The 55726-nt window shown below is 60.1% G+C and carries 56 protein-coding genes (1 of these 56 cut by a window edge); 35 read left to right on the top strand and 21 right to left on the bottom strand.

Annotated features, from left to right (window positions below; genetic code table 11):
- Together AC097N_RS12165 and AC097N_RS12160 are read right to left on the bottom strand one after the other, a co-directional pair.
- A protein-coding gene (locus AC097N_RS12165; protein WP_479581287.1) for a CNP1-like family protein crosses the window boundary here: on the bottom strand, window positions 1–382 show its 5' portion. The gene continues 104 nt to the left of window position 1, outside the view; only the first 382 of its 486 coding nucleotides appear in the window; its start codon is at window positions 380–382; its stop codon lies beyond the left edge, outside the window.
- Window positions 372–1019 (bottom strand): RNA pyrophosphohydrolase, encoded by a 648-nt coding sequence (locus AC097N_RS12160; protein ID WP_479581412.1) that lies wholly within the window; start codon window positions 1017–1019, stop codon window positions 372–374. Before AC097N_RS12160 ends, AC097N_RS12165 begins: the two co-directional genes overlap by 11 nt.
- Before the next feature lie 92 nt (window positions 1020–1111).
- On the opposite strand from AC097N_RS12160, the gene AC097N_RS12155 reads away from it, so the two are divergent.
- Window positions 1112–2854, top strand: coding sequence for a proline--tRNA ligase (locus tag AC097N_RS12155; protein WP_479581286.1), 1743 nt, complete (start codon window positions 1112–1114; stop codon window positions 2852–2854).
- A 44-nt stretch (window positions 2855–2898) separates the two neighbouring features.
- Window positions 2899–3492 carry a lytic transglycosylase domain-containing protein gene (locus AC097N_RS12150; RefSeq protein ID WP_479581285.1) on the top strand — a complete coding sequence of 198 codons (594 nt, stop codon included), beginning with the start codon at window positions 2899–2901 and terminating at the stop codon, window positions 3490–3492.
- Here the strand turns inward: AC097N_RS12150 and AC097N_RS12145 are convergent.
- Complete coding sequence (locus tag AC097N_RS12145) at window positions 3482–4477, bottom strand: AAA family ATPase (RefSeq protein ID WP_479581284.1); 996 nt, start codon at window positions 4475–4477, stop codon at window positions 3482–3484. The genes AC097N_RS12150 and AC097N_RS12145 overlap by 11 nt on opposite strands.
- Before the next feature lie 170 nt (window positions 4478–4647).
- On the bottom strand, window positions 4648–4974 hold the full coding sequence (grxD, locus tag AC097N_RS12140) for a Grx4 family monothiol glutaredoxin (RefSeq protein ID WP_479581283.1): 327 nt from the start codon (window positions 4972–4974) through the stop codon (window positions 4648–4650).
- 255 nt (window positions 4975–5229) lie between these two features.
- Here grxD and AC097N_RS12135 point away from each other — a divergent pair, with 255 nt between their 5' ends.
- The gene (locus AC097N_RS12135; RefSeq protein ID WP_479581282.1) at window positions 5230–5706 is read left to right on the top strand and encodes an FKBP-type peptidyl-prolyl cis-trans isomerase; all 477 of its coding nucleotides are present in this window, start codon (window positions 5230–5232) and stop codon (window positions 5704–5706) included.
- Between the two features lie 6 nt (window positions 5707–5712).
- Here the strand turns inward: AC097N_RS12135 and AC097N_RS12130 are convergent, their stop codons facing one another.
- Window positions 5713–6057, bottom strand: coding sequence for a zinc ribbon domain-containing protein YjdM (locus AC097N_RS12130; protein ID WP_479581281.1), 345 nt, complete (start codon window positions 6055–6057; stop codon window positions 5713–5715).
- A gap of 84 nt (window positions 6058–6141) precedes the next feature.
- Here AC097N_RS12130 and AC097N_RS12125 point away from each other — a divergent pair, with 84 nt between their 5' ends.
- Together AC097N_RS12125 and AC097N_RS12120 are read left to right on the top strand one after the other, a co-directional pair.
- The gene (locus tag AC097N_RS12125; protein WP_479581280.1) at window positions 6142–7263 is read left to right on the top strand and encodes a TIGR03790 family protein; all 1122 of its coding nucleotides are present in this window, start codon (window positions 6142–6144) and stop codon (window positions 7261–7263) included.
- 48 nt (window positions 7264–7311) lie between these two features.
- A complete protein-coding gene (locus AC097N_RS12120) occupies window positions 7312–8499 on the top strand; it encodes a rhomboid family intramembrane serine protease (protein WP_479581279.1) in 1188 nt (395 codons plus the stop codon).
- Between the two features lie 59 nt (window positions 8500–8558).
- On the opposite strand, the gene prmC is transcribed toward AC097N_RS12120, so the two are convergent.
- Window positions 8559–9407, bottom strand: a complete 849-nt coding sequence (gene prmC, locus AC097N_RS12115; RefSeq protein WP_479581278.1) for a peptide chain release factor N(5)-glutamine methyltransferase — start codon at window positions 9405–9407, stop codon at window positions 8559–8561.
- A gap of 81 nt (window positions 9408–9488) precedes the next feature.
- Between prmC and AC097N_RS12110 the strand changes: the two genes are divergently transcribed.
- Complete coding sequence (locus AC097N_RS12110) at window positions 9489–9731, top strand: hypothetical protein (protein ID WP_479581277.1); 243 nt, start codon at window positions 9489–9491, stop codon at window positions 9729–9731.
- A gap of 14 nt (window positions 9732–9745) precedes the next feature.
- On the opposite strand, the gene prfA is transcribed toward AC097N_RS12110, so the two are convergent.
- Together prfA and hemA are read right to left on the bottom strand one after the other, a co-directional pair.
- Entirely contained in the window at window positions 9746–10843 is a 1098-nt protein-coding gene (gene prfA / locus AC097N_RS12105) for a peptide chain release factor 1 (RefSeq protein ID WP_479581276.1), read from the bottom strand.
- Window positions 10844–10990: 147 nt separating this feature from the next.
- Window positions 10991–12250, bottom strand: coding sequence for a glutamyl-tRNA reductase (hemA, locus tag AC097N_RS12100; RefSeq protein ID WP_479581275.1), 1260 nt, complete (start codon window positions 12248–12250; stop codon window positions 10991–10993).
- 73 nt (window positions 12251–12323) lie between these two features.
- On the opposite strand from hemA, the gene AC097N_RS12095 reads away from it, so the two are divergent.
- Window positions 12324–12605 (top strand): hypothetical protein, encoded by a 282-nt coding sequence (locus AC097N_RS12095; RefSeq protein WP_479581274.1) that lies wholly within the window; start codon window positions 12324–12326, stop codon window positions 12603–12605.
- A 20-nt stretch (window positions 12606–12625) separates the two neighbouring features.
- Complete coding sequence (locus tag AC097N_RS12090) at window positions 12626–13246, top strand: flavin reductase family protein (RefSeq protein WP_479581273.1); 621 nt, start codon at window positions 12626–12628, stop codon at window positions 13244–13246.
- 25 nt (window positions 13247–13271) lie between these two features.
- Here the strand turns inward: AC097N_RS12090 and ugpQ are convergent, their stop codons facing one another.
- From ugpQ to ugpB, 5 genes are read right to left on the bottom strand one after another with little or no spacing between them, the layout of a single operon-like run.
- The gene (gene ugpQ, locus AC097N_RS12085) at window positions 13272–14048 is read right to left on the bottom strand and encodes a glycerophosphodiester phosphodiesterase (protein WP_479581272.1); all 777 of its coding nucleotides are present in this window, start codon (window positions 14046–14048) and stop codon (window positions 13272–13274) included.
- Complete coding sequence (locus AC097N_RS12080; RefSeq protein WP_479581271.1) at window positions 14045–15073, bottom strand: sn-glycerol-3-phosphate import ATP-binding protein UgpC; 1029 nt, start codon at window positions 15071–15073, stop codon at window positions 14045–14047. The genes ugpQ and AC097N_RS12080 overlap by 4 nt, the downstream gene beginning before the upstream one ends.
- A complete protein-coding gene (gene ugpE, locus AC097N_RS12075; protein WP_479581270.1) occupies window positions 15073–15924 on the bottom strand; it encodes a sn-glycerol-3-phosphate ABC transporter permease UgpE in 852 nt (283 codons plus the stop codon). The genes AC097N_RS12080 and ugpE overlap by 1 nt, the downstream gene beginning before the upstream one ends.
- A gap of 29 nt (window positions 15925–15953) precedes the next feature.
- On the bottom strand, window positions 15954–16835 hold the full coding sequence (gene ugpA, locus AC097N_RS12070; RefSeq protein ID WP_479581269.1) for a sn-glycerol-3-phosphate ABC transporter permease UgpA: 882 nt from the start codon (window positions 16833–16835) through the stop codon (window positions 15954–15956).
- A gap of 15 nt (window positions 16836–16850) precedes the next feature.
- Window positions 16851–18158 carry a sn-glycerol-3-phosphate ABC transporter substrate-binding protein UgpB gene (gene ugpB, locus AC097N_RS12065; RefSeq protein ID WP_479581268.1) on the bottom strand — a complete coding sequence of 436 codons (1308 nt, stop codon included), beginning with the start codon at window positions 18156–18158 and terminating at the stop codon, window positions 16851–16853.
- A 228-nt stretch (window positions 18159–18386) separates the two neighbouring features.
- Between ugpB and AC097N_RS12060 the strand changes: the two genes are divergently transcribed.
- The 16 genes from AC097N_RS12060 to AC097N_RS11985 all read left to right on the top strand — a co-directional run bounded on the left by AC097N_RS12060 (window position 18387) and on the right by AC097N_RS11985 (window position 34742).
- Window positions 18387–22277, top strand: coding sequence for a DUF3683 domain-containing protein (locus tag AC097N_RS12060; protein ID WP_479581267.1), 3891 nt, complete (start codon window positions 18387–18389; stop codon window positions 22275–22277).
- Window positions 22278–22279: 2 nt separating this feature from the next.
- The gene (locus AC097N_RS12055; RefSeq protein WP_479581266.1) at window positions 22280–22723 is read left to right on the top strand and encodes an HIT family protein; all 444 of its coding nucleotides are present in this window, start codon (window positions 22280–22282) and stop codon (window positions 22721–22723) included.
- A 31-nt stretch (window positions 22724–22754) separates the two neighbouring features.
- Window positions 22755–23168 carry a gamma-butyrobetaine hydroxylase family protein gene (locus AC097N_RS12050; protein WP_479581265.1) on the top strand — a complete coding sequence of 138 codons (414 nt, stop codon included), beginning with the start codon at window positions 22755–22757 and terminating at the stop codon, window positions 23166–23168.
- Window positions 23169–23177: 9 nt separating this feature from the next.
- Window positions 23178–23909 (top strand): bifunctional demethylmenaquinone methyltransferase/2-methoxy-6-polyprenyl-1,4-benzoquinol methylase UbiE, encoded by a 732-nt coding sequence (gene ubiE / locus AC097N_RS12045; protein WP_479581264.1) that lies wholly within the window; start codon window positions 23178–23180, stop codon window positions 23907–23909.
- Between the two features lie 52 nt (window positions 23910–23961).
- Window positions 23962–24942 (top strand): Tim44 domain-containing protein, encoded by a 981-nt coding sequence (locus AC097N_RS12040; RefSeq protein ID WP_479581263.1) that lies wholly within the window; start codon window positions 23962–23964, stop codon window positions 24940–24942.
- A gap of 77 nt (window positions 24943–25019) precedes the next feature.
- Window positions 25020–25571 carry a hypothetical protein gene (locus AC097N_RS12035; protein WP_479581262.1) on the top strand — a complete coding sequence of 184 codons (552 nt, stop codon included), beginning with the start codon at window positions 25020–25022 and terminating at the stop codon, window positions 25569–25571.
- Window positions 25568–27133 carry a ubiquinone biosynthesis regulatory protein kinase UbiB gene (ubiB, locus tag AC097N_RS12030; protein ID WP_479581261.1) on the top strand — a complete coding sequence of 522 codons (1566 nt, stop codon included), beginning with the start codon at window positions 25568–25570 and terminating at the stop codon, window positions 27131–27133. Before AC097N_RS12035 ends, ubiB begins: the two co-directional genes overlap by 4 nt.
- Before the next feature lie 83 nt (window positions 27134–27216).
- A complete protein-coding gene (locus AC097N_RS12025; RefSeq protein ID WP_479581260.1) occupies window positions 27217–27564 on the top strand; it encodes an FmdB family zinc ribbon protein in 348 nt (115 codons plus the stop codon).
- Between the two features lie 36 nt (window positions 27565–27600).
- Window positions 27601–28236 carry a DUF502 domain-containing protein gene (locus AC097N_RS12020; protein ID WP_479581411.1) on the top strand — a complete coding sequence of 212 codons (636 nt, stop codon included), beginning with the start codon at window positions 27601–27603 and terminating at the stop codon, window positions 28234–28236.
- A gap of 61 nt (window positions 28237–28297) precedes the next feature.
- Window positions 28298–30112: an aspartate--tRNA ligase gene (gene aspS / locus AC097N_RS12015; protein ID WP_479581259.1), complete on the top strand. Its 1815-nt coding sequence runs from the start codon at window positions 28298–28300 to the stop codon at window positions 30110–30112.
- A 58-nt stretch (window positions 30113–30170) separates the two neighbouring features.
- Window positions 30171–30650, top strand: a complete 480-nt coding sequence (gene nudB, locus AC097N_RS12010) for a dihydroneopterin triphosphate diphosphatase (RefSeq protein WP_479581258.1) — start codon at window positions 30171–30173, stop codon at window positions 30648–30650.
- On the top strand, window positions 30647–31381 hold the full coding sequence (locus tag AC097N_RS12005; protein ID WP_479581257.1) for an endonuclease/exonuclease/phosphatase family protein: 735 nt from the start codon (window positions 30647–30649) through the stop codon (window positions 31379–31381). Before nudB ends, AC097N_RS12005 begins: the two co-directional genes overlap by 4 nt.
- Window positions 31382–31392: 11 nt before the next feature.
- Window positions 31393–32607, top strand: a complete 1215-nt coding sequence (gene clsB / locus AC097N_RS12000) for a cardiolipin synthase ClsB (protein ID WP_479581256.1) — start codon at window positions 31393–31395, stop codon at window positions 32605–32607.
- Window positions 32608–32685: 78 nt separating this feature from the next.
- Complete coding sequence (gene folE / locus AC097N_RS11995) at window positions 32686–33411, top strand: GTP cyclohydrolase I (RefSeq protein WP_479581255.1); 726 nt, start codon at window positions 32686–32688, stop codon at window positions 33409–33411.
- 2 nt (window positions 33412–33413) lie between these two features.
- Entirely contained in the window at window positions 33414–33836 is a 423-nt protein-coding gene (locus AC097N_RS11990) for a BLUF domain-containing protein (RefSeq protein WP_479581254.1), read from the top strand.
- Between the two features lie 63 nt (window positions 33837–33899).
- Window positions 33900–34742: a DUF429 domain-containing protein gene (locus AC097N_RS11985; RefSeq protein WP_479581253.1), complete on the top strand. Its 843-nt coding sequence runs from the start codon at window positions 33900–33902 to the stop codon at window positions 34740–34742.
- An 11-nt stretch (window positions 34743–34753) separates the two neighbouring features.
- Here AC097N_RS11985 and AC097N_RS11980 read toward each other — a convergent pair whose 3' ends face one another.
- The 3 genes from AC097N_RS11980 to AC097N_RS11970 all read right to left on the bottom strand — a co-directional run bounded on the left by AC097N_RS11980 (window position 34754) and on the right by AC097N_RS11970 (window position 38132).
- Complete coding sequence (locus AC097N_RS11980) at window positions 34754–35590, bottom strand: MinD/ParA family protein (RefSeq protein WP_479581252.1); 837 nt, start codon at window positions 35588–35590, stop codon at window positions 34754–34756.
- A 2-nt stretch (window positions 35591–35592) separates the two neighbouring features.
- Entirely contained in the window at window positions 35593–36363 is a 771-nt protein-coding gene (locus AC097N_RS11975) for a GGDEF domain-containing protein (RefSeq protein ID WP_479581251.1), read from the bottom strand.
- 104 nt (window positions 36364–36467) lie between these two features.
- Window positions 36468–38132 carry a SulP family inorganic anion transporter gene (locus AC097N_RS11970; protein WP_479581250.1) on the bottom strand — a complete coding sequence of 555 codons (1665 nt, stop codon included), beginning with the start codon at window positions 38130–38132 and terminating at the stop codon, window positions 36468–36470.
- 70 nt (window positions 38133–38202) lie between these two features.
- On the opposite strand from AC097N_RS11970, the gene AC097N_RS11965 reads away from it, so the two are divergent.
- Window positions 38203–38694, top strand: coding sequence for a thermonuclease family protein (locus AC097N_RS11965; RefSeq protein WP_479581249.1), 492 nt, complete (start codon window positions 38203–38205; stop codon window positions 38692–38694).
- A gap of 13 nt (window positions 38695–38707) precedes the next feature.
- Here the strand turns inward: AC097N_RS11965 and AC097N_RS11960 are convergent, their stop codons facing one another.
- The 3 genes from AC097N_RS11960 to gpmA all read right to left on the bottom strand — a co-directional run bounded on the left by AC097N_RS11960 (window position 38708) and on the right by gpmA (window position 41755).
- Window positions 38708–39460 (bottom strand): HesA/MoeB/ThiF family protein, encoded by a 753-nt coding sequence (locus AC097N_RS11960; RefSeq protein WP_479581248.1) that lies wholly within the window; start codon window positions 39458–39460, stop codon window positions 38708–38710.
- Between the two features lie 11 nt (window positions 39461–39471).
- Complete coding sequence (locus tag AC097N_RS11955; protein WP_479581247.1) at window positions 39472–40944, bottom strand: S41 family peptidase; 1473 nt, start codon at window positions 40942–40944, stop codon at window positions 39472–39474.
- Between the two features lie 67 nt (window positions 40945–41011).
- Window positions 41012–41755 (bottom strand): 2,3-diphosphoglycerate-dependent phosphoglycerate mutase, encoded by a 744-nt coding sequence (gene gpmA, locus AC097N_RS11950; RefSeq protein ID WP_479581246.1) that lies wholly within the window; start codon window positions 41753–41755, stop codon window positions 41012–41014.
- Window positions 41756–41891: 136 nt separating this feature from the next.
- Between gpmA and AC097N_RS11945 the strand changes: the two genes are divergently transcribed.
- From AC097N_RS11945 to AC097N_RS11930, 4 genes are all read left to right on the top strand, one after another.
- Complete coding sequence (locus AC097N_RS11945; protein WP_479581245.1) at window positions 41892–42299, top strand: rhodanese-like domain-containing protein; 408 nt, start codon at window positions 41892–41894, stop codon at window positions 42297–42299.
- Window positions 42300–42316: 17 nt separating this feature from the next.
- Window positions 42317–42580, top strand: a complete 264-nt coding sequence (gene grxC, locus AC097N_RS11940) for a glutaredoxin 3 (RefSeq protein WP_479581244.1) — start codon at window positions 42317–42319, stop codon at window positions 42578–42580.
- 78 nt (window positions 42581–42658) lie between these two features.
- Complete coding sequence (secB, locus tag AC097N_RS11935) at window positions 42659–43120, top strand: protein-export chaperone SecB (RefSeq protein ID WP_479581243.1); 462 nt, start codon at window positions 42659–42661, stop codon at window positions 43118–43120.
- A gap of 51 nt (window positions 43121–43171) precedes the next feature.
- Window positions 43172–44191 (top strand): NAD(P)H-dependent glycerol-3-phosphate dehydrogenase, encoded by a 1020-nt coding sequence (locus AC097N_RS11930; RefSeq protein ID WP_479581242.1) that lies wholly within the window; start codon window positions 43172–43174, stop codon window positions 44189–44191.
- Window positions 44192–44231: 40 nt separating this feature from the next.
- Here AC097N_RS11930 and cphA read toward each other — a convergent pair whose 3' ends face one another.
- Window positions 44232–46808, bottom strand: coding sequence for a cyanophycin synthetase (cphA, locus tag AC097N_RS11925; RefSeq protein WP_479581241.1), 2577 nt, complete (start codon window positions 46806–46808; stop codon window positions 44232–44234).
- Window positions 46809–46811: 3 nt separating this feature from the next.
- Complete coding sequence (locus AC097N_RS11920; protein ID WP_479581240.1) at window positions 46812–48980, bottom strand: cyanophycin synthetase; 2169 nt, start codon at window positions 48978–48980, stop codon at window positions 46812–46814.
- A 216-nt stretch (window positions 48981–49196) separates the two neighbouring features.
- On the opposite strand from AC097N_RS11920, the gene AC097N_RS11915 reads away from it, so the two are divergent.
- The 6 genes from AC097N_RS11915 to AC097N_RS11890 all read left to right on the top strand — a co-directional run bounded on the left by AC097N_RS11915 (window position 49197) and on the right by AC097N_RS11890 (window position 55165).
- Entirely contained in the window at window positions 49197–51494 is a 2298-nt protein-coding gene (locus AC097N_RS11915) for a cyanophycin metabolism-associated ABC transporter (RefSeq protein WP_479581239.1), read from the top strand.
- A complete protein-coding gene (locus AC097N_RS11910; RefSeq protein WP_479581238.1) occupies window positions 51491–51979 on the top strand; it encodes a cyanophycin metabolism-associated DUF1854 family protein in 489 nt (162 codons plus the stop codon). The genes AC097N_RS11915 and AC097N_RS11910 overlap by 4 nt, the downstream gene beginning before the upstream one ends.
- A 130-nt stretch (window positions 51980–52109) precedes the next feature.
- The gene (gene nadC / locus AC097N_RS11905; protein WP_479581237.1) at window positions 52110–52982 is read left to right on the top strand and encodes a carboxylating nicotinate-nucleotide diphosphorylase; all 873 of its coding nucleotides are present in this window, start codon (window positions 52110–52112) and stop codon (window positions 52980–52982) included.
- On the top strand, window positions 52982–54118 hold the full coding sequence (gene nadA / locus AC097N_RS11900; protein ID WP_479581236.1) for a quinolinate synthase NadA: 1137 nt from the start codon (window positions 52982–52984) through the stop codon (window positions 54116–54118). Before nadC ends, nadA begins: the two co-directional genes overlap by 1 nt.
- A gap of 112 nt (window positions 54119–54230) precedes the next feature.
- Entirely contained in the window at window positions 54231–54692 is a 462-nt protein-coding gene (gene parS / locus AC097N_RS11895) for a type II RES/Xre toxin-antitoxin system antitoxin (RefSeq protein ID WP_479581235.1), read from the top strand.
- The gene (locus AC097N_RS11890; protein ID WP_479581234.1) at window positions 54692–55165 is read left to right on the top strand and encodes an RES family NAD+ phosphorylase; all 474 of its coding nucleotides are present in this window, start codon (window positions 54692–54694) and stop codon (window positions 55163–55165) included. Before parS ends, AC097N_RS11890 begins: the two co-directional genes overlap by 1 nt.
- Window positions 55166–55726: the final 561 nt, after the last annotated feature.

Raw genomic sequence — 55726 nt, 5'->3', positions numbered from 1 at the left:
TGGAGACCGTGCTGTTAAGCGCCTGCCATTGCGGGTCCTTGATGACGTTCCAGTTACCAACCGCAGACGACCGGGCGTAAACCTTCACCTCGCCCGTCGCGCACCGAATACCTTCGTACATGGCGCTGAATGAGCCGGTGGCATTCGTCGCCACCATGACATAGCGAACCACGCCGTCCGGCGTGATGGTCAGGGTTGAGGGGTCCACACCAAAACGCATCGACACATAGGGTGGCATTTCCAGTGCCACCAGCTTGTCTTTGTTGAAGGACGGTGGGGGTGGCGCCTTTGTTTCCTGCCAGTCCGAATCCAAGGCATCCTGGGCCGCCGCACTGAAGGCCAGCGCGACGAGCCCGATCAAGGTCACTTTTTTAATTGTCATGCGTTCCAAAGGGGGCATTCAGGCCGTAGCTGGATTGGGGATCGGGCTCAAACGAGCCACCCGGTGGCAACTCGAAATTCGCGCCTGGCATGGGCTCTTGTTCGTGTTCCTGGTCCTGATCATGCGGACGCATGCCTTGTCGCAAAAAGCGGTTTCGGTGTTCGTTGCGTGGCAAATAGCGTGCAAGCTCAGTCAAGGCCATCTCATACACGCCGCGCTTGAATTCCACGACGGCATCCAGCGGAACCCAATAGTCATTCCAGCGCCAGGCATCAAACTCGGGATGGTCTGTGGCACGCAGGTTCAAATCCCAGTCGTGACCTACCAGTTGAAGCAAGAACCAGATCTGTTTCTGGCCTTTGTAATGGCCGCGGGCATCGCGGCGAATGAATCTGTCTGGCACCTCGTAGCGCAACCAGTCTCGGGTGCGGGCCACTATGCGAACGTGCTCCCGATGGAGCCCCACTTCCTCATGGAGTTCACGGACCATGGCCTGCTCAGGGGTTTCGCCCCGGTCAATGCCACCCTGCGGAAACTGCCAAGAGTGTGTACGAATTCGCTTGCCCCAGAACACCTGATTTTTCTGGTTGAGCAGGACGATGCCGACGTTCGGCCTAAAGCCGTCCCGGTCAAGCATAATCAAACCCCAATTTTTAAACTTCGTCCATTATGCACAGCAAGCGTTGTGCATCAAGGGGCGCAGCCCTCTGTTATTCCACGAGTCCCGCCATGAAAGCCTCCCAATTCTTCATTTCAACCCTCAAAGAAGCACCGGCCGATGCGGAAGTGGTAAGTCACAAGCTGATGATGCGCGCGGGCATGATCAAAAAGCTCGGCGCCGGCATCTACAGCCTGATGCCCATGGGCTTGCGCGTGGTGCGCAAAGCGGAGGCGATTGTTCGTGAAGAGATGAACCGCGCCGGTGCCGTTGAGTTGAGCATGCCGGTGGTGCAGCCCGCCGAGCTCTGGCAGGAAACCGGCCGCTTTGAGAAGATGGGCCCGGAGATGATGCGCATCAAGGACCGGCACGGCCGTGACTTTGTAATACAGCCGACCAGCGAAGAGGTGGTGACCGACATCGCGCGCCAGGAAATCAAAAGCTACAAACAGCTGCCCAAAAACTTTTACCAGATTCAGACCAAGTTCCGCGACGAGCGCCGTCCACGTTTTGGCCTGATGCGTGGCCGCGAATTCATCATGAAAGACGCCTACAGCTTTGACCGCGACCAGGCCTCCGCCAAAGCCAGTTACCAGGTGATGGCACAGGCCTACCGCAAGATTTTTGACCGCTTTGGCCTGACCTACCGTGCGGTGGCCGCTGACAGCGGCGCGATTGGCGGCGACCTGAGCGAAGAGTTTCAGGTGATTGCCGCGACCGGCGAGGACGCCATCGTGTACTGCCCGACCAGCGACTACGCCGCCAATATGGAGAAGGCCGAGGCGCTGGCGCCCGCAGGCCCGCGATCGGCGCCAGTGCAGGCCATGACCAAAACTGCGACACCCGGGAAAAGCACGTGCGCTGACGTAGCCGACTCGTTGAACCTGCCGCTGCAACACACCGTCAAGTCCTTGGTGCTGGCCACCGATATCCTGAATAAGGAAGGCGAAATCGCCAAAACCCAGGTCTGGCTGCTGCTGCTGCGTGGTGACCATGACATGAATGAAGTAAAGGTGGGCAAGCTGCCGGGTCTGGCTGAATTCCGCTTTGCCACTTTGGCTGAAATTGAAGACCACTTTGGCTGCAAACCTGGCTATCTGGGCCCCATCGGCTTGAAAAAACCGCTGCAAATCGTTGTGGACCGCGATGTGGCGGCGATGAGCGACTGGATTTGCGGTGCCAACGAGCCGGACTTTCACATCACCGGCGTCAACTGGGGCCGTGACTTGCCTGAGCCCACCTTGGTGGCGGACCTGCGCAACGTGGTGGCCGGTGATGCGTCACCCGACGGGCTGGGCGTGCTGGCCATTGAGCGCGGCATTGAGGTGGGTCATGTGTTCTACCTCGGTACCAAATACAGCCAGGCCATGAATGCGACCTTCCTGGATGTGAATGGCAAACCCAGCTTCATGGAGATGGGCTGTTATGGCATTGGCATCACCCGCCTGCCCGCTGCGGCCATTGAGCAAAACCACGACGACAAGGGTATCATCTGGCCCGACGCGCTGGCGCCGTTTACGGTGGTGTTGTGCCCCATCAGCCCGGACCGTTTTCCCGATGTCAAAGCCGCCGCCGACCAGCTGTACGGCGACTTGCTAGCCGCTGGTGTGGACGTGATTCTGGACGATCGCGGTGAGCGACCCGGTGCGATGTTTGCCGACTGGGAGTTGATTGGCGTGCCGCACCGCGTGACCCTGGGTGACCGCGGGTTGAAGGATGGCCAGGTCGAATACCAGCATCGCCGCGACGCGGCTGCGACCAACGTGCCCGTCGCAGAGATTTGCAGCCTGATTCAATCCCGACTCACGGCGTGACCTTGCCTGTGGAGGGGGATGTGGTTTCAAGAAGAAACAGCCTCTTGGCTTTGGTATCCGGGCTTGGGTTGCTATCAATCCATGAGCAGGCACTGGCCGGAAGCCAGATGGAAGAACCGCTGGTTGACTCGGTGCGCACGGCGTTGAGTTCGGCCATTGCGAACAACGCCCCCCCTGAGCCCCAGTTTGCCGATACCGAATCGCGTCTCCAGTACCTGCGGTGGCTCGGCAGCATGAGCGACCGGTTGCGCAAGAAGAAGCCCGAGTGGCATGTGCGCCAGGAGTTTCTGCAAACCATCTGGTACGAAAGCCGCCGCGCTGGCCTGGACCCGGCCCTGATGCTGGGGCTGGTGCAGGTGGAGAGCAACTTCCGCAAATTTGCCGTCAGCAGTGTCGGCGCGCGCGGCTACATGCAAGTCATGCCGTTCTGGACGCGTGTGCTGGGCGACGGCGATGCGGGCAAGCTGTTCCACATGCAGACCAACCTGCGTTTTGGCTGCGTGATCATGCGCCACTACCTGGACCGCGAAAGAGGTGACCTGTACCTCGCCCTGGGCCGCTATAACGGCTCTCGGGGCAAGGCGCCTTATCCCAATGCCGTGCTGGGTGCCAAGCGGCTGTGGGAGTTCACTGCATAAAGCCGATTTGACTTTTTTTGACGCCCGCCTTGGGCAGGTCGACCGTCCAGATGTCATCGCGCCGGGCCAGTTGTGCGTTGCCAAAACCGGTCATCAGCGCCCGGCGCATTTCCCGGGGCGCCATGTCGCACAGTTGGTCCAACACGTCATCCAGAGGCTCGGGCGAGAAATGGTCACCCCAGCCGTGTTCACCGCGGATGGACTGGTACAGGTTGCGCGCGATCTGGCGTGCCGCCTCCGGTGAAGGAGGCTCCACCACAAACACATTCATGCGGTTCAGGATGGGCTCGGGGATCGCACGTTCGTCGTTGGCCGTGGTGACCCAGATCACTTGGCTGGCATCAATGGCGACCTCGGCGAACTCGTCGGTAAAGTTTTGCGCCGTGTCGTGCTCCAGCAGGCTGTAGAGCGCGCCCAGCGGGTCGTACTGGGCGTCGGCGCTGGCTTTGTCGATTTCATCCACCACGATCACCGGGTTGGCATATTCGCCATCCACGAGCGCTTCAAACACCTTGCCCGGTTTGGCGCCTTTCCATTGCGAGGAGGAGCCTGACAGCAACCAGCCGGCGGTCATGGAACTCATGGGCACCAGACTCATGCCGGTGCCCAGCAAGTCGGCCAGCTTTTTGGCAAAGTGGGTTTTGCCAATGCCCGGGGGGCCGAGCAGCAAGATGGGGGTGACCTCCAGCCCGTCGCGGCTGTCCTGGGCCAGGGCCACATGGCGTTTGACGTCGTCCAGCACCTCGGTGAAGTTGGGCAGTGCGTGGTAGAGGCTGCTCATGTCGGGCACGCCCGAGGGTTTGACGGAGAAGCGTTGCGGGCCACGCTCCAGCATGCGCTGGTAGGTCAGACGCAGGGCGTCGTGGTCGCGGTCATGCAATTTGGCCAGTTTGCGCTCGACGTCATCGGTCTGGAAGACGCGACGCATTTGCGCCACCGGCAAGTGAAAGGGTGAAGACTGGGGAACAAGACTGCGAGATTCCATGATGGACTCCTGAGTTATTACTTCCTGCCAACAAGCACACCTTCATTCAAGCACAAGTTGTGCCTGTTCTTAACGCAGTAAAGGCCCGATTTAGTGACACTGATTGCTGCAATGCCAAAAAAAACCACCCGAAGGTGGTTTTTTGGTGTGGACGGGGTCCGGGAGTGGCTTCAGGCCGCCTTGGCAGCCAGGGCCTGTTGCAGTTCACCGTTCTCGTACATCTCCATCATGATGTCTGAACCGCCAATGAATTCGCCCTTGACGTAGAGCTGGGGAATGGTGGGCCAGTTGCTGTAATCCTTGATGCCAGCACGAATTTCAGCGTCTTCCAGCACGTTCACGGTCTTCAGGGCTTTGGCGTCCACGCCGCAGGCCTTCAAGATCTGGATGGCACGGCCTGAAAAGCCGCACTGGGGAAAGCTGGCGTTGCCCTTCATGAAGAGCACCACCTCGTTGGTTTTTACCAGTTCGTCGATGCGTTGTTGTGTGTCGCTCATGTCAAAAGTCCTTGCAAATAGATGGCGCGATTATTTCACCTTCGCGCCCGGCACGCCGCTGGTAACCCTGACGGGCTTAGGGGTTGATGTGTTTTGCTATTTAATTAATAGCTTCTTGCTCAGGTATATCAAGGGATACAGGCCATTTTGATGCATAAATCTGCTGTAGCAGATTCCACTGTGTCTGGCGGGGTGTCTGCGCCAATGGGCGAAAATGGCGCCCGTGACAAATCCTTCGTCAACTCAAAGCCCATTATGAAAATCGAAAAAAACACCGCCGTGACCCTGCTCTACAAAGTGGCTGATGCCCAGGGCAAAACGCTGGAGGAAAGCAAAGACCCCATGGTGTACCTGCACGGCGGGTATGACAACACCTTTCCCAAACTCGAAGAAGCGCTGGAGGGCAAAGAGCCTGGCTTCAAGACCACGGTCGAGTTGCAGCCCGAAGACGCTTTCGGTCTGCGCGACGAAAGCCTGGTGCAGAGCATCCCCAAGACCCAGTTCCCGCCCGGCATCAAGGTCGGTGGTCAGTTGCAGGGGCAGGGCGAAGACGGGCACGTGCAGGTGTTCACCGTCATGAAGATCAAGGGCGACACCGTCATGCTCGATGGCAACCACCCGATGGCGGGCAAGGCCCTGCGTTTCACCGTGGCTGTGGCCGAGGTTCGCGCCGCCAGTGAAGAAGAAATTGCCCACCGCCATGTGCACGGCGCCCACGGGCACCACCACTGAAGCGGTTCAGACTTTTTTCAGAAAGCAGGCTTTCAGCATGAAGCTGCCTGCGTCCATCTTGCAGTCCACTTCGTGGTCGCCACCCACGAGGCGGATGCTCTTGACCTTGGTGCCCATCTTCAGCACGGTGGATGAACCCTTGACCTTCAGGTCCTTGATCAGCACCACAGCATCGCCATCGCTCAAGACCTGGCCATTGGCGTCCTTGATGACGGCGTCGGCGTCGTCATCTGCGGCGGGCGCCTGGGCCAGGGGCCACTCAAAGCCGCAATCGGCGCAGACCCAGTTGTCTCCGTCGGGGTAGGTATTTTCCAAAGTGCATTGAGGGCAGGCGGGCGTGGAGCTTGACATGGTGTGGTTTGGGTTCGGGTAGCGCGGAAGAACATCCGGCGGGCCTGTATTGTCTGGCAAAAAAATTGAGGTCCAATCAACGCCATGCGTTTGTCTGCCCTGTCTTTGCTGCGTCTTGTTTTCACCCTGGTTGTCACCGTCTGCGGGAGCGGCATTGGGGCGCAACCGGCCACCGGGGACGCCGCTTCAGAGGTCGCCGCCACGGCGACCGCGCCCCGGCGGCAATGGATGGCCGTGCCCCGCGTGGCGGGGCGCCTGAGCGCCCGTGACCTGGGCCTGGTCATCAATACCGCCGACCCGTATTCGGTGGCGGTGGGCGACTACTACGCGCAGCAGCGCGGCATTCCCCCTGAACACATCCTGCGCCTGGACTTGCCGGTGCGCGCTACGCTGAATGCGGCTGAATTCGAGGTGCTGGCGTCCCGGGTGCGTGAGCACATGGGTCCGCAGGTACAGGCCCTGGCGCTGGCTTGGACCCAGCCCTACGCCGTGGAATGCAATGCTATCACGGCGGCGCTCACCCTGGGGTTTGCGCCCGAGGTGTGCCAGCAAACCTGCGCGCCCAGCAAGCCCTCACGCTACTTCAACTCGGCCAGCAGCCGCCCGTTCACCGATCTGGGTTTGCGGCCGTCGATGATGATCGCCTCGCGCAGCGTGGAAAGCGCCAAGGCCCTGATTGACCGCGGTATCGCGTCCGACCGCCAGCTGGGCAGGCTCGGCGGCCCGCCGAGCAATGCCGTGTTCGTCAGCACCCTGGACAAGGCCCGCAACGTGCGCGCCGTGCTGTTCCCGCCCGCAGGCCCGGTTGCTGTGCGCCACCTGCAGGTGGACCTGCGCGAGGCGGGGGACCCCCGGCCCCTGCAGCGTGTGGTGCTGTACCAGACCGGCCTGGTGCGCGTGGACCCGATCGACCCGTTGCAGTGGGTGCCGGGCGCGCTGGCCGACCATTTGACGTCGTTTGGCGGCCAATTGCTGGCCAGCCAGGGGCAGATGAGTGCGCTGGACTGGCTCGAGTCCGGCGCCACCGCAAGTTATGGCACCGTCAGCGAGCCCTGCAACCACCTGCAGAAGTTCCCGCATCCGCAGGCGCTGCTCCTGCACTACCTGCAGGGTGCGACGGCGCTGGAGGCGTACTGGCGCAGCGTGGCGTGGCCCGGGCAGGGTGTGTTTGTCGGCGAGCCGCTGGCGGCACCCTTTGCGCGTTGACGCCCTTGGACGGAAAGGGCAGGCGCTTGGGCTTTAATACAGGCATTCATGATTGAAACGACCCCCCCGATATTTGACCGGCGCATCGCCCCACGGGCCACCCTGACTGAGTTGATGCACAGCCGCCCGCGGCAGGCGCCTGTGACGACCACCCTGCTGGTGATCAACCTGGTGGTGTTCGCCCTCATGCTGATGTTTGGCGCGGGCCTGTGGCACACCTCCAATGGCGTGCAACTGGCCTGGGGCGCCAACTTTGGCCCGGCCACCCAGGACGGCCAGTGGTGGCGGCTCTTCACGGCCCTGTTCATTCACTTCGGCATCGTGCACATGGCCCTGAACATGTGGGCGCTGTGGGATATCGGCCGCCTGGTGGAGCGCCTGTACGGGCGCGGGCGGTTCACGCTGCTGTACCTGGCCAGCGGTGTCTTGGGCAACCTGTTGTCGCTGGTGGTGCAGGGCAACAAGGCGGTGTCGGGCGGGGCCTCGGGCGCCATTTTCAGCCTGTACGGTGCGCTGCTGGTGTTCCTGTGGCGTGAGCGGCGGCAGGTGGAGCGCGGGGAGTTCCGGTGGCTGTTTGGGGCTGCCTCCGTGTTCACGCTGGTCACACTGGGCATGGGGCTGGTGGTGCCGGGCATTGATAACGCGGCGCACATGGGTGGTTTGCTGTCGGGGGCGCTTTTGAGCATCTTGCTGGCACAGCCATGGACGCCCAACAGCCCCCGCCTGCGGTTCGGGCGTTGGGGCGCTGCCAGCCTACTGGCCGCTGGACTGGTGGTGATGGTGCTGCGCATCCCGCCACCCAGCTATCGTCTGGGTGAGGAGTTGCGGGCGCGTGAGGCGATTCGCCAGTTTCTGACCGAGGACCAGCGCATCAGCCAGCAGTGGGATGCAATTCTGACCCAGGCGCAGCGCAGGGGCTTGTCCTTTGAGCAGGTGGCGGGCCGCATTGATACCCAGGTCACGGCGGTTTACGAACACAGTTTTGAGCAACTGATGGCCGCCAGCCCGGGTGAGAATGCGCCTTCCGCCAAAACGCTGGAAACTTTGCAGACCTACGCGAACTTACGGGCCGATGCGTCGCGCGAACTCTCGCAAGGGCTTCGCAGCCAAGACCCGGCCAGGATCCGCAAGGCGCTGGAGCAGGCCAAAAAAGCCCGGATACAGGCCAATGCGCCCCAGGTACCCGCGTCGGCCGCTTCGGCGCCCTCCGGGAATAGTCGTATGCTACAAAAATAGTAGCTACTAGCGCACGCCCTGTCTGGGCTAGAGGCAAAAATCATATAAATTTTGAGGTGTCAGGCCGGGTTGATGCGCCCACCGCTGCAGCGCGCAATGCCGCTCAGGTCCTGGCGCGATTGCACATGGGCAAACCCCGCAGCGACCAGCAGCGCACGCACCGCCAGCGCCTGGTCATAGCCATGCTCCAGCAGCAGCCAGCCCCCGGGCAGCAAATGCGCGCGCGCCTGGCCGATGATCTGGCGGATGTCATCGAGCCCATCGCGGCCACTGACCAGGGCCTGCAGCGGCTCGTGGGTGAGGGCGGCCAGGTGGTCGTCCTGCGCTGCAATGTAGGGCGGGTTGGAGACAATGGCGTTGAAGTGCCTCTGCACGCCCGCCAGCCACGAGCCTTGCTGCATGCTCACGTCAAGGCCTAACCGCAGGGCATTCAGGCGCGCCACCGCCAAGGCGTCGTCGCTGTAGTCCAGCGCGCTCACCTGCAGGTCGGGGCGCGTGGCTTTGAGCGCCAGGGCGACGGCGCCGCTGCCGGTGCCTAGGTCCATGACCGAGGCCGCGGGCGCCTCGCTCAACACCTCCAGCGCCCATTCCACCAGCGTTTCCGTGTCGGCCCGGGGGTCCAGCACGCGGGCGTCCACCGCCAGGTCCAGACCAAAAAAGGCTTTGTGGCCGGTGAGGTAGGCCAGCGGTTCGCCGGTCTGGCGACGCTGGACGAGGGTTTCCAGGCGCTGCAAGGCCTCGGCGTCCATGGGGTCGGTGTCGTGGGCCAGCAGCCAGGCGCGGTCATGGTTTTTTTTCCCCAGCACATGCAGGACCAGCAACTGCGCATCCAGCCGGTCAAGGCCGCAGCCCATGGCGGCCGTGATGGCCTGGGAGACGCCCAGGCCGGTGGAGAAGCGCAGGCTCATGCCGATGTCTCCCCGGCTTGCAGGCGGGGGGGCTTTGGACGTAAGCTGCAAGCTTCAATCCATAAAGAGGCGGGGTTCAACATGCACAGCTCACCAGTCAAGTTTCTGATCGTGATCGACGCGGGTGGTTCGATGGTGGCGCGGTTGTTTGATGCTGACCGCGTCCAAGTGGTGGACATGGATGCCTCGACCGAAGAGGTCGGCGCGACGACCGGGGGCCTGGTCCCGGCGCGCAGCGCTCACGAGCCGGCCTGGGACCAGGCACTGGCGGGCCACACCGCCGCCGAGCGCGCGCAGGCACAGGTCTACACGCTGGCGGTCTGAGGCGGGGAGGGCGTTCACGTGGCGCCCACTTCGAGCGCCGCCAGTTGTTCGGCGGCTTCATAGGCCTGCAGGGCTTCCACCACGTCGTCCAGATCGCCTTCCATGATGTAGAGCAGTTTGTACAGCGTGAGGTTGATGCGGTGGTCGGTCAGGCGCCCTTGCGGGAAGTTGTAGGTGCGGATGCGGTCGCTGCGGTCGCCGCTGCCAATCAGGCTCTTGCGCTCGGCGGCGTCTTTGGCGGCACGCTCCGAGCGGTCTTTTTCGTGGATGCGGGCGGTCAACACCTTCAGGGCCTGGGCCTTGTTGCTGTGCTGGCTGCGTCCGTCCTGGCATTCGGCCACTATGCCGGTGGGCAGGTGGGTGATGCGCACCGCGGAGTCGGTCTTGTTGATGTGCTGGCCACCGGCGCCGCTGGCGCGGTAGGTGTCGATGCGCAAATCGGACGGATTGATTTTGATGGCTTCCTGCTCATCGGGCTCGGCCAGCACCGCCACCGTGCAGGCGCTGGTGTGGATGCGGCCCTGCGTCTCGGTGGTGGGCACGCGCTGCACGCGGTGGCCGCCGGACTCGAACTTGAGCGCGCCATACACGTTGTCGCCCTCAATGCGGATCACCACCTCCTTGTAGCCGCCCAGCTCGCTGCTGGACTCGCTCATGATCTCGGCCTTCCAGCCGCGGCGCTCACAAAAACGGGTGTACATGCGCAGCAGGTCGCCGGCAAACAGGGCCGACTCGTCGCCCCCGGTGCCGGCGCGGATTTCCATGAAGGCGTTGCGTGCGTCGTCGGGGTCTTTGGGCAGCAGCATGCGCTGCAACTCGCCTTCGAGCTGGGTCAGTTCGGTAGTGGCTCCGTCCACTTCTTCCTGTGCCATCTCGGCCATGTCGGCATCGTCGGCCGAGCTTTTGAGCATCTCCTGCGCTGCGGCCAGGTCCGCCTCGCGCTGGGTGTAGCGGGCCCAGCGACTGGCCACGGCGGTGACTTCGGTGTGTTCGCGCGACAGCACCAGGAACTGTTTCATGTCCTTCATGATGTCTTCGCGCGAGAGTAAAAATTCAAGCTCCCCCAGGCGGTCGGCGTAGCGGGCGAGTTGTTGGCGGAGAAACGGTTTCATGGGCAGTCAGGGTGGAGAAGCAGGGGGCCAGCTGAAAAGCAGCATGCTGGCGAAAAAGGGAGCCATCGCGTGTGGCAATCACACGCTGAAAGAGGGGCAGCGCCTGACCCGGATGGCATACCGGGTCCGCGCTGCCACGCAGCGTCGCTAACGCTCTTTGCGTAAAAAGAAGTGCTGGACGGCGGAGCTGGCGCGCTCACGGGCCTGGGTGTCGCCGGCCCGCAATTCGGCCATGGCGCCATGCAGCATTTTCTGCGTCAGACCCCGGGACAGGGCCTCCAGCACGGCGTCCACGTCTTCGCCTTTGGCCAGCAACTTGCGGGCCCGGTTGATTTCTGCCACGCGCCATTCATCGGCCTGCGCGTTGAGTTGCTGGATCAGGGGCACCGAGCCGCGCTGGTCGACCCAGTGCATGAAGCTTTGCACGCCCGCGTCCACAATCGCCTCGGCCTGGGCCACAGCGGCCTGGCGGTTGGCCTGCGCGGTCTGCACCACGCCAGCCAGGTCGTCCACGGTGTACAGGTAAACGTCTTCCAGCGCCTTGACTTCCAGTTCAATGTCACGCGGCACGGCCAGGTCGACCATGAACATGGGCCGGTGTTTGCGCCGCTTCAGGGCCCGCTCTACCGCCCCCAGCCCGATGATGGGCAGCGTGCTGGCGGTGCAGCTGATGACGGCGTCAAACTCGTGCAGGCGATCGGGCAGGTCGGCCAGGCGCATGACCTCGCCACCAAACCGGCTGGCGAGTTTTTCCCCGCGCTCCAGCGTGCGGTTGGCAATGGCCATGGCTTTGGGGTTTTTGGCGGCGAAATGGGTGGCGCACAGCTCAATCATCTCGCCCGCGCCGACAAACAAAATCTTGACCTGGCCCAGGTCCTCAAATAACTGCCCGGCCAAGCGCACCGCCGCAGCGGCCATGCTGATGGAGTGGGCGCCAATTTCGGTAGACGTGCGCACTTCCTTGGCCACGGCAAAGGAGCGCTGGAACAGCTGCGAGAGCGTGGTGCCCAGCGCACCGGCTGCTTCGGCAGCCCGTACGGCGTCCTTGAGCTGGCCCAGAATCTGCGGCTCGCCCAGCACCATCGAGTCCAGCCCGCTGGCCACCCGAAAGGCATGGCGCGCGGCAAAACCGTCTTCCAGTGTGTAGGAGTGGGCGCGCAGCAGGGCCGGGGAGACACCGCCGGAGTGGGCCAGCCAGTCCAGCGTGTGCTCCAGTTCGGGCTTGTCGCCGGCGCAATAAATCTCGGTGCGGTTGCAAGTGGAGATCAGCGCCGCCTCGGGCTGGCGGGCCAGCGACCCCCGCAAAGCGCGCAAAGTCGGCTCCACTTGGTCGATGGCGAACGCAAACCGGCCGCGCAGATCGAGCGGCGCGGTCGTGTGATTGATACCCAAAGCCCAGACTGCCATGACGGGATTATAAAATCAGCCGGCGCCAACAACGGCGTGAACATCGGCCTGGTGCCCTAATCATTTGCCATCCATGGGCCCACTTGACCTCCTGAACCATTTATTGAACTTTGTGGCCCCCGCCTTGTGGATGGCGGTGGTGGTGGTCTTGGCTGCCCGGATATTTATGAGAAAAAGGCCTGTAGCCCCCGTCCTTCGTGCGCAGGTAGCTATTAATTTTGTAGTGAATGTGGCGGTGCTGGTGCTGGGTTTGTGGGCGTTTGGCCGTGACGGCAAGATGGCCACCTACCTCGGCATGGCGCTGGCCTGTGCCAGCGCGCAGTGGGTGCAGCTGGGCCTGTGGCGTCAGAATTGACCTTCACCTGGAGCTGACCTGTGACCGACGCCATCCATTTTTATGAACCCCGGCACGGCCATGGACTGCCGCACGACCCGTTCAACGCCATCGTGGGTCCCCGTCCCATCGGCTGGATTTCATCGCGCAGCGCGTCCGGCGCTGTCAATCTGGCGCCCTATAGCTTTTTCAACGCGTTCAACTACGTCCCGCCCCTTGTTGGCTTCTCAAGCATTGGCTACAAAGACACGGTGCGCAATGTGGAAGAAACGGGCGAGTTCGTCTGGAACCTCGTGACCCGGCCACTGGCCGAGGCCATGAACCAGACCTGCGCCCCGGTACCGCCGGAGGTGAATGAGTTTGAGCTGGCGGGGCTGACGCCCCTTGCCTCGCGTCTGGTGGCGGTGCCGCGGGTGAAGGAAAGCCCGGTGTCGTTTGAATGCCGCTGTACCCAAATCGTGCAACTGCAGACCGCCAGCGGTGACACGGTGCCGAGCTGGCTGGTGCTGGGTGAAGTGGTGGGCGTACACATTCAGCAGTCGTTGCTCAAAAACGGCGTGTATGACACGGCGGGTGCGCAGCACATTTTGCGTGGCGGGGGTCCGGGGGACTATTTTTCTGTCGGCCCGGAACAGCTGTTTCGCATGTTCCGCCCGACCTGAGGCGGGCAGATCACGCGCCCTGCCGTCAAACGGCGGGTGAAAACAAATCGACCCGGTCGGTGATGATGCCGTCGGTGCCCAGGTCCATCAGGCGTTGGGCGGCCCATTCGTCGTTCACGGTGTAGCTCAGCGTGCGAAACCCGGCGCTTTGGGCCTGGGTCACGCTGGCGGTGTTCCACAAGGCGTGGTTGCAGACGACGGCCACGCAGTCCAGTGCCAGGGCGGTCTCCAGCCAGCCTTTCCAGAGGGTGTCCAACAACAGCCCGCGTGGCAGATGGGGTTGCGCGTCGCGCGCTGCTTCCAGTGCTTCGGGGTCGAATGAGGTCAACAGCGGCGGCACGGCGGCGTCTTGCCAGAGCCGGGCGGCGTGGTTTGCGACGACGTCACCGGTCTGGCGCTCAAGGCCGGGTGTCGGCTTGATTTCGATGTTTAAAAAATAGTGGTTGTGCAGGCAATACCGCGCGATGTTCTCGAAGCTGGGCAAGGGCTCGCCCGCGTACGCGCGGGAGTGCCAGCTGCCGGCATCCAGCTGCGACAGCGTGCTCCAGGCGTGGTCGCCACCTGCGTGGCTGGTGTTGGGTTCTTGGGGGACAAGGCCGCGCGTGGTGCGGTTCAGCGTGGCGTCATGCAACAGGAAAGGGACGCCATCGGCGCTTAGTTTCACGTCGCACTCAAACATGCGGTAGCCGTGGCGGGCACCCAGGCGAAAGGCGGCCAGGGTGTTCTCGGGGGCCAGTTTGCCGGCGCCGCGGTGGGCCACCCAGCGGGGGTAGGGCCAGTTTTCCTGAGTGACTTGCATCATGTTTGCGTCTCCTGGCGCTGGCCCGTGGCGGCGTCAAAGCGGTGTAGTTTGTCTGGACGCGGTGTGACGTGAATGGTGCTGCCCAAGGCGGGTGCGGCCTGTGATTCCTCTGTGCGGATGATGACCATCTCGTCCCCGCTGTCATGCGCCCAGCGGCCATAGACCAGACGTTCGGCCCCCAGCATTTCGACCGCATCCACCCGCAGCGCCCAGCCGTCCGGGGTGATGTCAAGGTGCTCGGGCCGCACGCCGGTGATGGTGCCGGGCATCCCGTTGGTGGCGTTCTTCAACAGGTTCATGGGCGGGGAGCCCATGAAGCTGGCGACAAAGGTGGTGGCGGGGCGGGTGTACACCTCTTCGGGTGTGCCAAATTGCTCCACCCGGCCGCCGTTCATCACGATCATGCGTTGGGCCAGCGTCATCGCCTCCACCTGGTCGTGCGTGACAAAGAGGGACGTGATGCCCAGCTCGCGGTGCAGTTTCTGGATTTCCAGCCGGGTCTGGGCGCGCAACTTGGCGTCCAGGTTGCTCAAGGGCTCGTCAAACAAAAAGACCTGTGGCTGGCGCACGATGGCGCGACCCATGGCCACGCGCTGGCGCTGGCCGCCCGAGAGTTCGCGTGGCTTGCGCAGCAGGAAGGGGCCGATTTCCAGAATTTTCGCGGCCTTGTCCACCCGGGCCTTGATTTCAGCGTCCGGTATCTTGGCAATGCGCAGCCCGTAGGCCATGTTCTCAAACACGCTCATGTGCGGGTAGAGCGCATAGTTCTGGAACACCATCGCAATGTCCCGTTCCGAGGGTTCCAGGTCATTCACGACCCGGTTGCCAATCGAGATATCGCCGCCGCTGACTTCTTCCAGCCCGGCCACCATGCGCAGCAGGGTGGACTTGCCGCAGCCCGAGGGCCCGACGATGACGACGAATTCACCGTCAGCAATCTCGGCGCTGACGCCATGAAGCACCTGGTTGGCAGTTTTGCCGGTGCCGTAGCGCTTGACGATGTTTTTAAGTGTGATTGAAGCCATTACTTTTCGGTATCCACCAGCCCTTTGACGAACCATTTTTGCATCAGGATCACCACCAGCGCGGGTGGGATCATGGCCAGCACGGCCGTGGCCATGACGACATTCCACTGCATGTCGGAGTCGCCACCGGAGATCATGCGTTTGATGCCGATGACCACCGGGTACATGTTTTCGTTGGTGGTCACCAGCAGCGGCCAGAGGTACTGGTTCCAGCCGTAGATGAACTGGATCACGAACAGCGCCGCGATCGAGGTGCTGGAGAGGGGCAGCAGGATGTCTTTGAAGAACCGCATCGGCCCCGCACCGTCCATGCGCGCCGCCTCGACCAGTTCTTCGGGCACGGTCAGAAAAAACTGGCGAAACAGGAAGGTGGCGGTGGCCGAGGCAATCAGCGGAATGGTCAGGCCGGCGTAGCTGTTGAGCATGCCCAGGTCGGCCACCACCTTGTAGGTCGGGCCGATTCGCACCTCCACGGGCAACATCAGGGTGATGAAGATGGCCCAGAAGAAAAACATGCGAAACGGGAACCGGAAATACACGATGGCAAACGCGGACAGCAGCGAAATGGCGATTTTCCCCAGCGAAATGATCAACGCGGAGATCAGGCTGACCAGCATCATCTGGCCCACCGGCGCCTTGGAACCTGAACCACCCCCGGTGCCGTTCCAGGCGGCGGTGTAGTTCTCGATCAGCTGCGTTCCCGGCAACAGGGGCATGGGCGACTGCACGATGGCCTGGGACGTCTGGGTGGAGGCGACAAAAGTCAGGTACAGCGGGAGCGCCACCACCAGCACGCCGAGGATCAACACGGCATGGGACAGCGCGGTTAACCAGGGACGGCGCTCAACCATGGCAGCGCTCTTTTGAACAATGGGTCATGTCAGTAGTTCACCTTTTTTTCGACAAACCTGAACTGCACCACCGTCAGGATGACCACGATGACCATCAACACCACCGATTGCGCGGCAGAACCGCCGAGGTCCATGGCCTTGAAGCCGTCGTAATACACCTTGTAGACGAGGATGGCCGTGTCTTTGCCGGGGCCGCCTTGCGTGGCGGCGTCAATGATGGCGAAGGTGTCAAAAAATGCATAAACGATGTTGATGACCAGCAGGAAAAACGTGGTGGGCGAGAGCAGCGGAAACACAATCGTCCAGAAACGTCGCCAGGGGCGGGCGCCGTCCATGGCGGCGGCCTCGATCAATGACTTGGGAATGCTTTGCAGGCCCGCCAGAAAAAACAGGAAGTTGTAGGAAATCTGCTTCCACACGGCCGCCATGACTACCAGGGTCATCGCGTGGCGACTGTTGAGCAGGTGGTTCCAGTCAATACCCATGGCGTGCAGCCAGTAAGACACCACGCCCACACTCGGCGCAAACATGAAGAGCCACAACACACCGGCCACGGCAGGCGCCACGGCGTAAGGCCAGATCAGCAGCGTTTTGTAGATCAGCGCGCCCTTGACGATGCGGTCCGCAAAAACGGCCAGCATCAGCGACAGGCTGAGGCCTGCCACGGCGACCGCCGTGGAGAAAATGGCTGTGGTGTAAAACGACGCCAGGTAGGTGTCGTCGTTCCACAGGTTTTTAAAGTTCTCCAGGCCGACCCACTCGACCGAGGTGCCAAAGGCATCAGACTGTTGCACCGACTGCAGCAGGGCCTGGATCGCGGGCCAGAAGAAAAACAGGGCAATCACGAGCACCTGGGGTGCAATCAGCACCCAAGGCAGCCAGCTGGAACGAAAGACGACGCGTTTTTCCACCGGTTGAACGCTGGGTCAGCCTTTTTTATTGGCTTTTTCGAAGCGTTCAAGCAACTCGTCACCGCGCTTGACGATGGCGTCCAGGGCTTCCTTGGCTGTTTTCTTGCCACCCCAGACTTGTTCAAGTTCCTCGTCTTCAATGGCGCGAATCTGCAGGTAGTTGCCCAGGCGAATGCCGCGTGATTTGTCGGTCACCTTGCGGATCATCTGGTTGACTGCGACCTCGGTGCCCGGGTTTTGTTTGTAAAAACCGGATTTTTCAGTGAGCTGGAAGGCGGCGGTCGTGATGGGCAGATACCCCGTGCGCTTGTGGCTGGCCGACTGCACCTCGGGTTTGGAGATGAAATTGAAGAACTCCGCCACGCCTTTGTATTCATCAGGCTTTTTGCCCGCCATCACCCACAGGCTGGCGCCGCCAATGACGGTGTTTTGTGGCGCACCGGGCACGTCCGGGTAGTAGGGCAGGGGCGCCAGACCAAAGGCGAACTTGGCGTTTTTCTTCACGTTGCCGTAAAAACCCGACGATGTGGTGATCATGGCGCATTCGCCCGACACAAAGGTGGGCTCGGGTACGTTGGTGCGGCCCTTGTAGACAAACAGGCCCTGTTTGGCCATGTTGGAGAGGTTGTCAATGTGGCGCACATGCAAGGGTGAATTCATCTTGAGGCGCGCATCCATGCCCGCCAGGCCATTGGCCTTGCTGGCAAATTCCACGTTGTGCCAGGCTGAGAAGCTCTCCAGCTGGGTCCAGCCCTGCCAGGCCAGTGTCAACGGGCACTTGTGGCCGCTGGCTTTGAGTTTGGCGGCCGCCAATGCGACCTCGGGCCAGCTGCTGGGGGCCTTTTCAGGGTCCAGTCCAGCGGCCTTGAAGGCGTCCTTGTTGTAATAGAAGACGGTGGTCGAGCTGTTGAACGGGAAGCTCAGCATCTGGCCATTCGGCGCTGTGTAATAACCCGCCACGGCAGGAATGTAAGCGCTGGGGTCAAACTTGACGCCAGCGTCCTTCATGACCTGCGCTACCGGCACGATGGCATTTTTGCTCGCCATCATGGTGGCGGTACCTACTTCGAACACCTGCAGGATGTGCGGCGCGTTGCCGGCGCGGAATGCGGCGACGGCCGCCGTCATCGATTCGTCGTAGGCGCCCTTGAAGGTCGGCACGATTTTGTATTGGGTCTGGCTGGCGTTGTATTCCTTGGCCAGGTCGTTCACCCATTCGCCGTTGACGGCGGTCATCGAGTGCCACCACTGAATTTCGGTTTGGGCCTGGGCAGAGATGGAAAGGGCCGCAGCAAATGCCACGGCTGCAAATTTCAATTTCATGTGATTTCCTTGAACGAGAGGGCCAAGCTTAGTCAGTGACGATGACGGTTGAGAGACACATTTGTGTCAGTCAAGCCGTTGACTTATTAAACACGTGTTTGCGGAGCCGTCTTATCCGGGTTTCCATCAGGGCAGTAGGTGAATGCTGCGCTGCGGTAACATCTCTATCCAGCCGGGTCTGTGCTTTTTTCGCCCGTGTCACGTTCTGGCTGTAACTGAAAAGAACCGATGAACGCTCCCATTCCGCTGAACCACCTTGTGCCTGCTCCCTCGCATGTGCCGCACGAACATGCCCGCATTCGCGAAATTCCGTACAACTACACCTCGTTTTCCGACCGTGAAATCGTGATTCGCCTGTTGGGCGCCCCGGCCTGGGAGTTGCTCAACCGCTTGCGTGATGAACGCAGCACCGGCCGTTCGGCCCGCATGTTGTACGAGGTGCTGGGTGATGTATGGGTGGTGCAGCGCAACCCCTATTTGCAGGACGACCTGCTGGACAACCCCAAACGCCGGGCCCTGTTGGTCGAGGCCTTGCAACACCGCCTGGGCGAGGTGCAAAAGCGTCGCACGCCCGAGGCCGACCCTGAGCGTGATGCCTTGGTGGGCGAGCTGCTCAAGGCTGCCGGCCAGGCCGTGCAGGCTTTTGATGCCGCCTTTGTCGAGACCTCTGCGTTGCGCCGCAAGGCCCAGCGCACGCTGGCGAAACTCACGGCCAAAGACAACATCAAGTTTGACGGCCTTTCGCGTGTGAGCCATGTGACCGACGCAACCGACTGGCGTGTCGAGTACCCGTTTGTGGTGCTGACGCCCGACACGGAAGAAGAGATGGCGGGCCTTGTCAAGGGCAGTATCGACCTCGGGCTGACCATCATCCCCCGGGGCGGCGGCACGGGTTACACCGGCGGCGCGATTCCCCTGACCTGGAAAAGCGTGGTCATCAACACCGAAAAGCTGGAGGCCATGACGGAAGTCGAAATGGTCACCCTGCCGGGCTTGGCCCATCCCGTGGCCACGGTCTGGACCGAAGCCGGTGTGGTGACCCAGCGCGTGGCCGATGCCGCCGAGCGCGGTGGCTATGTGTTTGCGGTGGACCCGACCTCCGCCGAAGCTTCCTGCATTGGCGGCAACATTGCCATGAACGCAGGCGGTAAAAAAGCCGTTCTGTGGGGCACGGCGCTGGACAACCTCGCCAGCTGGCGCATGGTGACGCCGCAGGCCGAGTGGCTGGAGGTCACGCGCGTCAACCACAACCTGGGCAAGATCCATGATGCCGAACTGGCCAGTTTCGAGCTGAAGTATTTCAAGGCCGACGGCAAGACGCCACTGCGCACCGAACGGCTGGACATTCCGGGCAAATCCTTTCGCAAGGAGGGCCTGGGCAAGGATGTCACCGACAAGTTCCTGAGCGGTCTGCCGGGCATTCAAAAAGAAGGCTGTGATGGTCTGATCACCAGCGCGCGCTGGATTGTGCACCGCATGCCCAGCCACACGCGCACCGTGTGTCTGGAGTTTTTTGGCAATGCCAAGGATGCCGTCCCCAGCATCGTGGAGATCAAGGACTTCATGTTTGCCGAGCAGAAACGCACAGGCGTGTTGCTGGCGGGCCTGGAGCATCTGGACGACCGTTATCTCAAGGCCGTGGGTTACGCCACCAAGTCCAAACGCGGCGGTCTGCCCAAGATGGTGCTGTTTGGTGATGTGGCCGGTGACAATGCCGACGACGTGGCACGTGCCACCTCCGAGGTTGTGCGCATTGCCAATTCACGCAGCGGGGAAGGCTTTATTGCCATCAGCCCCGAGGCGCGCAAGAAGTTCTGGCTGGACCGCAAAAAGACAGCGGCCATCAGCCGCCACACCAACGCCTTCAAGATCAACGAAGACGTGGTGATTCCGCTGCCACGCATGGCCGAGTACACCGACGGTATTGAACGCATCAACATCGAACTCAGCCTGGCCAACAAAATCGCCCTGTGCGATGCGCTGGAAGACTTCTTTGCCAAGGGCAATCTGCCCTTGGGCAAGCACGATGATGCGAACGAGGTTCCGTCCGCGGACATGCTGGAAGACCGCGTGGCGCAGGCCCTGGCCCTGATCACCGGGGTGCGCGCCTTGTGGGCGGGCTGGTTGCGCGATGTGGAGCCGCTGTTTCCGCAGTTGCAAGACCACAGCCTGCGCGCCAGCTGGAAAACGCAGCTTCGTGCACCGCTGCAAAACATTTTTACCGGCGGCGCCTTTGAGGCCATCCTGAAAGAATGCACCGCCATTCACCAACGGGTGCTCAAAGGGCGCGTCTGGGCAGCCCTGCACATGCACGCGGGCGACGGCAATGTGCACACCAACCTGCCGGTGAACAGCGACGACTATGAAATGCTGCAGGCGGCGCACGGCGCGGTCAAACGCATCATGGCGCTGGCGCGTTCGCTGGATGGCGTGATCTCGGGCGAACACGGCATTGGCATCACCAAGCTGGAGTTTTTGAGCGATGAAGAGCTGCGCCCCTTCACCGAATACAAGGCCAAGGTCGACCCCGAAGGGCGCTTCAACAAAGGCAAGTTGCTACGAAATAAGGAGCTACCTACGCACGGTCATAGGGGGCTGCAGGCCGATTTGACCAATGCCTACACCCCCAGCTTCGGTTTGATGGGGCATGAGTCACTGATCATGCAGCAATCTGACATTGGCGCCATTGCCGACAGCGTGAAAGACTGCCTGCGCTGCGGCAAGTGCAAACCGGTGTGCTCCACGCACGTGCCGCGCGCCAACCTGCTGTACAGCCCGCGCAACAAGATTCTGGCCACCTCCTTGCTGGTGGAAGCCTTCCTGTACGAAGAGCAAACCCGACGCGGTATCTCGATCCGCCACTGGCAAGAGTTTGAAGATGTGGCGGACCATTGCACGGTGTGCCACAAGTGCCTGTCGCCCTGCCCGGTGGACATTGATTTTGGTGACGTCACCATGAACATGCGCAACCTGTTGCGCAAGATGGGCAAGAAGAGCTTCCGCCCGGCGGGGGCTGCGGCCATGTTCATGCTCAACGCCACCAACCCGGAGACCATCAAGTTCGCCCGTTCGGCCATGGTGAATGTCGCCATGAAGGCGCAGCGCATGGCGCATGACGTGCTCAAGGTCATCTCGCGCAAGCAGACCAAGGCGCCACCTGCGACGCTGGGCACGGCGCCCATCAAGGAGCAGATCATCCACTTCGTGAACAAGAAGCTGCCCGGTGGGCTGCCCAAGAAGACGGCGCGGGCCTTGCTGGACATTGAGGACAAAGACTACGTGCCGATCATTCGGGACCCCAAGGCCACCACAGCCGAAACCGAGGCGGTGTTTTACTTCCCGGGTTGCGGTTCGGAGCGCCTGTTCAGCCAGGTTGGGCTGGCCACGCAAGCCATGCTGTGGCATGCCGGCGTGCAAACTGTGTTGCCACCGGGGTACCTGTGCTGTGGTTATCCGCAGCGCGGTTCGGGCCAGTTTGACAAGGCCGAGAAGATGATCACCGACAACCGGGTGCTGTTCCACCGGGTCGCCAATACCCTGAACTACCTGGACATCAAGACGGTGGTGGTCAGCTGCGGTACCTGTTACGACCAGTTGCAGGGGTATGAATTCGACAAAATCTTCCCCGGCAGCCGGATCATTGACATCCATGAGTACCTGCTGGAGAAGGGCATCACCCTGCAAAACGCGGGCTCGTTCCTGTTCCATGATCCGTGCCACAGCCCGATGAAGCTGCAGGAGCCGATCAAGACCGTCAAGGCCTTGCTGGGCGACAACGTGATCCAGTCCGACCGCTGTTGCGGTGAGTCCGGCACGCTGGCGCTGAACCGGCCGGACGTCTCCACCCAGGTGCGTTTTCGCAAGGAAGAAGAAATTCGCAAGGGCGAAGTTCAGCTGCGCGAAAAAGGGGGGCTGGCGCCCAAGGAGAACATCAAGATATTGACCTCCTGCCCGGCCTGCCTGCAGGGTCTCAGCCGTTTCGGTGACGATCTGCAAAACGGCCTGCTGGAAGCCGATTACATCGTGGTCGAGATGGCGAACCAGATTCTGGGTGACCAGTGGATGCCGGACTATGTGAAACGCGCCAACGACGGTGGCATCGAACGCGTCCTGGTCTGAGCATGACCCCTGTTGAATGCCCTTTGTGCGCTGCCGATGGTGGCGCGCTGGTTTTTCAGGCTGACAAATACCGGGTGATTCGGGCCGCGGAGGCCGGATTTCCTGCTTTCTATCGGGTGGTCTGGGCCCGGCATGTGGCCGAGTTCTCCGATTTGAGTCCGGATGACCGCGCCCTGTGCATGGCGGTGGTGAACGTGGTGGAAGCGGCGTTGCGCGAGCACTTGCAGCCCACCAAGATCAACCTCGCTGCTTTGGGCAACATGGTGCCGCATGTGCACTGGCATGTGATAGCGCGGTTTGAGTGGGACAGCCACTTTCCGTCGCCTGTGTGGTGTGCTGCATTGCGCCCGATTGACGCGGTGGCACTCGCTGAGGTGGACGCCAAGCTGGCTGTCGTGGATCAGGCGATCCGGGGCGGGCTGTCTGCCTTGGCCCCGACTTCTTGAGATCTTCATTTTTTTTTAGCAGGTGATTACCATGGCCGGTTTGAAATCAGGCGCCCCAACGCCCCAGTCCATCACAGTGCACAGCCAGTCCAAGGTGCTGGAGATCACTTTTTCTGATGGTGCCGAATTCCGCATACCCTTCGAGTTGATGCGTGTCTACTCCCCTTCGGCTGAAGTCCAGGGTCATGGTCCGGGCCAGGAGGTGTTGCAAAGCGGCAAACGTGATGTCGGCCTGGCCGGTCTGGAGGCCGTGGGTAACTACGCCGTTCAGCCCTCATTCACCGACGGACACGACACGGGTATCTTCTCGTGGGATTACCTGTATTTTCTCGGTTCCCAGCAAGAGAGTTTGTGGGCCGAGTACACGGCCCGCCTGGCCGCCGCTGGCGTCGAGCGCGATGCGCCCATGCCCGAGAAAGCCGGGCACGGTTGTGCCAGCCATTAGGACCTCATCATGACAACAACCCATTTTGGTTATCAATCGGTAGAAGAAGCCGAAAAAGCAAAACATGTACGCGGGGTGTTTGACTCCGTCGCACCGAAATACGACCTGATGAACGACCTGATGTCGATGGGGCTTCATCGGGCATGGAAGGCGTTCACCGTGATGGTGGCCAATATCCGTGAGGGTTATCAGGTGTTGGACATCGCTGGCGGTACGGGTGACCTTGCACTGGCTTTTTCCAAAAAAGTCGGTAAAAGTGGCCAGGTTGTCCACACGGACATCAACGAGGCCATGCTGCGCACGGGCCGCAATCGCTTGCTGGACATGGGTGTTGCTTTGCCAACGATGGTGTGCGACGCCGAGAAGCTGCCTTTTCCCGACAATCATTTCGACGTCGTGAGTGTGGCCTTTGGCTTGCGCAACATGACCCATAAAGACGTGGCGCTGGCGGAGATGAATCGGGTGACCAAACCTGGTGGCAAATTGCTGGTGCTGGAGTTTTCCAAGGTGGCGGCGCCCCTGGAGAAGGTCTACGATTGGTACTCTTTCAAGGTTTTGCCGAAATTGGGGCAGTTGGTGGCGGGTGACGACTCCAGTTATCGCTATCTCGCCGAGTCCATTCGCATGCATCCCAGCCAGGAGGAACTCAAAACCCTCATGAAAAATAGTGGCTTTGGCCATGTGGACTACCACAACCTGACGGGCGGACTGGTAGCCTTGCATGTCGGTATCAAGTGTTGAAGCTTGTGATTTAAAAGCTAATCACTATTTAGTAAAGATATTAGGAGTCATCATGAAAATCTGGTCATTGTTATTGGCAGTATTTATGTTGTTGGCAGGCTTCAATGCCGAAGCCGCACGGCGCATGGGCGGCGGCAAGTCGTTTGGCCAACAGTCGAACAACGTCACACAGCGACAGGCCCCGCCTGCTCAAGGTGCCACTAACGCGGCAGCGAAACCTCCGGTTGCCGCAGCACCTGCTGCAGCAGCTCCCAAGCGCCCGTGGGGTGCCATGTTGGGTGGGTTGGCCGCAGGTTTGGGTCTCGCTTGGCTGGCAAGCTCGCTTGGCATGGGTGAGGGCTTCGGTCAAATTCTGATGTTCGGACTGCTGGCGTTGGGAATCATGATGGCGTATGGCTGGTTCAAGCGGTCGCGCGCGGCGGCTCAAGCCGGTGGCAATGCGGGTAATTCACCATTTGCGTTTCAGGGCGCATCGCCTGCCAGCTCGGCCAAGACGCCAGCCACTTACCGACCAGAAAATGTGGGTAACGATGCATCCGCTCGCCCGTGGGAGCGAAGCGGTTCGGCGTTCGAAAGCATCAAGGGTGATTCCTCTTCGACAGGCTCCATGATTGGATCTGGGTTGACGGGCTCCCAGAACTGGGGCGTTCCTGTCGGCTTTGACACCGAGGGCTTCCTGAAATCGGCCAAAGCCAATTTCGTGTCCTTGCAAGCGGCTTGGGACAAGTCGGATATCAATGCTTTGCGCGTGATGATGACGGACACCATGCTTAAAGAAATTCAATCCCAGTTGGCTGAACGTGAGGCGCACACTGGTGGGCCGGTCAATTTGACCGACGTCGTGATGATTGAGGCGCAGTTGCTGGGAATCGAAGACCTGGGTGAGTCCTATATGGCCAGCGTCGAGTTTTCCGGCATGATCCGCGAAGAGCCGTCAGCAGGTCCGAGTCCTTTCCGTGAAGTGTGGAACATGACCAAGACCAAGAGCGGCAACAGTGGTTGGCTGGTTGCAGGCGTCCAAGCCCTGCAATAGGCAAATCGTCATGGTGGGGACCCCGCCATGACCACCTTCGGAGCAATTCGCCCTTATTCAGGGAATAATCGGGGACTATGGCAACACAGTCCCCTTTTTCATTGCTCGAAGGTCTGCTTCAGAACCTTCCCCTTCCCAATTTTCAGCCGCCTGTCTGGGCCGTTGATGAGGCGCAACGCCGCATCGTTTTGCTGCTCAATCATGTGTTGATGCAGGAGAACGAGGCCACCAACCGGCTGGCGCGAAAAAAAGGCCAGGTCGTGCACATGCAGTGGCGCAGCTTCTCGCTCAAGCTGATAGCGACTCCGGCGGGGCTGCTCGACCGCGCACCGATGGCGGCGAAGGCCGATCTGCTGCTTTCCGTCACGGAAGAATCGCCTTTCGCGCTGGTCCAGGCCGTTTTGCGGGGTGATAAACCCGCTGTTCGCATCGAAGGTGATGTGCAACTGGCTGCAGAGTTGAACTGGCTGGCTGATCACGTCCGCTGGGATCTGGAAGAAGACTTGTCCCGCGTGATCGGTGATGCCCCGTCACATGCCCTGGGCCAGGCCGTTCGTGGCATGGCCCAGGCCTTGCGCCAGTTTCTGGCAACAAGTCCGGCGATCGTTCCCGAGAAGATGCAGGCATGACCCGCTTGTTTCGAGGCATCTTCATCGTCTGGGTGATGCTGCGTTACGGGTTGGACGAGCTTTTCCTGACGAGTTTCCAAAAGCCCTGGTTGCGGGTCATTGCGCGCGTCGTCTCCGTGGGGCGCAACCTTGATGCACCTCGGGGTCAAAGAATTCGTGAGGCGCTGGAGCGTCTGGGGCCAATTTTTGTCAAGTTTGGGCAGGTGTTGTCGACCCGACGCGATCTGATGCCCGTCGATATTGCGGATGAATTGGCGCGTCTGCAGGACCGTGTGCCGCCATTTGGCAGCGACGTGGCCATTGCGACGATCGAGCGCTCTTTCAATAAAAAAGTGGACGACATCTTTGTGTCCTTTGACCGGGAGCCGATTGCAAGCGCCTCGATTGCGCAGGTGCATTTCGCGGTCATTCAAGGTCGCGATGGAAAGCCCAGGGATGTGGCGGTCAAGGTCTTGCGGCCCGGCATGCTTTCCGTGATCGAAAAAGACCTGAGCCTCATGAAAATGATGGCGGGTTGGGTGGAGGGGTTTTCAGCCGATGGAAAACGTCTCAAGCCGCGCGAAGTCGTTGCCGAATTTGACAAGTACCTGCACGACGAACTGGACCTGGTGCGCGAAGCGTCGAGCGCGGCACAACTGCGCCGCAATATGGCGGGTCTGGATCTGGTGCTGATTCCCGAAATGTTCTGGGATTACTGCATGACCGACGTCATGGTGATGGAGCGCATGAACGGCATTCCGATCAGTCAGGTCGAGCGCCTGCGTGCTGCGGGTGTGGATATTGCCAAACTGGCGCGCGACGGCGTCACGATATTCTTCACGCAGGTGTTCCGGGATGGGTTTTTTCATGGTGATATGCATCCTGGCAATATTCAGGTCAGCATCGATCCCGCCACCTTTGGTCGGTACATTTCGCTTGATTTCGGCATTGTCGGCACCTTGACCGAGACCGATAAAGAGTATTTGGCCCAAAATTTCACGGCTTTTTTCAGGCGCGACTACAAACGGGTGGCCGAATTGCACATTGAATCAGGTTGGGTGCCGGCATCCACCCGTGTTGATGAACTGGAATCTGCGATTCGCTCCGTGTGTGAGCCCTATTTCGACCGCCCATTGAAGGAGATTTCCCTGGGGCTGGTATTGATGCGGCTTTTTCAGACCTCCCGCCGCTTTCAGGTTGAAATTCAGCCGCAACTGGTGCTGTTGCAAAAGACATTGCTCAATATTGAAGGACTGGGACGGCAACTGGACCCGGAGCTTGACCTCTGGAATACCGCCAAACCTTTCCTTGAGAAGTGGATGGTTGACCAGCTGGGCCCGAAAAAGCTGGTGGACCAGTTGCGTAACGAGGCACCCATGTATGCCAAGCTGATTCCCGAATTGCCTCGTTTGTTGTTTGACTTTCTCAAGAACAGCAAAACGCATGAGCGAAAGGCTCTGGATGAGCTCCTGGCGGAACAAAAGCGCACCAATCGTTTGTTGCAAGCGCTCTTGTATGGTGGCGTGGGCTTTGTGCTGGGTTTGCTGGCCATGCAGTTGATTGTGCGAGTTCGGGTGTTTTAGGTGCTTTTTTGTTTGGATAAGGCATGAGGTGCTGACGCCTTATAATTGAAAGCTTTGCTACTTGAAATCCGAGCCATATTGCCATGCCAATTTATGCCTATAAATGCGAGTCCTGCGGGTTTGCCAAGGACGTGTTGCAAAAAATGTCAGACGCTCCACTGAGCGACTGTCCAAGCTGCGGTGCATCCGCTTTCAAAAAACAGCTGACAGCCGCCGGCTTTCAGCTGAAGGGGTCAGGTTGGTATGCCACTGATTTCAAGGGCGGAACCCCGGCGACGTCCACGCCGCCACCCAGTTCTGACTCAGCCTCCAAGGGGACAGAGTCCAAGAGCGCTGACAGTGCCAAGCCCAGCGATAGTTCGGCTACAAAAACGGACTCGTCGGCGCCATCGGCTTCAAGCGGATGCGGCGGCTCCTGTGCCTGCCATTAACTGCATTTTTCTGCAACCCTGGAATTCCTTGTGCCGATAAAAAAGTATTTACTCACAGGCCTGTTGGTCTGGTTGCCCTTGGCCATCACCATCTGGGTATTGTTGTGGTTGGTGGGCATTCTTGACGCTGTATTTGGCGGCTTGCTGACGGGGCTCTCTGCGGTGACATCGGATGCTACCGGTGTCAGTATTGAACAGTTGCGTCACATTCCCGGCTTGGGTGTCGTGCTCGTTTTTTCTGCCCTGTTGATTACCGGTGCGCTGGTCAGCAATGTGGCCGGGCGCTGGTGGTTCAAGCAGTGGGACAGGTTGTTTACCCACATTCCCGTATTCAAGTCGATCTACAACAGCGTGAAAAAGGTGTCGGACACCCTTTTTTCCAGCAATGGCAACGCTTTTCGTACCGCGATGCTGGTTCAGTATCCTCGGGCGGGCGTTTGGACCATTGCCTTTCAGACCGGCACACCCGGCGGCGAGGTTGCTACCCATTTGGGTGCCGACATGGTGAGCGTCTATGTGCCCACCACGCCCAACCCCACCAGCGGTTTTTTCCTGATTTTGCCGCGCGCGGAAGTGATTGAGCTCAACATGAGTGTTGATGAGGCCCTGACTTACGTCATTTCCATGGGCTCTGTGGCGCCCACGGCGTCCGTCAATTTGTCTGGCAAGTAAGCCTCTTCCTGAATTTTTGATAACCTGTGCCGCCTTTTCGGGCGGGCTTTGAAAGCTGTTTATGGCGATGCGTTCCCACTATTGCGGTCTCGTGACCGATGCCCTGCTGGGCCAAACCGTGACTCTTTGTGGCTGGGTGAACCGTCGCCGCGACCACGGTGGCGTGATTTTTGTCGACGTTCGTGACCGTGAAGGTTACGTTCAGGTGGTGTGTGATCCTGATCGTGCGGAGATGTTCAAGACGGCTGAAGGCATTCGCAATGAGTTTTGTATCCAGATCAAAGGCCTAGTGCGCGCCCGCCCTGAAGGTACCACCAACGACAACCTCAAGAGCGGCAAGATCGAGGTGCTGTGCCATGAGTTGACCGTGCTCAACCCTTCGGTCACGCCACCTTTTCAGCTAGACGATGAAAACCTGAGCGAAACAACGCGCCTGACCCATCGTGTGCTTGACCTGCGCCGCCCTTACATGCAAAACAACCTGATGCTGCGTTACCGCGTGTCCATGGAAGTGCGCAAGTTTCTGGATGCCAATGGCTTCATTGACATCGAAACGCCCATGCTGGGCAAGTCGACGCCCGAAGGTGCTCGCGACTATCTGGTGCCTAGCCGTGTCCACGAGGGCCACTTTTTCGCCCTGCCACAGAGTCCCCAGTTGTTCAAGCAGCTGTTGATGGTGGCCGGTTATGACCGCTACTACCAGATCACCAAATGCTTTCGTGATGAAGACCTGCGGGCGGATCGACAGCCTGAGTTCACACAGATTGATATCGAAACCTCGTTCCTGAGCGAGCAGGATATTCGTGACATGTTCCAGGGCATGATCACCACGGTGTTCAAAAACACCCTGGGCGTGGATCTGGGTGAATTCCCCGTCATGACGTTCCAGGAAGCTGCGCACCGTTACGGCTCGGACAAGCCGGACCTGCGCGTCAAGCTGGAATTCACTGAGTTGACCGACGTCATGACGGATGTCGACTTCAAGGTGTTCGCGGGTGCTGCCACCATGAAGGGCGGTCGTGTCGTGGGCCTTCGCATCCCGGGTGGTGCGCGCGAAACCGGTGGATTGAGCCGTGGTGAGATTGATGCTTATACCGAGTTCGTCAAGATCTACGGTGCCAAGGGCTTGGCCTATATCAAGGTCAATGATTTGTCGAAAGGTCGTGATGGCTTGCAGTCCCCGATCGTCAAAAACATTCATGACAAGGCGATTGCCGAGGTGCTGGCCCGTACCGGTGCCCAGGACGGCGATCTGATTTTCTTCGGTGCCGACAAAGGAAAGATCGTCAATGATGCGATTGGTGCTCTGCGCATCAAGATCGGGCACAGCGAGTTCGGTAAAAACAACGGCTTGTTCGAGAAGGCCTGGCGTCCGATGTGGGTGGTTGACTTCCCAATGTTCGAGTTCGACGAGGAGTCGCAACGCTACACCGCAGTGCACCACCCCTTCACGGCGCCCAAAGAAGGTCACGAAGACTGGATGGTCACAGCGCCGGAGAAATGTATTTCCCAGGGCTACGACATGGTGCTTAACGGTTGGGAAATGGGCGGCGGCTCTGTTCGTATCCATCGTGCCGATGTTCAGCAAAAAGTGTTTGATGCCTTGAAGATCACCCCCGAAGAAGCGCAGGACAAGTTCGGCTTTCTCTTGGATGCGCTGCAATACGGTGCTCCACCGCATGGTGGTCTGGCATTTGGCCTGGACCGTATCGTGACGCTCATGACCGGCGCCGAGTCTATTCGTGACGTGATTGCGTTCCCCAAAACCCAGCGTGCCCAGTGCCTGTTGACCAAGGCGCCCAGCACGGTGGACGAAAAGCAGTTGCGTGAATTGCACATCAGGTTGCGGCCTGCCGAGCTGACCAAACCGGTTTGATCAACCTGAACAAGGGTTCAGGCAGAATGAAAGGACGCCACATTGGCGTCCTTTTTTTATGCCCACAACTTTCAAAATCCCCGAATCTGTTCTGGTCGTGATCTACACCCCGGCGCTGGATGTCTTGCTGATCAAAAGAGCGGATGCCGACGACTTCTGGCAATCGGTGACCGGTAGCAAGGACGCTGCGCAAGAGTCTTTTGAAGAGACCGCGAGGCGCGAGGTATTTGAGGAAACCGGTATCGACTGCCGCCCTGGCAGCACCTTGCAAGACAGCTTGTTTGACTGGCACATGGAAAATGTCTATGAGATCTATCCGCGCTGGCGGCACCGGTACGCGCCGGGGGTGACGCGCAATACCGAGCATTTGTTTGGCCTGCGGGTTCCCCATGCCATGCCGGTGCTATTGAGTCCTCGGGAACACACGGCCTACCAGTGGTTGCCATATGTGGAAGCTGCTGAGGCCTGTTTTTCGCCCTCCAATGCGGAAGCTTGCCTGATGCTGCCAAAATTATCCGTCTCAAAGGTGCCTGCATGAACACAGTCCGCGTTGCCACCTACAACATCCACAAAGGCGTTCAGGGCGTTGGCCCGCAGCGCAGGCTGGAGATTCACAACCTGGGCCACGCGGTGGAGCAGTTGGATGCGGACATTGTGTGTTTACAGGAAGTCCGCAAGACGCATCGACGCGAGGAGGAGCATTTCACCCGCTGGCCAGAGATGTCCCAGGCAGACTTCCTGGCACCCGAGGGGTACGAGGCGGTCTACCGGACCAATGCCTTTACCAAGCACGGGGAACATGGCAACGCCATCCTGTCACGTTGGCCAGTGGTCGCGCACCAGCATGAGGATATTTCGGATCATCGGTTCGAACAGCGGGGCCTCCTTCATGCCGAGGTGCTGGTCTATGGGCGGATGGTGCACGTGGTGGTGGTTCATCTGGGCTTGATTCGGGCCAGCCGCGCGCGCCAGGTAGCGCAATTGCAGCGCTTTATTGAGCGTGAGATTCCCTCGACCGAGCCGTTGCTGGTCGCTGGTGATTTCAATGATTGGGGCGCCTTGGTGGAGCGCACCTTGGCCACGGTTAACCTGCGGGCTTTTCAGGGGGCCCGCCAAGCCACGTTCCCGGCCCGTTTGCCACTTGTCCAACTTGATTACGTCTACGCAAGAGGCTTGACGCCCTTGGGTGTGCATGTGCCCCGTGGCCGAATCTGGTGGCGTATGTCAGACCACTTGCCCTTGATTGCCGAATTCAGTCTCGCGGACTGAATGGCTGTTTGATGTCACCACTCCGATCTGGTCATCAAGTCCAGCTGCTGCAGGGCGGAAAAGAGTTTTTTCAGTCCTTGGTGCAAGCCATTGATCTCAGCGTCTATGAAGTGCGCATGGAAACTTACATTTTTTGTTTCGATGCGTCAGGCGAGGTGGTTGCTGCCGCGCTTGAACGTGCAGCGGCGCGGGGGGTGTCGGTCTACCTGGTGCTGGATGGTGTGGGCACACCGAGCTTGCCTGAGGCGTGGGCCCATCGGTTCAATTCCGCAGGCGTGGCGTGGCGCATTTTTTTACCCTTGGGCCGGCTCGGTGTTTTTATTCCCAGCCGCTGGCGGCGTATGCACCGCAAGCTGTGTGTGGTCGATGGTTCGGTCGCATTTTGCGGTGGCATTAACGTGCTGGACGACTTTTATGATCCCAATCACGGGGCGCTGGAGTCTCCCCGGTTTGACTTTGCCGTGCGGGTCACGGGGCCCCTTGTGCGGGAGGTGCATGAGACCACGGTGCAGTTCTGGTGGCGACTGCAAGCGGCGCGGACCGTGCGGCGCAGCGATTTTCAGGCTGCCTGGCTTGCGTTGCAGGAGGCCGTGACGCTGGCCCTGAAGTTTCGTTCGGAGAGCAAAACTGAAGTTGCCCCCCCGATCCCCAGCACCCACGCTGACCTCGTGCTGCGTGACAACCTGCTGAATCGTTCAAAAATTGAGCGAGCCTATCGCAAGGCGATCGGTGCAGCCACTGATGAGATCATCATCGCGAATGCCTATTTTCTTCCGGGTGGAAAGCTGCGCAAAGGACTCATTCACGCCGCCAAGCGGGGGGTGCGGGTCCGTTTGCTGCTACAAGGGCGTTATGAGTACTTCATGCAGTTCCATGCGGCCAGGCCGGTATATGGCGCCTTGCTGGCAGCTGGTGTGGAAATTCATGAATACTCGGTGAGTTTTTTGCATGCCAAAGTAGCCGTCATCGACAGGCACTGGGCAACCGTGGGATCGTCCAACCTGGACCCTTTGAGCCTGCTGTTGGCACGTGAAGCCAATGTCGTGGTCGATGATGTGGCCTTTGCCCAGAACCTGCGCCAGCGACTGGAACAGGCGATGGAACACGGCGGAGTTCGCGTCGATTCACAGACTTATGCCCATCGTCCCTGGCGTCAGCGTTTTTTGGACCGGATGGCCTTCGGTGTGATGCGTGGTTTGTTGTTCCTGAATGGAAAACGCTATTAATTTAATAGCTGCTAGCGCCCAATTGACGTGGGGTTCAGCCTAAAAACCCTACAATTGAAACGCTGGTAACATTCTTCCATGTTAATGAAAAGCCAAAGTACCATGACCGCAAGCGATGCCGACGAAGGGATTCCCGTATCCGTGAAAATCCGGGAGCGAATCATGGCGGCGCGCAAGCGTTTCAATGCCAATGACAATATTGCGGATTTCATTCATCCTGGTGAATTGGAAAGCTTGCTGGACGAGGTCGAGAGCAAGATGCAGGGCGTACTCAGCAGCCTGGTGATTGACACCGACCGCGATCACAACACCGACAAGACGGCGCGTCGGGTAGCCAAGATGTATTTGAATGAAGTGTTTCGGGGACGCTACGTTCCGGCTCCGCCCATTACGGAGTTTCCCAATGCGGAGCACCTCAATGAGCTGATGATTGTTGGGCCCATTACTGTGCGCAGTGCCTGCAGTCACCATCTGTGCCCGGTTATTGGTCAAATCTGGATTGGCGTGCTACCCAATGAGCACACCAATGTGATCGGTTTGTCAAAATACGCACGCTTGGCCGAATGGGTCATGGGCCGTCCCCAGATCCAGGAAGAGGCGGTGGTTCAGCTTGCCGATTTGATTCAGCAAAAAACGCAACCCGACGGCTTGGCCATCGTGATGGAGGCCAGCCATTTCTGTATGGGCTGGCGTGGTGTCAAGGACATGGACAGCAAGATGATCAACTCCGTGATGCGCGGTAGTTTTCTGAAGGACCCCAACTTGCGCCGTGAGTTTTTGTCGCTGATTCCCAAGAAAGGCTGATCATGTTGGTTCGTTTGCTTTATGCCAGTCGTGCCATCGACACCTCTCCTGATGCGATCGATGCGATCTTGCTTCAGTCCCGGCAACACAACCCGGAGTGCGGCATTACCGGCATTCTTTGCTACGGCGGTGGTATTTTTTTGCAGGCGATCGAAGGTGGGCGCATGGCTGTGAGCGACCTTTACGGCCATATTCAGAAGGACCCTCGTCACAAGGAGGTCGTTCTTCTACATTACGAAGAAATTTCTGAACGCCGCTTTGGTGGCTGGACCATGGGTCAGGTCAACATGTCCAAGATCAATGCTTCCATACTGCTCAAGTACGCCGAAAAACCCGTGCTGGACCCGTACTCGGTGTCGGGCAAAGTGTCCCTGGCCTTGCTTGAAGAGCTGATGGCCACCGCCAGCATCATCGGCCGCGCTTGAGGCTTTACGATTGATCCGGTCAACCGCGGCGGCACGCCGCAAGTAGATCTGCAGTCTGCCCGCATGCTTGTTGGTTGCGACTTTTCCAGCAGCCCTTCGCGAAAAAAACCCATTGTGGTTGCGTCAGGTCACGTTGCATCAGGGCGTGTCCAGGTATCAAAAATCGAGCGTCTGGATTCGTTGGATGCCTTTTTGCGATGGCTGCAGCAACCCGCGTCGTGGGTTGGCGGGTTTGACCTGCCTTTTGGTCTTCCCCGCGAGTTGGTTGAAACACTGGGTTGGCCAACTCAGTGGGAAGACTTGATCCAGCACTACGCGTCTTTGAGCCGCGCGCAGATTCGTGCCACCTTTGCTGCTTTTTGCAACAGTCGACCCGTGGGGGGCAAGTTTGCCCACCGCGCAACCGACGTTCCAGCCGGTTCCAGCCCTTCCATGAAATGGGTGAACCCGCCTGTGGCTTATATGCTGCATGCGGGCGTGCCGCTCCTGCTCCGGGCGGGCGTACACCTGCCTGGGCTGCACGTTGGCGATATGCAGGACCAAAATGCCGACGGCCAAGCGCATCGTGTGGCACTGGAGGCCTATCCTGGCTTGCTGGCCAGAGAGTTGTTGGGCACCCGCAGTTACAAGAGTGACGATAAAGCCCGCCAGACTCCCGAGCGATTGATCGCCCGAAAAGACTTGATCACGGGGCTGGAACATGGCCAAACCCGACTGGGCCTGCGGCTCAAGCTGACACATGCCCAGCGCGATGTGTTGGCCGACGATGCCAGTGGCGATTCGCTCGATGCTGTGTTGTGCCTGATGCAGGCCGCGTGGGCATTGTCCCGACATGCGCAGGGCGCGGCACGCTACGGCTTGCCCGATAGCATGGATCCGCTGGAAGGCTGGATTGTCACGGCCTGACGGCCAGCTTTTCAGTTCAGCCGTTTGATGACGGTTTCTTCGAGTTTTCCCGCTAATTGGGAAATCGCCAGAGCTGCGGGGCAACCAGGCATCGATTGCATCAACAACTGGCGTCGCATGATGGCCTGGCGCACAGACGGATCGGACGGGATATCACCCATATGAATCAGGCGCACGGGTTTGCCTGCTTCGCTGGGCACAAAACGGTCGAGCACCTGCTGTAGCTGTGTTGTGATGGCGCGGCCGTCACCGAGTCGAGCCGTCTGGTTGATGACCATGCGAATATTCTGGCGCTTCTGTTGGCCCAAGAGGACCTTGATCGTTGCATAGGCGTCCGTCAGCGATGTCGGTTCCGGCGTGGCCACCACCAACACCTCGGAGGCTAGCGACACTGCGAAAAGAACGACATCAGAAATGCCAGCGCCTGTGTCAAGCAACACAATGTCGTAATGCGGCATGAGCCCACTGATGATGCGCAGAAAATCGTCCCGGACTTCGGGTGTCAGGCGCGAGTACTCCACCATGCCTGAACCCGCCAGCAGGACGGAAAATCCACCTGGCGCACGGACAATGGCTTCTTCGATGGTGGCTTTCCCGGTGAACACATCATGCAGCGTGATCTTCGGGTAGAGGTTGAGCACCACGTCCAGGTTGGCCAGGCCCAGGTCTGCGTCAAGCACCAGTACACGGTGTCCGCGTTTGGCCAAAGCCGCTGCCAGGTTGGCAGAGACGAACGTTTTGCCAACGCCGCCTTTGCCGCTGGTGACCGCCACCACCTTTCCAATTGGCTTGAGAGGCACCACCGCGGGTGCCTCATTGTCTTGTGAAGGATTCAGGACATCGCTCATTATCAGTTCACCTTATTCATTGCGGTGCCTGTTGCACTGTTCGACGCATCACTCGAAATACTTTCAATCCAGGCCGGATCACCCAGCGCGAGGTGGCCGAAAAGGAGATTCTTTTCTTCGGCGCTCACCGACAACACCGCCTGCTGATCAATACAAACGCGGTTACGCCCCTTTGCCTTGGCCTGGTACAGCTGGATGTCTGCCCGATCGGTCCACAAAGCAGTCGTTGATCGCACCCATTCAGGCGCATAAGCGCCCCCGATGCTGATGGTCACATGGATGTTGACCGACGGTGCGACCGAGACGGACAGCGCGCCCACTGTTTCACGAATTCGTTCGGCAACTGCCTGGCCGTAGGACACCGGGCAGCTCGGCAGGATCGCCGCAAATTCTTCACCGCCATAACGCGCGACCGTGTCCATGGGACGAACGCAATTTGCCAGGCATTTGGCAACGGCCTGCAGCACCTGGTCACCCGCGAGGTGACCATAGGTGTCATTGATTTTCTTGAAATGATCGATGTCGAGCATCAACAGCAACGCTGACTCGCCCGATCGGGCCGCCACATCAATCTCCCGCGTCAGTACATTGCAAAAATGCCGCCGGTTGGCCAATCCCGTCAGCGGATCCTTGAGTGACAGTTCACACAGATGATCAACAATGCTTTGCAGGTAAGCGGTTGGTGACTCATCCGGATCCGGGAGTCTTTGTGACCGATCATGCTCTAAAAGGGCACGCGCATCATCCAGACGCAAGTCACGCAGATCGATCATGGCAGGTGCAGTTTTTGAAGTCACAAAAAGTCGTAGGTGCTTATTTTTTGAGTCTAACAGGATCGATTTTTGGCGACACCGGAAACTCCCCGGGTTTGTCCTGCCTATTCGGCATCTTCGGCAAGGTGCTGCAGGGCCTGTATTGCTTCGCCATCTGTACGGTACATTTTGAGCAGCTTGTTCTCCTGCAGTGCTCCCGCATGCCTCAAGACGGTTTCTACGGGCAACTTGATGCCGCTGATGTGCAGGGTGATGTGGCGCTGAGTCAGCATTGAGCTCAAGCGGCTGAAAGTCTGGACGCCAGTGGCATCAATGCGGTTGATGGGCTGTGCAAACAGGCAAACATGTTGGAGATGGGGGTGACGCGAGATTTGCCCAACAACGGCCTGTTCAAAGCTGCTGGCTGACGCGAAATCCAGTTCGGCGTCCATTCGAAACGCATGGGCATTGGGTGCCAGCGGCGGCAAATGCCACAGGTGCCGGTCGCGCAGACTCCCGTCCGTATGCAAACCCACTTCGATGATTCTGGGATGCAGACGTTGGTAGAGGAAGTGACTCAGCCCCATCAGCACGCCTGCCAGCACCCCCCAGTAAAGTCTTGGCGCCGCCAGCAAAGTGATCGCCAATGTGGCCAGCGCTGTTCCGGCTTCGACGCGGGAGATTCGCCAAAGTTGTGTGAATTCGCTGGGTTTGAGCAGCCCCATGACTGCAACCAAGACAATTGCCGCCAGAACTGATTGCGGCACATGGCGTAGTACAGGGGTGAAAAATAGCAAGGCTAGCAGCACCACGATGACCGATGCAACCGTGGCCCATCCGGTACGGGCGCCTGCATACAGGTTCAGTGCCGAGCGGGAAAATGACGAGCTGGTGGGAAAGGTGCCGCTTAAGCCGGCGGCAATTTTGCCCAAGCCCTGACCGATCAGGTCTTGATCCTGATCCCATCGCTGACCGCCTCGTTCACTGTCCACCTTGGCGCTGGAGGCGGTTTCCAGAAAACTCACCAGTGTGATGACCAGGGTCGGCAATACCAATTCGCTCAATAGGGCCCAGCCTGGTAGTCCTGGCCAGTAAAGCGTGGGCAAACCTTGTGGCAGGATACCCACGACAGATCCGCCTGCTGCTTGAAATCCGCTCCAGTGACTGACGCCAGCGGACGTGAGAACAATCACCAGCACGCTGGGAAACGCAGGTTTCCAGCGGCGCACCAGGGCCAGGAGCACCAGGCTGCCCAACCCAAAGAGCGCCGACGGTACATGCCATTGCGGTTGATGCCACATCTCACTCCAACCCGCTTTCAAGCCCAGCAGGGCGGGCAACTGGGAGCTGATGATCAACAGGGCTGCAGCCTGTGTAAAGGCCATCAAGACAGGCGCACTGACCAGGTTCAGCAGCCAGCCAAAACGCATGAAACCCAAGACCACCTGTAACAGGCCCGACAGCAACGAGAGCCAGACGGCGAATTCGACCCAATGCGCGCTGCCCGGTTCGGCCAATCCTGAGAGGGATGCACCGATCAGCAAGCAGGTCAGCGCCGTTGGCCCGACCGACAGGCGGGTCGATGCACTGAACAGCACCGCCACCAAGGCCGGCAGCATGGCGGCATAAATGCCGGTCACCAGTGGCATACCAGCCAGAGCCGCGTAGGCCACCCCTTGAGGGATCACCATCAACCCAACCGAGAGTCCCGCCAGTGCCTCCCCGCGCAACAGCGACCAGTTGGGCCGGGACCATTGTAAAAATGGAAAGAGATGATGCAGTCTGGACATGGAGAATGGGTGTGTGTGGCCTTGTATCCTAGCGGGAGCGTCAGGCATTTTTTAATACTGTTTTTGTCCCATGATTTTCAGACCCTGGTCACTGGTCCTTTTATTTGCCGGTAGTGTCGTCCAGGCGCAGACGTCATTTTTTGGTGTCGTCTTGCAAGTCGCGGACGGCGATACGCTCTGGGTGCAGTCTGACGGCCGAGGTCGTACCCACAAACTGCGTATTGACGGCATTGATGCGCCAGAGATCTGTCAGCCCGGTGGTGAGGCTGCTCGCAACCGTTTGGCGCAGCAAGTCATGAACAAACGTGTCGAGGTCATCGTAAAACGGCCTGACATATATGGCAGGGGCCTTGCCGTGCTCCGGCTGGGCGGCAATGATGTGGGGGCGCAAATGGTGCTCTCCGGGCAGGCCTGGTCTTACCGCTGGCATCGCAGTGCCGGGCCTTATGCGGCGGAGGAAGCGGTGGCACGTCAGTCCCGGCTGGGGCTTTTTTCCGGTGGTGAGCCCGAAGAGCCCCGTGCTTTTCGGAAGCGACACGGCTCCTGCCACACGGTTGATTGAGGACCGAGTCGCCTCAGTGCGTCGCGCCACACACCGGGCAGCTAAGTTGGCGCCCGATGCGCACTTCGGTAAACTCCATCGCGCGACCGTCCAGCATCAGCAGGCGCCCGGTCAAAGGGCGACCGGCGCCACTTAGCAACTTGAGCGCCTCAGCGGCCTGCATGGAGCCTATGATGCCCACCAGCGGTGCGAACACGCCCATGGTGGCGCAGCGCGTTTCTTCAAACGTTGTGTCAGGTGGGAACACACAGGCATAGCAAGGTGACGCGGCGTCCCGTGGGTCATAGACGCAGACCTGACCATCAAAGCGAATGGCGGCGCCAGATACCAGGGGCTTGCCGTGCTTGACGCAGGCGGCGTTGATGGCGTGGCGGGTCGTGAAGTTGTCGCAGCAGTCCAGTACGATATCTGTTTTAGCTACCAGTGCATCCAGCAGCGCCGCATCCGCGCGGGCCACAAGGGGAATGACCTGGACTTGCGGGTTGATGGCCTCAATCGCAATTTTCGCGGAGATCACCTTGGGTTCACCCACGCGTGCCATGGTGTGGGCAATCTGACGCTGCAAGTTGGTCATGTCCACGATGTCATGGTCAACCACGGTGATCTGTCCGACCCCTGCAGACCCCAGATAGAGTGCCACCGGAGAACCCAAACCACCCGCTCCGATAATCAGAGCGCGACTATTTGAAATCAGCTCCTGACCTTCAATTCCAATCTCATTGAGCAGGATGTGGCGCGAATAGCGCAGAAGCTGATCGTCATTCATGAAAGCCGCGACTACTCTTCTTTCTTTTCTTCCTTGCGCTCAACCATGGTCTTGCTGACCATGATGGGACGACCCTTGAGTTGGTTGATCGCCTGGATTAGTTGAAAATCTTTATCTGATCCGTATTCTGGAATTTTGCGTTCGGCTACCGGCTTCTTGAGCTCTTCTTCAAGCTTTTTACGTGCTTCTTCACGGGACTTGTCGCGCGTTTCGTCTTTCTTTTCATCACCCTGGCCGCTGTTGAGGTGTTTCTCCAGATCGGCCTCCCGGGTGCGCAGGGCGGCAAATAAATTGCCCTCTTCGGTTTCATCCACCATCACATCGGGCACGATGCCCTTGGCTTGGATTGATTTACCGCTGGGGGTGTAGTAGCGGCTGGTGGTCAGTTTCAGGCCAGCCGTCGGACAGTTGTCCATGCGGAATGAGGGATCCAGGCACACCGCGGTCTGGACGGAGCCTTTGCCAAAGGTCTGGTTACCCAGCAAGGTGGCGCGTTTGTAGTCTTGCAGTGCGCCCGCCACGATTTCGCTGGCAGACGCCGAGCCTTCATTGACCAGGACCACCAGTGGCACGTTTTTGAGCGCTCCTTTGGTGACTTCCTGAAGGTGCTTCAGTGGGTCGGATCCGCCACGGCGCTGGTAAAACTCGGGGGACGCTTTGTAGGTGAACTTGCTCTCAGGCAGTTGTCCGTTGGCCGAGACCACCGTTACGTTTTCAGGCAGAAACGCAGCTGAAATGGCCACAGCGGCATCCAGATAACCGCCCGGGTCATTGCGCAGGTCCAGCACCAATCCTTTGAGATTGGGCTCCTGCTTGTAAATTTCTTCGGCCTTGCGCGCAAAGTCTTCCACTGTGCGTTCCTGGAATTGGCTCAGGCGAATCCAGGCGTAGCCGGGCTCTATCACTTTGCTGCGGACCGACTGGGTGCGGATTTCTTCACGGGTGATGGACACCGGGAATGTGCGGTTTTCGTCCTTGCGGAAAATGGTGAGCAACACTTTGGTGTTGGGCTCACCGCGCATGCGTTTGACACCTTCATTGAGCGCCAGGCCTTTGACCGGGGTGTCGTCAATCTTGATGATCAAGTCATTGGGTTTGAGGCCAGCGCGGAAGGCGGGCGAGCCCTCGATGGGTGACACCACCTTGATGACCCCGTCTTCCTGAGAAATCTCGATGCCCACACCGACAAACTTGCCGGTTGTGCCTTCGTTGAATTCTTTCAGGGCTTTTTTGTCAAGGTACTGGGAGTGAGGGTCCAAGCTGGACACCATGCCCACGATGGCATCGGTGATCAGCTTCTTATCGTTGACCGGCTCCACATAGTTGCTCTTGACCATGCCGAAGACGGCCGCCAACTGCTGCAATTCCTCCAGCGGCAAGGGCGCCATCGCGCCGCGAGCCACCGTTTGGAGCGAAACAGTTGTCAAGGCGCCTGCGATGACACCGAGCGAAATCCAGCCTGCAGTTTTCAATTTTTGACCCATAAGTATTCCTGTGCCGATTCAATATACACGGTTGGAGGCGCCTTCGGCTCAGTGGTTCCCCATTTACTTAAGCTTTACCCTGAGATGCCACCGCGGCAGCGGCTTTGGCCGCGGCTTCGGCGTCGCCCAGATAGTAGTGGCGGATGGGTTTGAGGTTATCGTCCAGTTCGTAGACTAACGGAATGCCGTTGGGGATGTTCAAACCGACGATGTCGTCGTCGGAGATGTTGTCCAGGTACTTGATCAGCGCGCGGATGGAGTTGCCGTGGGCTGCAACAACGACGTTTTTGCCTGCCTTGATGGCCGGGGCGAGTGCTTCGTTCCAGAATGGCATGACACGAGCCACGGTGTCTTTGAGGCATTCGGTGAGCGGGATTTGCTCCGGCTTCAATTTGGCGTAGCGCAGGTCGCCGCGCTCGGAGCGTGGGTCCGTGGCTTCCAGAGCCGGTGGCGGCGTGTCGTAACTGCGGCGCCAGACCAGCACCTGCTCATCGCCATATTTTTTGGCCGTCTCACCCTTGTTGAGGCCCTGCAGCGCGCCATAGTGGCGTTCGTTGAGGCGCCAACTGTTGACCACTGGCAGCCAGGTGCGGTCCATTTCATCGAGCACATGCCACAAGGTGCGGGTGGCGCGTTTCAGGACACTGGTATAGGCGACATCAAACTCATACCCATCTTGCTTGAGCAAGTGCCCGGCATTTTTAGCCTGTTCAATGCCGGTGGGTGTCAGGTCCACGTCGGTCCAACCGGTGAAACGGTTGTCAAGGTTCCAGGTGGATTCGCCGTGGCGGATGAGAACTAGTTTGTGCATGGTGTTTTTGAGGGGTCAAAGGGCCAGGACGCGGTATTGGTTGACGTCATGACCGGGCAAAACGAAGGTTGAATGCGCGAAGAACCCCTGCATTCTAAAATGAGTGGTTTACCGCCGGTAACTAACAAGGAACAAAGTGAAATTCATTCTCGATAACTGGATGCTCATGAGCGTCGCGCTGGCCTCGGCCGGCATGCTTTTCTGGCCCCTCATCAAGGGCGCGACCGGGGGCTCCTTGACGGCCGAAGGCGCCGTGCAACTGATCAACCGCGAAAAAGCTGTCGTCATTGACGTGTGCGAGGCCAATGAGTTTGCCGCTGGCCACGTGGGCGGCGCCAAAAACATTCCTCTGGGCCAACTGGAAGAAAAATTGGCGGGCGTTGTGAAAAACAAGGCCTTGCCCGTTATTTTGGTCTGCCAGTCGGGGGCGCGCTCGGCACGTGCCGTGTCCATCGCCAAGAAGCTGGGGTATGAGCAGGCGCAATCATTGGGGGGTGGTCTGGGCGCCTGGAAAACGGCCAATCTGCCGGTCGAAAAAGCCTGATTTCAAGAGGAAAAACCATGCAAGCTGTGAAGATGTACACCACTGCCGTCTGCCCTTATTGCATTCAGGCCAAGAAAATCCTCAAGTCCAAAGGCGTTGAGCAGATTGAAGAAATCCGCATCGACACCAACCCGGATGAGCGCATGAAAATGATGGAGATCACGGGTCGTCGCACGGTGCCCCAGATTTTCATCGGACAGACCCATGTGGGAGGGTGCGACGATCTGGTAACGCTGGACGGGCAGGGCGGCTTGCTGCCTCTTTTGAACGCCGCCGCCTGAGATAAACTTCCTCGAGTCCTTTTGTTTGCCCGCTTAGGATAGTCCTGAGCGGGCTTTGTTTTATCAGAGAGAAATGTCATGTCCGACCAACAGCAAGATCCCGTGTTCCAGATTCAGCGCGTTTACCTCAAGGAAGCGTCCCTGGAGCAGCCCAATTCACCCGCGATCCTGCTGGAGCAGGAGTCACCCACGGTCGATATCCAATTGGGGGTGAACGCCGCACCCGTTGCCGAAGGCATTTTCGAAGTCACCGTGACCGCCACGGTGCAGACCAAAATCAAGGATAAAACCGTGTTTCTGGTGGAAGCCACACAAGCCGGCATCTTTGAAATCCGCAATTTGCCGCAGGAGCAGTTGAGCCAGATCATGGGTATTGCTTGCCCTCAAATTGTGTACCCCTACCTGCGCGGCAACGTGGCAGACCTGATCCAGCGTGGGGGTTTCCCACCCGTGCACTTGTCGGAAATCAACTTCCAGGCCATGTACGAGCAGCAGCAGGCCGCCGCTGCCGAAAACGCGCCGCGCATCGTGACTCAGTAAGTTTTTTGGCATTTTGGGCTTCTTGCCCTTGAATACAGGGCGTAATACGCTATGAAAATCGTAGTGCTCGGTGCGGGTGCATGGGGCACGGCGCTGGCCGTCAGTGCCGCAGGCAATCCGCTTGCACAACACGCGGTCACGCTGTGGGCGCGTGACGTCGACCAGGTGAAGGGCATGCTGGTCCACGGTGAAAACGCGCGTTACCTGCCTGGCATCCACCTGCCGTCCACTTTGACGCTCAGTTCAGTGCCCTTGGACCAATGGGATGGCCTGGTCAGCGGCGCTGACCTGCTCATTGTGGCCACGCCGATGGCCGGGTTGCGCAGCATGTTGGCCCGTTTACAGGGTTGTCGCGTGCCAGTGGCCTGGTTATGCAAAGGGTTTGAAGCCACCAGCGCTTCGCAGTCTTTTGGGCTTCTAGCCCATGAAATACAAGGGCAGGTAGCTCCTGATTTAATAGCGGGAGTGCTCAGCGGCCCCAGTTTTGCGCTGGAGGTGGCCCGAGGCCAGCCCACCGCCCTGGTCGCCGCCAGCGTGCATGCTTCGGTGCGTGACGCGTTGGTTGAGGCTTTCCACAGCCCCACCGTGCGGGTGTATGCCAATGACGACATCGTGGGCGTGGAAGTGGGGGGCGCCGTCAAAAACGTGTTGGCCATTGCCACTGGCTTGTGTGATGGGCTGAACCTGGGGCTGAACGCCCGCGCCGCCCTGATTACCCGGGGGCTGGCCGAGATGACGCGCCTGGGCGTGGCATTGGGTGCCAAGGCTGAAACCTTCATGGGTCTGAGTGGCTTGGGGGACCTCGTCCTCACGGCCACAGGGGATTTGTCACGCAACCGGCAGGTGGGGTTGGCGTTGGCCAGAGGTCAGACTCTGCAAGAGGCGGTCGCAGCGCTGGGCCATGTCGCTGAAGGCGTGTATTCGGCGCGTACCGTGGTGCAGCGTGCCGATTTTCTGGGTGTGGAAATGCCGATTGCGCAGGCCGTCGTGGCTTTGCTGGACGGACGGATCCAACCGGCGCAAGCGGTGGCAGCCCTGATGGGCCGCGATCCGGTAAAAGAACTGACCTAAGGCTTGCGGACGTCTGGCTGGCACGCGGGCCAGCCAGACGTTAAACTTTTTCTGCGTTGACCCGCGCCGTGATGTGCGCCATGGCTTCTTCCACCTGATCCACCAGGATCAGGCACAGATCGCCCTCCGTCAGTTTGTCCATGGCGGTGTCAATGGCAAGGAATTCTCCCTGAATCTCGTCGATGTGCCGGGTACGCGTGGCGTTGGTGAGCCCCGCACGTAACAGCGCCAGCACCTCCCCATCGGCGCGGCCCCGTTGACACTGGTCCTCGTAGAGCACCACGTCATCAAAAGCGCGACCCAGGATTTCGGTTTGTTGCCGGATATCTTCGTCGCGCCGGTCACCCGCACCGCTGATCACCACGGATCGGCGTTTGCCGGGCATGTTTTCGACTGCCTTGACCAACGCTGCAATGGCGTCCGGGTTGTGGCCATAGTCAGCGATGACGGTGGCACCCCGGAAATTGAACAGGTTGAAGCGGCCCAGGGCGTTGTCACTGTCGTTCACAAAGTTGGCCAGGCCTTGCTGGATCGTGTCCCATGCCAGACCCAGACCCCAGACGGCACCCACTGAGGCCATGACGTTTTCAACCTGGAAGCCGATCGTGCCCTGGTGGGTGATGGGGATGCCGGACAGGGGCAGCTTGTGCCGTACAGCACCCTCAGCGGCGATGAGAAAGCCGTCTTCCACATAAATGGCCCGCTTGCCCTGCGCCAGGTGGGTGGCCATGACCGGATGGTGCCGGTCAGCGGCGAAAAAGGTGGTGGATCCACTGCAATGGCGTGCCATGGCGACCACGATGGGATCGGTTGCGTTTAGCACGGCCACGCCGGTGTCGGCGATGTTCTGCACGATCACGCGCTTGAGCACCGCGAGATCGTTGACCGTCGTGATGTAGTTCAGACCCAGATGGTCACCGCTGCCCACATTGGTCACCACGGCGACGTCACAGCGGTCAAACGCCAGGCCTTCGCGCAGCATGCCACCCCGGGCGGTTTCGAGTACAGCGGCGTCTACATCGGGGTGTTGCAGTACGTTGCGGGCACTGCGGGGACCGCTGCAATCGCCCGTGTCAATGCGTTGCCCACCCACGTACACGCCGTCGGTGTTGGTCATGCCCACGCACAGGCCGTTTTGAGCCAGCAGGTGCGAAATCAGCCTCACCGTGGTGGTTTTGCCATTGGTGCCCGTCACCGCCACGAGGGGAATGCGGCCTGTTTCATGAGGCCCAAACATGTTGGCAATGATGGCTTCGCCCACCGGGCGACCCTTCCCGAAGGAGGGCGACAGGTGCATGCGCAGGCCGGGTGCGGCATTGACCTCGACCACCCCGCCGCCCTGTTCTTCCAGCGGGTGCAAGATGCTGTTGCAGACCATGTCCACACCGCAAATATCGAGCCCCACCATGTGCGCGGCGGCAATGGCGCGTTCGGCCACGGCGGGATGAACGTCATCGGTCACGTCGGTGGCTGATCCACCGGTGGACAAGTTGGCGTTGTGGCGCAAGAGCACCCGTTTGCCTTTGACCGGCACTGAATCCGCCTGCAAACCTTGGCTGGCCAGGCTGGCCAGGGCAATGTCATCAAAGCGGATCTTGGTGAGGGAGGTGGCGTGGCCCGAACCACGGCGCGGGTCTTTGTTGACCTGTTCCACCAGCTCACGAATGGTGTGGGTGCCGTCACCGACAACATTCGGTGGGTCGCGACGAGCCGCAGCCACCAGCCGGTTGCCGATCACCAGCAGGCGGAAGTCATTGCCGGGAATATAGCGTTCCACCAGGATGTCGTCTCCGAACTCGACCGCCGTGGCGTAGGCCGCCAGTAACTGGTCGCGCGAGGTGATGTTGACCGTGACGCCTTTTCCCTGGTTGCCGTCCTTGGGCTTGATCACCACGGGCAAGCCAATCTCACAGGCCGCGGCCCAGGCGTCGTCTGGCGTTGAGGCCTCGCGTCCGCCCGGCACCGGCACGCCAGCGGCCGAAAGCAGCCTCTTGGTCAATTGCTTGTCCTGCGCAATGGCTTCGGAGATGGCGCTGGTGATGTCCATCTCGGCGGCCTGGATGCGGCGCTGCTTGCTGCCCCAGCCAAACATCACCATGCTGCCTTCGGTCATGCGGCGAAAGGGAATGCCACGGGCGACAGCCGCGTCCACGATGGAGCCCGTGCTGGGCCCCAGACGCACGTCTTCGTCCAGTTCGCGCAGTTGCTCCAGGGCTTGGGTCAGGTCAAAAGGTGTGTCGTTTTGGGCCGCCAGGCACAGGGACTGGGCCAGTTCCATGGCCAGCCGACCCACGGCTTCTTCAGAATATTCCACGACAACCTGGTAAACCGCCGGTTCGGGGGTGGGGGTGGTGCGGCTGTAGGTAACGGGGCAACCAGCCTGGGCCTGGAGCTCTAGCGCGGCCAGCGCCAGCACGTTGGCCAGCGGCACGGTGTCAGCGTGTCCCACAGGTTGAAGGGGGCTGATGGTGGGAAAACGGGCCCGCAGGCGGCCTTCAAAACCATTGCGCGTGCTGATGGCGCACTCGGCGGTGGTGCAGGTCACCACCGCTTCAATGGCGGTGTGTTTGCTCCAGAGGTTGGGGCCGCGCAGGGCGCGGATGCGTGAAACTTCCATGGTTCAGTATTTCTTTTTTGAGTCTGCATCAAAGGCACGCAGGCCCGCTGCAATCAGTTCAGGTGTAACGCCAGCGGCCCAGGCAGCGGCAACAGCCGCCATCACCATGTTGGGATTGTCAGCCTTGGTACGGTTCATGGAGGCCAGGGGAATCAAAGCGGCTTCCTCAAGACCTTGCGCCAGCACAATATGGGCATCGCGCACGAAGACCGCACGCTGCCCCTGGGTTCTGTGCGCAGCGATCGCTTCAAGCTCAGGGTTCTGGGCATAAAAAATGACAGATCCATCACATAAGTCAGCCATCTCGACCACACGGGGATCCGATGCATTGAGTACCGCGGTGCCACTGGGCAGGATGACGTCGATCTGCGTGCGCACCACGTTGTAAAGCTTGTCGAGGTCGTCAATGTAGAACTCGGCCAGGTCATCCAGGCCGCTGACGTCGGTGACCACCCCGACCGAGCACTTGTCGTAGGCCAGGCCTTCACTCAGGATCATCCGGCTGCTGTTTTCCATCACGGCGGCTTCAACCGAGCGGTTGATCAGCAGGCGTTGCGCGGCGTCCCAGTGGGTGCTGTCGTTGGCCTCAACCTGTCGCGCGCCCAGATAAAAACCGTCACGGCAGGCCAAACCGACCCGCTTGCCGCTGATGTGCAGCAGCCAGGCAATCAAACGTGCAATGCGGGTGGTGTCCTGTGTACCGGTCACACCGATGACAGGGATGCGCCCGGTGGCGTCGTCCGTAAAGAGGTGGTCGATGATGGCTTTGCCCACGGGGCGGGGTTGGCCGTTGGCCGGTTTCAGGTGGGCGAGCAGGCCGGGGCTGGCGTTGACTTCAATCACCGCGCCGCGCTGCTGGGCGAGCGGACGGGAGGCGTCTTCCAGCACCATGTCAACGCCAGCGATGTCCAGCCCCACAACCCGGGCCGCCAGCGCCGCCGCTGCAGCAACACTGGGGTGGATGTTGTCGGTCACATCAAAGGCGACGTTGCCATTGCGCTGGATCAGCACTTTCTCGTCTCGGGCTGGCACCGAGTAGGCGGTCATGCCCTGGCGCTCCAGTTCCAGAACGACCTCCGCGGCTTCATGCGGTTTCAGGGTGTTCAAGGGCGCGTCTTCTCCTTCTCCACGGCGGGGGTCGGTGTTGATTTGCTGGTCGACCAGTTCGATGATGTTGGACTGGCCGTTGCCCGTGACCCAGGCGGTCTCACCCCGGGCGGCCGCCACCACGCGTTTGCCGACCACGAGCAGACGGTGCTCGTTGCCGGCAATGAATTGCTCGACGATGACACTGCCGCCACCCTTGCGATGCGCGAGGTGAAAGGCGGCTTCGATGTCTTTGCGGTTGTTCAGGTCCAGTGACACACCTCGGCCGTGGTTGCCGTCATACGGCTTGACTGCGACGGGCAGGCCGATGTCCTGGGCTGCCTCCCAAGCCTCTTCAACTGTTTTGACCAGTTGACCTTGCGGCACCGGCACGCCACATGACTGCAGGAGTGATTTGGTCAGGTCCTTGTCACTGGCTATTTCTTCGGCAATGGCACTGGTCTGGTCGGTCTCGGCGGTCCAGATGCGGCGCTGGCTGGCGCCATGGCCCAGTTGAACCAGATTACCCTCGGTCAGGCGGATGTGCGGAATGCCGCGCTCGGAAGCGGCGTCCACAATGTGCGCGGTGCTGGGGCCCAGGCACAGGGCGTCCACCATGTCGCGCAGTGTGGTCACGGTGGCGGTCAGGTCATAAGGCTGGTCGTTGATCGCCGCCATGATCAGGTCCCGTCCGACCTCCAGCGCGGCGCGGCCCACGTTTTCCTGGCGGGTCCGGAAGGCGACTTTGTAGACCCCGCGCACCGGGGTTTGGCGTGCCTTGCCAAAACCGGTGCGCATGCCGGCCAGGTTTTGCAGCTCCAGCGTGACATGTTCCAGAATGTGACCGGCCCAGGTGCCGTCGCGCAAGCGCAGCAAAAAGCCACCGCGCTCACCCACGCCACAGCGGTGTTCGATCAGGCCCGGCAGGAGGGCGGTCAGGCGTTCATAAAAGCCGGGCAGGGTGTTGGAGGGGTGATCCTCCAGGGCGCCGATGTCAACCCAGGCTTCGATGACCGGGCGGTAAGTCCAGATATTGGGGCCGCGCAGGTGGGTCACCCGCAGAAATTGAATGTTCTTCGTCGTCATGAATCTCAACATGTTGGGCAGTCAAGTGCTGCCGACGTCTTCCTGATTGGTGGAGGCTGCCTTGGTCTGCGCAAGGTCGTCGCGTGATAATTGTCATCCAAAGCGGGCTTAAGACGTTAATCTAAGAAATCTTTCTTAACAGTCAGCCTTTTCTTTGCCCAGTTATAACCCGAACAGGGCTCGGAACCCGCAAGAAATGCTAACCCCTTGGCCTCAATGACAAACGACATCTCCGCTCCCTACACTTTGCTGAACGATATCCCGGCTGGCTGGCGCCTGGACGTCCAGGCGCAGCTACAACTCCAAGAGAACGTTTTGGCGACGCTGGAGGTTGACCTGGATGCCAAACTTCGTTTTGTCCATGGCCTGATCGTGGTGACCAACCAGCGCCTGTTGAGCCGGGCCCCCGATGCCAGCTGGCACATCTGGGCTTATCGGCCGGGTTTGACACTCCAGCACCATGACCACGCGGGAGTCGCCCATCTGGAGCTGCAGGATGCACAAGGGCGGCTGGCCAGCTGGCGTTTCACGCTGGGGCGCAACCTGCACGCGATCCGGCTGGTTGACCAGTTCCAGATTTACCAGGCGAGCCATGTCTCCGGTCAACCGCCTGCGCTGCCGGAGGGACGTCGCTGCCCCAGCTGCAAGGCGCCGCTGGAGCCGGACCAGGACGAATGCCCGATTTGCACCAAGGTGATTCACACGCCGCCGTCCACCTGGACGCTGTTTCGCTTGTGGCGATTTGCCAAACCCTACCGCGGCCAGTTGCTCGCGGGTTTTATCCTCACACTGCTGGGCACAGCCGCCAGCCTGGTGCCGCCCTACTTGGCGATGCCCCTGATGGATGAGGTGCTGATTCCGTTTCAAAACGGCAAGCACATCGATCCGATGCTGGTGGCGCTGTATCTGTCCGGCCTGCTGGGTTCTGCGGTGCTGGCCTGGGCGCTGTCCTGGGCCAAGACCTACATCCTGGCCCTGGTGTCCGAACGCATCGGGGCGGACCTGCGCACCACGACGTATGAGCATTTGCTGCGCATGTCACTGGAATACTTCGGGGGCAAGCGCACCGGTGACCTGATGTCGCGCATCGGCAGCGAAAGTGACCGAATCTGCGTGTTCCTGTCCCTGCACCTGCTGGACTTTGCGTCGGACATCCTGATGCTGATCATGACGGCCGTCATTTTGCTGTCCATCAACCCCTGGCTGGCGCTGGTGACCCTGGTGCCCTTGCCCTTCATTGTCTGGATGATTCACGCCGTGCGGTTTCGCCTGCAAACCGGGTTTGAAAAAATCGACCGGGTCTGGTCCGCGGTCACCAGTGTGCTGGCCGACACGATTCCCGGCGTGCGCGTGGTGAAGGCTTTTGCGCAGGAAAACCGCGAGGCAGCGCGTTTTCGCGAGGCCAACAAGCACAACCTGGCGGTCAATGACCGGATCAACAAAATCTGGTCGCTGTTCTCGCCCAGTGTGTCGTTTCTGACCGAGCTGGGTTTGCTGGTGGTCTGGGCATTTGGCATCTGGCTGGTGTCCAAGGGCGAGATCACGGTGGGGGTGCTCACGGCCTTCATTGCCTACATCAGCCGCTTTTATGGCCGCCTGGACTCGATGAGCCGCATTGTGTCGGTGACCGAGAAATCGGCTTCGGCGGCCAAGCGCATTTTTGACATCCTGGACCACGTCTCCAGCGTGCCCGAGCCTACGCAACCCGTGACGCTGGGGCGGGTGGAAGGCCGGATTGAGCTCACCGATGTGAGCTTTCGCTACGGCAACCGCGAAGTGAACCGCGGCATCAACCTGACCATCAACCCGGGCGAGATGATTGGCCTGGTGGGCCACAGCGGGTCCGGCAAGAGCACGCTGGTGAATTTGATTTGCCGTTTTTACGATGTGACAGAAGGGTCAATCCGGGTTGACGGGGTGGATGTGCGCTCGTTCCCGATTGCCGACTACCGCCGCAACATTGGCCTCGTGCTGCAAGAGCCCTTTTTGTTCTTTGGCACCATCGCCGAGAACATCGCCTACGGCAAGCCGCATGCGAGCCAGTCGGACATCATTGCCGCAGCGCGGGCGGCGCACGCCCACGAGTTCATCCTGCGCCTGCCGCAGGGCTACGACTCGATGGTCGGTGAGCGTGGCCAGGGCTTGTCGGGTGGTGAACGCCAGCGCATCTCGATTGCCCGCGCCTTGCTGATTGACCCGCGCATCCTTATTTTGGACGAGGCGACATCCTCGGTGGACTCGGAAACCGAGAAGGAAATCCAGAAAGCGCTGGAGAACCTGGTGCTGGGTCGCACAACCATTGCCATCGCCCACCGCTTGTCCACCTTGCACCGGGCCGACCGCCTGGTGGTGCTGGACCGCGGCCAGGTGGTGGAAGTGGGCACGCATGACACGCTGATGGCCGCCGAGGGTGCGTACTTCAACCTGTACCAGGCCCAGGCGCGCAACATGGACGTTGACATGGACGACGAGAGGGACGACGGCGTGAAAAATGATGTGAAAGGTGACAAATGAACGAGAGCACCGCCATGGCCACCACCACTTTTCAGCTCACCCGCAACCCCTTTGGCAAGCTGGTGTTGACCAAGCCTGAGGGGCTGGTTTTTGAGGGTGTGGTGCCCGTTCGGGCCTTCCCCATCCAGTCGCCGGAGACCGGAATTTCCATGGTCCATACCGATGGCCATGAGGTGGCCTGGATTGAGGGCCTGGCCGAGTTGCCCGAGCCCGCGCAAAGCCTGGTCCGGGAAGAGCTGGAGACCCGTGAGTTCATGCCCGAGATTCTGGACATCGACAGCGTGACCAGTTTTTCCACGCCCTGCACCTGGCACGTCCGAACCGACCGGGGCGAGACCCGTTTTGTCTTGCGGGGGGATGAGGACATCCGCCGCGTCGGGCAAACTATTTTGCTGGTCACCGACTCGCATGGCATCCAGTTTCTGATTCGTGACGCCATGAACCTGAACAAAGAGAGCCGCAAGATACTGGACCGGTTTTTATAAGAAATTGGCCTCTAGCCCCCGTCCTACGTTGGGGAGTAGCTGCAAATTTAATAGCGATTAGAGGTGCTGCCAAGCCCCGTTCTGCCGCCATGCAAAACCCCACTGAATAGATGCCGCTATGCTCGTTCCCATGACCACTTTTTTTGATTTTTCCGACGCCGCCGTGGCCGAACTGGCCCACGTGGATGCAAGCCGCGCCCTGCTCGAAGACGTCGGCGCGGGTGACCTCACCGCTGGCTTGATTGACCCGAGCCGCCGCGCCAAGGCCTTCGTCTTGGCCCGCGAATCCGCCATCATTTGCGGCACGCCGTGGGCCCAGGCGGCGCTGCAGCAAGTCGACCCCGCCATCAGCATTAAGTGGCTGGTGACGGAGGGCCAGCGTTGTGCCCCCGACCAGGTAGTGCTGGAGATGGAGGGCCCGGCCCGCGCGCTGCTGACGGCAGAACGCACCGCGCTCAACTTCCTGCAATTGCTGAGCGCGGTGGCCACCAAGACCGCTGATTACGTGGCCGCCGTGCAGAATGTGCCCCGCAACAAGGCGCAGATCGTGGACACCCGCAAAACATTGCCTGGCCTGCGCCTGGCTCAAAAATACGCCGTGCGCATCGGGGGCGGGACCAACCACCGCATCGGCCTGTATGACGCCGTGCTGATCAAGGAAAACCACATTGCCGCCGCCGGGGGCGTGACCGCGGTGCTGAAGCAGGCGGCCGAGGTGGCGCCGACCGCCAGGTTTGTCGAGATTGAGGTGGAGACGCTCGCCCAGCTGACCGAGGCCCTGGACGCGGGCGCCACCATGATTTTGCTGGACAACATGGACCTGGCCACGCTGCGCGAAGCCGTGCACATCAACGCCGGGCGGGCGATTCTGGAAGTCTCCGGCGGCGTGAACATGAGCACGGTGCGCGACATCGCCGCCACCGGGGTGGACCGGATCTCGATTGGCGCCCTGACCAAAGACGTCAAGGCGACCGACTTCTCCATGCGATTCAAGGAACTGTGATGACTGCTTTTCCCACCACCATGATGGACGTTGAGTACGAGCAGCCGCAGCAGGATGCGGCCGCCACCGGCAGCGTCTGTGCCACCAAACACGCCTGGGCCCGCGTGCCGGTGGAGCCTGGCCCGGCCGAGCGCGCCGCGCTGAAAGACAAAATCCGCCGCCTGCTCAAGGAGCGCAATGCGGTGATGGTGTCGCACTACTACGTGCACCCGGACTTGCAGGACCTGGCCGAAGAAACCGGCGGCATTGTCAGCGATTCGCTGGAGATGGCCCGCTTTGGCCGCGACCACGCGGCCACCACGCTGGTGGTGTCCGGCGTGCGCTTCATGGGCGAGACGTCCAAAATCCTCTCGCCTGAAAAACGCGTGCTGATGCCCGACCTGGACGCCACCTGTTCGCTCGACCTGGGTTGCCCGGTCGATGATTTCAGTGCCTTTTGCGATGCGCATCCCGACCGCACGGTGGTGGTCTATGCCAACACCAGTGCGGCCGTCAAGGCGCGTTCGGACTGGCTGGTGACGTCAAGCTGCGCGCTGGACATCGTGCGCGCGCTCAAGGACCAGGGCCAGAAGATTTTGTGGGCCCCCGACCGGCACCTGGGTGGCTACATCCAGCGCGAGACCGGCGCCGACATGGTGATGTGGGGCGGCTCCTGCATCGTGCATGACGAGTTCAAGGCCTTTGAGCTGGAAGCCCTGATGAAGGAGCACCCCGGTGCCAAAGTGCTGGTGCACCCCGAGTCACCGGCCGACGTGGTGGCGCTGGCGGACGCCGTGGGCTCCACCTCCGCGATCCTCAAGGCGGCGCACGAAATGGAGGCCAAAGAGTTCATCGTGGCCACCGACAACGGCATGATGCACAAGTTGCGCACGCTCAACCCGGGCAAGGTGTTCATGGAGGCGCCGACCGCGGGCAGCAGTGCCACCTGCAAAAGCTGCGCGCATTGCCCCTGGATGGCCATGAACAGCCTGGCCGGGCTGGCCCAGGTGCTGGAAACCGGTGGTAATGAGATTCACGTGGACCCCGCGCTCGGCGTGCGGGCCCGCCTGCCGATTGACCGCATGCTGGCTTTCACTGCCGCGCTCAAAAGTGGTCAACCGGTCAGTGGGCTGATACCCCACATCGGTGCTGCGTAGGGCGCTATTGAATTTGTAGCGTCTTGCCTCGCTTCCTCAGTTCCCCTTGGAAAGCCATTGACAGTCAATTTTGCTTATAATTTATGCCAAATGGCATAAATAAGGAAATTTCATGGGTATTGCAACTTCGGCGGTCAAGGATTTGGGCGTGCTGTCCGCTTCTACTGTGCTAGGTGGTGAGCCTGTGCTGCACGCGCTACCCCGTTCCGTTCTGGAGTGGATTTCCCTCGTGCGTCAAGGGATCTCAGCCAGTGCGGTGGATGCGGCCGTGCGGGTCATGGGTATTGGCCAGACCGAATTGGCCCGCGCGCTGGACATCCCGGAACGTACGCTGGCCCGGCGCAAAAAAGAGGGCGTTTTAAGCCGCGATGAATCGGGCAAGCTGGTGCGTTTGGCGCGGGTGGTTGAGCGTGCTGTGGAGGTGTTTGAGGACGAGCGTGCCGCGCTGGATTGGCTCAAAAGTCCGAATGCGTCATTGGGTGGCGTCAGCCCATTCTCACTTCTGGATACCGACCTCGGGTCGGTCGCCGTGGTGAACACGCTGGGGCGCATTGAACAAGGTGTGTTTGCCTGATGGGCGCTGTCGCACGCACGGTGTGGCGCATTACGACACGCCGCTTTCTCGGCCCGGCGTTTTCTGGTGAGGGTGCCAGGCTGTTTGGCGGTCGATGGAATCGTCCGGGTCAATCGGTGGTTTATACCGCCGAGAGCAGGTCTCTGGCGTTGCTGGAGATGTTGGTGCAAGACGACCCCTTGCGCGCCCACTACCTTTTGATACCCGCGTATCTACCCCTTGGCGTCAGTATTGAATTCATGGAAGCTGGCGCGTTACCGCAAGGCTGGCGCGCCCAAGCCGTACGTGATCAGTTGCAAGCACTCGGGGGCGAGTGGCTGCGCCAGTCACGCAGCTGTGTACTGGCCGTGCCCAGCGCGGTGATGCCCGCAGAGCTCAACTTTTTGATCAATCCTTTGCATCCGGATTTCAGGCACATCACGCTGGGTGAGCCGGAGCCGCTGGATACGGATCTGAGGTTGATACGGGTTTAGTTTTATTTTGATGTTGGTTAAGAGGCCAATAGCCTCGGAGCCCATATAGATATTGCGGAAGCTGCTACTGAATTTGTAGTGGATCGCTGAGGTTATTGTTTTGAAGCTTGGGCTGCTTAAAGACCCTTTGCAGTCATTCCCAAGAGGGCAGACGGGACTCAGGACGGCGTAGCACTCAGCGCCGTTCGTGTCCCCCGCCCTGCGGGCTCCTCCTTGACCTCACTGCGCTGAGCGCCACACCGTCCTGAGCCTGCAAGCGTTGCTGGCGTTCATTGGCTTTTGAGTCATTGCGCCTCAACATGGCTGGCTGTCGATGACACCGGGGTGGATGGCGCAGCGAAGTCAGGAGGAGGATCGGGCGCAACCCGCTCCGGGGGACATGAACGGAGCCATCCACCCCGGTGGCATCGGCCCTACACAAACCGTGCCGACAAGGTCCGCTTGTGTTAAGGGTTGTAGGATGCCCACCCGCAGCGGCGCACCAGTTGCGACAGGAGTGAACTGAAGGGCGGGCGTCGTACAAGCCTCGAGGGAGGAAACCGCGGGGCCAGCAACGGGCCC

This window comes from Rhodoferax sp. LS1R11, from assembly GCF_056521395.1.
This window is presented reverse-complemented; position numbering and strand designations above follow the sequence as displayed.

Excerpts from the sequence above, each read along its gene's own strand:
- AC097N_RS12160 (WP_479581412.1), bottom strand. The coding sequence starts at position 1,019 with ATGCTTGACCGGGACGGCTTTAGGCCGAACGTCGGCATCGTCCTGCTC.
- AC097N_RS12155 (WP_479581286.1), top strand. The coding sequence starts at position 1,112 with ATGAAAGCCTCCCAATTCTTCATTTCAACCCTCAAAGAAGCACCGGCC.
- AC097N_RS12145 (WP_479581284.1), bottom strand. The coding sequence starts at position 4,477 with ATGGAATCTCGCAGTCTTGTTCCCCAGTCTTCACCCTTTCACTTGCCG.
- grxD (WP_479581283.1), bottom strand. The coding sequence starts at position 4,974 with ATGAGCGACACACAACAACGCATCGACGAACTGGTAAAAACCAACGAG.
- AC097N_RS12135 (WP_479581282.1), top strand. The coding sequence starts at position 5,230 with ATGAAAATCGAAAAAAACACCGCCGTGACCCTGCTCTACAAAGTGGCT.
- AC097N_RS12130 (WP_479581281.1), bottom strand. The coding sequence starts at position 6,057 with ATGTCAAGCTCCACGCCCGCCTGCCCTCAATGCACTTTGGAAAATACC.
- AC097N_RS12125 (WP_479581280.1), top strand. The coding sequence starts at position 6,142 with ATGCGTTTGTCTGCCCTGTCTTTGCTGCGTCTTGTTTTCACCCTGGTT.
- AC097N_RS12120 (WP_479581279.1), top strand. The coding sequence starts at position 7,312 with ATGATTGAAACGACCCCCCCGATATTTGACCGGCGCATCGCCCCACGG.
- prmC (WP_479581278.1), bottom strand. The coding sequence starts at position 9,407 with ATGAGCCTGCGCTTCTCCACCGGCCTGGGCGTCTCCCAGGCCATCACG.
- AC097N_RS12110 (WP_479581277.1), top strand. The coding sequence starts at position 9,489 with ATGCACAGCTCACCAGTCAAGTTTCTGATCGTGATCGACGCGGGTGGT.
- prfA (WP_479581276.1), bottom strand. The coding sequence starts at position 10,843 with ATGAAACCGTTTCTCCGCCAACAACTCGCCCGCTACGCCGACCGCCTG.
- hemA (WP_479581275.1), bottom strand. The coding sequence starts at position 12,250 with ATGGCAGTCTGGGCTTTGGGTATCAATCACACGACCGCGCCGCTCGAT.
- AC097N_RS12095 (WP_479581274.1), top strand. The coding sequence starts at position 12,324 with ATGGGCCCACTTGACCTCCTGAACCATTTATTGAACTTTGTGGCCCCC.
- ugpQ (WP_479581272.1), bottom strand. The coding sequence starts at position 14,048 with ATGATGCAAGTCACTCAGGAAAACTGGCCCTACCCCCGCTGGGTGGCC.
- AC097N_RS12080 (WP_479581271.1), bottom strand. The coding sequence starts at position 15,073 with ATGGCTTCAATCACACTTAAAAACATCGTCAAGCGCTACGGCACCGGC.
- ugpE (WP_479581270.1), bottom strand. The coding sequence starts at position 15,924 with ATGGTTGAGCGCCGTCCCTGGTTAACCGCGCTGTCCCATGCCGTGTTG.
- ugpB (WP_479581268.1), bottom strand. The coding sequence starts at position 18,158 with ATGAAATTGAAATTTGCAGCCGTGGCATTTGCTGCGGCCCTTTCCATC.
- AC097N_RS12060 (WP_479581267.1), top strand. The coding sequence starts at position 18,387 with ATGAACGCTCCCATTCCGCTGAACCACCTTGTGCCTGCTCCCTCGCAT.
- AC097N_RS12055 (WP_479581266.1), top strand. The coding sequence starts at position 22,280 with ATGACCCCTGTTGAATGCCCTTTGTGCGCTGCCGATGGTGGCGCGCTG.
- AC097N_RS12050 (WP_479581265.1), top strand. The coding sequence starts at position 22,755 with ATGGCCGGTTTGAAATCAGGCGCCCCAACGCCCCAGTCCATCACAGTG.
- ubiE (WP_479581264.1), top strand. The coding sequence starts at position 23,178 with ATGACAACAACCCATTTTGGTTATCAATCGGTAGAAGAAGCCGAAAAA.
- AC097N_RS12040 (WP_479581263.1), top strand. The coding sequence starts at position 23,962 with ATGAAAATCTGGTCATTGTTATTGGCAGTATTTATGTTGTTGGCAGGC.
- AC097N_RS12035 (WP_479581262.1), top strand. The coding sequence starts at position 25,020 with ATGGCAACACAGTCCCCTTTTTCATTGCTCGAAGGTCTGCTTCAGAAC.
- ubiB (WP_479581261.1), top strand. The coding sequence starts at position 25,568 with ATGACCCGCTTGTTTCGAGGCATCTTCATCGTCTGGGTGATGCTGCGT.
- AC097N_RS12025 (WP_479581260.1), top strand. The coding sequence starts at position 27,217 with ATGCCAATTTATGCCTATAAATGCGAGTCCTGCGGGTTTGCCAAGGAC.
- aspS (WP_479581259.1), top strand. The coding sequence starts at position 28,298 with ATGGCGATGCGTTCCCACTATTGCGGTCTCGTGACCGATGCCCTGCTG.
- nudB (WP_479581258.1), top strand. The coding sequence starts at position 30,171 with ATGCCCACAACTTTCAAAATCCCCGAATCTGTTCTGGTCGTGATCTAC.
- AC097N_RS12005 (WP_479581257.1), top strand. The coding sequence starts at position 30,647 with ATGAACACAGTCCGCGTTGCCACCTACAACATCCACAAAGGCGTTCAG.
- clsB (WP_479581256.1), top strand. The coding sequence starts at position 31,393 with ATGTCACCACTCCGATCTGGTCATCAAGTCCAGCTGCTGCAGGGCGGA.
- folE (WP_479581255.1), top strand. The coding sequence starts at position 32,686 with ATGTTAATGAAAAGCCAAAGTACCATGACCGCAAGCGATGCCGACGAA.
- AC097N_RS11990 (WP_479581254.1), top strand. The coding sequence starts at position 33,414 with ATGTTGGTTCGTTTGCTTTATGCCAGTCGTGCCATCGACACCTCTCCT.
- AC097N_RS11985 (WP_479581253.1), top strand. The coding sequence starts at position 33,900 with ATGCTTGTTGGTTGCGACTTTTCCAGCAGCCCTTCGCGAAAAAAACCC.
- AC097N_RS11980 (WP_479581252.1), bottom strand. The coding sequence starts at position 35,590 with ATGAGCGATGTCCTGAATCCTTCACAAGACAATGAGGCACCCGCGGTG.
- AC097N_RS11975 (WP_479581251.1), bottom strand. The coding sequence starts at position 36,363 with ATGATCGATCTGCGTGACTTGCGTCTGGATGATGCGCGTGCCCTTTTA.
- AC097N_RS11970 (WP_479581250.1), bottom strand. The coding sequence starts at position 38,132 with ATGTCCAGACTGCATCATCTCTTTCCATTTTTACAATGGTCCCGGCCC.
- AC097N_RS11965 (WP_479581249.1), top strand. The coding sequence starts at position 38,203 with ATGATTTTCAGACCCTGGTCACTGGTCCTTTTATTTGCCGGTAGTGTC.
- AC097N_RS11960 (WP_479581248.1), bottom strand. The coding sequence starts at position 39,460 with ATGAATGACGATCAGCTTCTGCGCTATTCGCGCCACATCCTGCTCAAT.
- AC097N_RS11955 (WP_479581247.1), bottom strand. The coding sequence starts at position 40,944 with ATGGGTCAAAAATTGAAAACTGCAGGCTGGATTTCGCTCGGTGTCATC.
- gpmA (WP_479581246.1), bottom strand. The coding sequence starts at position 41,755 with ATGCACAAACTAGTTCTCATCCGCCACGGCGAATCCACCTGGAACCTT.
- grxC (WP_479581244.1), top strand. The coding sequence starts at position 42,317 with ATGCAAGCTGTGAAGATGTACACCACTGCCGTCTGCCCTTATTGCATT.
- secB (WP_479581243.1), top strand. The coding sequence starts at position 42,659 with ATGTCCGACCAACAGCAAGATCCCGTGTTCCAGATTCAGCGCGTTTAC.
- AC097N_RS11930 (WP_479581242.1), top strand. The coding sequence starts at position 43,172 with ATGAAAATCGTAGTGCTCGGTGCGGGTGCATGGGGCACGGCGCTGGCC.
- cphA (WP_479581241.1), bottom strand. The coding sequence starts at position 46,808 with ATGGAAGTTTCACGCATCCGCGCCCTGCGCGGCCCCAACCTCTGGAGC.
- AC097N_RS11920 (WP_479581240.1), bottom strand. The coding sequence starts at position 48,980 with ATGACGACGAAGAACATTCAATTTCTGCGGGTGACCCACCTGCGCGGC.
- AC097N_RS11915 (WP_479581239.1), top strand. The coding sequence starts at position 49,197 with ATGACAAACGACATCTCCGCTCCCTACACTTTGCTGAACGATATCCCG.
- AC097N_RS11910 (WP_479581238.1), top strand. The coding sequence starts at position 51,491 with ATGAACGAGAGCACCGCCATGGCCACCACCACTTTTCAGCTCACCCGC.
- nadC (WP_479581237.1), top strand. The coding sequence starts at position 52,110 with ATGACCACTTTTTTTGATTTTTCCGACGCCGCCGTGGCCGAACTGGCC.
- nadA (WP_479581236.1), top strand. The coding sequence starts at position 52,982 with ATGACTGCTTTTCCCACCACCATGATGGACGTTGAGTACGAGCAGCCG.
- parS (WP_479581235.1), top strand. The coding sequence starts at position 54,231 with ATGGGTATTGCAACTTCGGCGGTCAAGGATTTGGGCGTGCTGTCCGCT.
- AC097N_RS11890 (WP_479581234.1), top strand. The coding sequence starts at position 54,692 with ATGGGCGCTGTCGCACGCACGGTGTGGCGCATTACGACACGCCGCTTT.